The sequence below is a fragment of the Desulfonatronum thiosulfatophilum genome (genome assembly GCF_900104215.1).
GTDB lineage: Bacteria > Desulfobacterota > Desulfovibrionia > Desulfovibrionales > Desulfonatronaceae > Desulfonatronum > Desulfonatronum thiosulfatophilum.
This window is the reverse complement of sequence record NZ_FMXO01000003.1, coordinates 115344-172873: the sequence shown is the minus strand read 5'-3', so window position 1 is coordinate 172873 and position 57530 is coordinate 115344. Positions and strand designations below refer to the sequence as shown.

The window sequence follows — 57530 nt, the reverse complement described above, 5'->3', positions numbered from 1 at the left end:
GACCGGTGATCAGGATGATTTCCACGTCCTGGAGCCGTTCCTTGAATTCCGTGAACAGGTCCAGGCCGTCCGCATCCGGAAGTCGAATGTCCAAGATCACAACGTCATAGAGGTTGCGCCGGGTCAATTGGCGGGCTTGGGCCGCGGACGCCGCGCTGTGAATCGTGCGCTCGGGACGGGAGAATTCTTTCTCGAAAAGTTTGCGGATCGATTCCTCGTCGTCGACGACGAGAACCGAGTAGTTCTCACTCACGTGCACCTTCTTCGGAATTGAGGGGAAGACAGACCGAAAAGCGGGAGCCCTTGCCCACTTCGCTGGTTACCGTAATTTCGCCGCCATGTTCCTGGACGATGTTGTAGCAGGAGGCCAATCCAATCCCGATCCCCTTGCCCACGGGCTTGGTGGTGAAAAAGGGTTCAAACATCTTGTCCAGGTTTTCCGGTGGAATGCCGCAGCCGGAGTCTTCGACGCAAAGGCAAATCCTTTGCGCATCCGCGGCGAAGGTCTGAATCAGAATGGTCCCCGCGCCCTGGATGGCATCCAGCGCATTGACCAGCAGATTGAGAATGACCTGCTTGAGCTGGGACTCGTCGCCGTAGACCAGAGGCAGTTCGTCCGCCAGCTTGAGATGAATTTTCAGACCGTCGCGCTTGCGAAGGTGATGATCCACCAGACGCAAGGTGTCCGTGACCACCTGATTCAGGACCAGAGGAGAAAACGCGGCGGAAAAGGGCCGGCTGAAGGTGAGCAAGGTCTGGATAATCTGCTGGCAGCGGCGGCATTCCTTAAGAATGATGTCTGTATATTCCCGAAAATCCTGGGCCAGCTCCGGCGCCACGGAGGCCTCGATCTTCGGCAGACGCCGCTGCAGCCCTTCGGCAAAGCCATGAATGGCGGCCATGGGATTGTTCACCTCATGGGCCACACCCGCGGCCAGCATGCCCATGGTGGCCATCTTTTCCACCTGATAATACTTGGCCTGGTATTCCTTTTCCAGGGTCACGTCCCGTTTGAATATCAGCACCCGATGTTCCGGCCATTCCGGATTCTTGAGCGGCGAGGCGACCATCTCGAATTGCCGGTTGCGTCCCTTGAGCTTAAAAATCGCCGTGTTTCGGCAGACGGAATTCGTGGCCAGGGAACGAAAAGCCGGACATTCCGGGCAGGGATGGTCCTGATGCCGGAACAGTTCGTAGCAGAACTTGCCCTCGGGACGGGGATCGTCGAACAATTTCCGGAAAACATGATTCACCGAGATGATCCGCAGATTTTCCGACAGGACCATCATCACGTCCGTGATGCCGTCCAGGATGGCGGCGATTTCTCGGCGCTGCTCTTCGGAGCGCTTGTGAGAATCCTTCAGTTCCTCGATCTTCTGGCGCAGTTCCTGGAAGAATCCGAGCTTGCTGTGCTCGATGCCGATCAGGTCTTTTAAATCCGTGGGCCGGGGCATCACCATGCCTCCCGGCATATGGCCAGCAGATCTTCCCAGTCCGCCTTGCGCGGGTTGGTGAGCATGCAGGCGTCATGCACCGCCATCTTGCAGATTTTCTCCAGTTTCGAATCGTCTGGAACGATGTCCCGCATGCGATGCGGAACATTCAGCACGGCGAACAGTTCTTCCAGCTTGGCGATGCCCTCTTCCCCCTGATCCTTGGAGCACCCCTGGGCCGAGCCCTGGATGATCCGGCCGATGACGCACATTTTCTCCGGACAGACGGGCAGATTGTAGCGCATCACGACGGGCAGCACGATGGGATGGACCAGGCCGTGGAGGGTGTCGAAAATGCCGCCCAGTGAATGGGCCAGGGCATGGCCGATGCCGAGTCCGGCATTGCTGAACGACATGCCCGCCGCGGTGCTGGCAATGGAAAGCTGCTCCATGATCTCCGGGGTGCGGTTATGAATAGCAGGCTGCAGATTGCGGGCAATCAGCTCGATGGCTTTCAGGGCCTGGATTTCCGTAAACGGCGAGGCCAGGGGCGAAACAAAGGATTCAATGGCATGGGCCAGGGCGTCAATGGCCGAGGAGACGACCAGATTGTCGTTCTTGGTCATCAGCAAGGTTGGATCAATGATGGATACATTGGGAACCAGGGACCGACTGATAATGGACATCTTCACCTGTCGCTCCACGTCAGTGATGATGCAGAACTGGGAAATGTCCGACCCGCTGCCGGCGTTGCTTGGAATGAAGATCATCGGCGGCAGGGGGCGCATCACTTTGTTCGCCCCTTCATAATCGCGGATTCGCCCGCCGTTGCCGGCAATGGTGCCGATGCCCTTGGCCGTGTCCATGGGGCTTCCGCCGCCCAGGGCGATGATCACATCGGCCTTTTCCCGAACATACAGATCCGCGCCCTCATGGACCTGATAATCCCGGGGATTGGAGTTGACCTTGTCGAACAGCAGATAATCCAGGCTTTCATCCCGCAGGATGTCCATGACATGACCCGCCCATCCGGAACCGATGAGTCCCTGGTCCGTGACCAGCAGCGCCCGATTCGCTCCCAACCGCCTGGCGCATTGAGCCAAATAGCGGATGCTGCCATGTCCGAAGATGATCTCCGGAATGGCGAACTTCGTGATCGGATGATCAGACATATTCCTGTCCCCTGGTTCAGGTTTGGCGCAACTATTCCGAGCCTGGCCCGAAAAAATCACGAATTCCCGGCAAGCACCGCGGCGTGGGCTTGCGCGATCCTGTCGAACAGGTATCCCTCGTATTCGGCATCCGCGCCGTCCACGTCAAAACAGTAGCCGTCCTCGCCCAGCAGGCCTTCGGGAACAAGATTTCCCGACTCGTTCGAATCGGAAACCGTATCGGCATAAAAACAGACCGAAAGCCAGCGGCCGTCGGCATCCTCGACAATATCCACAAGACAGAACAGCGGCCTCGCCGTTCCGGGCTTTCTGACACGGGCGCGCAGGCTGGCGCTGACTCCTTCACGCACCACAAACTCAAAATCCGGCTCATACTTCTGCAACTGTTCAAATAAGCGCGTCACCACGGGACGGACCCCACCAGGATCTTTCCGCCACGACTCCAGATATCCATGAATGTCGTTCATGTTCTTTCCTTTCCATGTGTCGTATTTGCAAAAATGCTCAGTAAATACTCGCTGCTACAGTGACACCATGTAACTGCTTCCTCGTAACGAAGCTTCGGACAGGCGCTTCTGGATATCGACTTTCGTCGGTTTGTCCTCAAACATATAACGGTGCATATTGTCCAAAAAAGAGCGCCTCATCAAGGCAAATATTGCAAGCTCTGTTTGCGGCAAGGCCTTGCATGGTTGATGCGGCTTTTGACTTTTCAGCCACCTCCCCATACATGCCGAGGAGCCCCGGGATGATTCAGAACACGGCGTCCAAAAGCTTGAATCTGCCGGGATCAAGTTCCCACAATCTCCGGAGTTCGCCCCATGAAAATCTACTTTTTCCTGCTGTCCGTGCTCTTTGTATCCGCAACGATCACCCGGCTGCTGTCCCTGACCGTGGAAACCGATCCCCTGCTTTCCCTGAAAATCCTCGCTGATATCGCACTTTTCGCAGTATGTCTGGTTGCCTGCCATGGACTGGCCTTCAGACGGCGTTATCTTACAATGGCGTTCTGGGCTTGGCCAGGACGCCTGACCTTGGTCATGGCTGGTGTGCACGTCATGGCGACACTCTTTCGACTGGATGAAACCACCTCGCCCTTCTGGCCCATCGACCTCGGCATGGCCGTCGTCATTTATGGTTTGTTCGCCGTACCTGCGATCCTGTATGCCGAAGCCCTGAAGAACGACCCCGAGTTGAAGCAGAAGCAGTAGCCATGCTGCGATTATCACCTTCACTCAGCCCCTTCGCCTCTTCGTGAGTCCTTCGTGGTGACATAAAGTGTCGAAAAAAGTTTAATTATTCAGCACTATTGATTACATGGCATAAAGTGGTCCGGCTTGTCTCGATTTTTTGGCATCGCCTGTCTGACTGAGTCAGGATTCGTTCATTGAACCATTGCCGGGCGCTTAAAGCGCCAAATGCTGTTTATTCACGCAATGGTTCGATGCTACGAAGCCGACGAAGGAGTTGCGAGGCCGAAAAATCGAGACAAACCGGACCGCTGGCGAGTAGTTGCAAAGAAGTTAACAAACAAGTCCGCATCATAATTGCTGATTGGTTACTTCAAAGTGAACTCGAAAACATAGCATTCTGGGCATAACCGGAAATACCATGCCGACTCCAGCCATCTCCGCCGCTCCAAACAACGCAACGCTTCCGCCATTTCGATCCGTGGTACCCGGATTGCTCAGCCTGACCGGAATATTTTTCATCAATTTTCTGACCCGGGTCATCCTGGCCCCGTTCCTGCTCCAGATCCGCGAAGATTTCGACCTGACCAAGGCGGAAGCGGGGGAACTCTTCTTCATCGTCTCCCTGGGGTACAGCATCGCCTTGCTGGGATCCGGTTTTTTTTCCTCCCGCCTGGAACATCGCAAGGTGATCGTCGTTTCCGCCGTGGGCATCACGGTCTCCCTGGCCTTGGCGGCATTGAGTCCGAACCTGTTTTGGCTGCGCGCCTATCTCTTGCTGGTCGGTCTGTTCGGGGGGCTGTACTTTCCCTCCGGATTCGCCGTGCTCACCTCCATGGTGCCGCCGACCAACTGGGGCAAGGCCATTGCCATCCATGAACTGGCGCCCAATCTCAGTTTCGTCGTTGCCCCCCTCATTGCCGAACTCTTGACCAGTCTCGGCCTGAACTGGCGAACAGCCCTGGCCGGCAATGCTGTTTTCTCCCTGATCGCCGTCCTTTTTTTTCTCAGATTCTGTTCCAGCGGCCGTGAAAAAAGCATCCCGCCGCGACCCGCCGCCTATCTGCGAACCCTGGGCCAAAAGGAATTCTGGATCCTGGCCGTATTTTTCGCCCTGGCCATCGGCGCCACCCAAGGCGTCTACTCCCAAACCCCCCTCTATCTCGTCAGTTCCAGGGACATGCCCCCGGACTGGGTGAACTACCTGCTCGCAGCCTCCCGGTTTTCCGGCCTGTTCCTGGTCTTCTGGGCCGGAATGATCGTGGACAGGCTCGGTCCCATTCCGGCGTTGCGCATATTTGTCGCCCTGACCGGTATCGCGACGATCACCTTCGGCCTTTTGCCGGGCAGCTGGGTCACGCTGTCCGTTCTGATCCAGCCGACCATGGCCGGTTGCTTCTTCCCGGCAGGCTTTGCGGTTCTTTCCATGATCTTTCCCGCCCAGACTCGACCTCTGGCCATCTCGCTGATCGTTCCCATGGCCGTGCTCGCGGGGGGCGGACTGATCCCGGCCGGCCTCGGCATATTCGGCGACCACGACCTTTTTCCTTTGGGATTTATGATCCTGGGAGGCATCATCTTCGGATCCGCCGCCCTGACCTGGGCTTTGAAAATTTCCGGTCTCGAAGAGCAACAGCAGCCTGATCCGACCACAGGGCAGACTTCCTGACCGTGGCTGGAATCATCTTGATCCTTCCTTGACAGCAGCGTTTTCAGTCCATAGTTTGCCTTGTTTATCACTTTTTCCGACAAAGGAGAACGATCCATGGCGTATGATATCCGCTTGGTTAAACTGATCACCGGTGATCTGGCTCTCGGCAAATGGGAGGAAGACGAACGTAAACTGAAGGACATTGCCGTTATTCAGACAGTACCCACCCAAAGCGGAGGAGTGCAGATGATGCTGTTGCCCTTCGGCTACCCTTTTGAGAATGAAATCACCGGAGAAATTTCCCTGGACCATGTCATGTACGTGTACAAGACATTCCCGGATGAATTGAAAACCAAATATCTGGAAGCCAGCAGCAATCTGACCCTGTCCTCCCCCGGCGATCTTCAACGTCTGAAGAACATGGGCGGCCCCGGCGGAAAACCTGGCGGATCAGGAATGTCCCTGATCAAATAATATCTGTTCAACAAACTCTCATCATATTTCCCTGACATTTCAAAGGGCGGCGGAAACAGCAACACCGCCGCCCTTTGCTTGTTCTGAGACCAGACATGCAACAACTTCTCCCCCTGCTTCCGCGGCCCAGCCAGTATCTGGGCACCGAGCCCAATGCCGTGCACAAGAATCCGGCGGACGTGGATGTCCGGATCGCCCTGGCGTTTCCCGATCTGTACGAGGTGGGCATGTCCTATCTCGGAGGCCGCATTCTCTATCACCTGGTCAACGCGCACCCGCGGTTTTGGGCCGAACGCGCCTTTGCTCCGCCGCGAGAGGCCGCCCAGATGCTTCGCGACACCGCCACGCCGCTGTGCACGCTGGAATCCGACACTCCTTTGCGCAAGATGGATGTCCTGGCTTTCAGTCTGACCCACGAACTGTGCTATACCAACATCCTGTACATGTTGGACCTGGCCGGCATTCCCTTCCGGGCCAAGGACCGTGATGCAAGCCACCCCTTGATTCTCGGCGGAGGCGGGGTGGTTTTCAATGCAGAGCCGGTCGCTCCGTTTTTTGATTTGTTCGTGGCCGGCGACGGCGAGGAAGCGCTGCCCGACGTCTTGGCGCTGGTTGCCGAAGCAAAAGCCCAAGGGCTTTCGCGAAAGCAGGTTCTGCATGCCGCACGAAACATCACCGGCTGCTACATCCCGGAATTCTTCCAGGAGACGTGGTCCGACGACTCGCCGGAGAAGACGGCGGTTCTTCAGGCCATGCATTCGGACTACACCCAGGTGGAAAAGCGTATTCTGCCGGACCTGAACACGGTGGATTTTCCAGCGGCCCAGGTCGTTCCCTTCGGCCCTGTGGTCCACGACCGGCTGAGCATTGAAATTTCCCGCGGCTGCACCCGGGGCTGTCGGTTTTGTCAGGCCGGCATGATCTATCGCCCGGTCCGGGAGCGGCGCCTGGACAATCTTGGCCGGATCCTCGACCAGGCCTTGAGCCGCACCGGCTTTGACGAACTCTCCTTCCTTTCCCTCAGCGCTGGAGATTTTTCCCACCTGGACAGTTTGTTCCAGCAAAGCTTCACCCTTTGCCGCCAACGTCAGGTCTCATTATCTCTGCCTTCGCTGCGCGTTGGATCTGTCAGCGGCGAGGTCCTGGACATGATCGCCGACATCCGGCGAACCGGCATCACCCTGGCTCCGGAAGCCGGAAGCCAGCGCCTGCGGGACGTAATCAACAAGAACGTCACCGAGGAAGCCCTGCTCACCCATACCCGGGAGCTGTTTTCCCGGGGCTGGTCCTCGGTCAAGCTCTATTTCATGATCGGGCTGCCCACGGAAACCGACGCGGATCTCCGGGCCATCGTCGATCTCTGCCTCAAGGTGGCGGCCACGGGCGGCGAGCGGGCCAAGCGACTGCAGATCACCGCGGCCATCTCGCCCTTTGTCCCCAAGCCTCAGACTCCGTTCCAATGGGAGGAACAAATTTCCTTCGAAGAGACCAGGTACCGCCTGAACCGGCTCAAGGACATGTTCCGGCCGCACAAGCGGTTGACCATGCGCTGGCACATGCCGGAAATGAGTTTTTTGGAAGGGATCTTTTCCCGGGGAGACCGCGCCCTGGCCGATGTGGTGGAACGCGCCTATCACAAGGGGGCTCTTTTTTCGAGCTGGTCGGACTCTCTGGAACTGCAGTCCTGGCTGGATGCCATGCAGGAGTGCGGACATGAGCCGGCGTGGTATCTGCGCGCCAGAAGTCCGGAGGAACCGCTGCCCTGGGACCACATTTCCAGCGGCATCCGCCGCTCCTACCTGCTGCGGGAACGACGCCTCGCCCTTGCGGCCAAAACCACTCCGGACTGTCGGCAGGGCAAATGCCTGGGGTGCGGCGTGTGCACCACGACCAGGGTCAAGACCGCACTTCAGCGCCAGACAAACCTGGATATCCGGCCCCGAATCGATCAGGACCCGGAAATGCCAGTCCCCATCCCGGCTGTCAGGTTACCGGAAGACTGCGAATCGGGTGAACAGGGCCAGGACGATCTGGGATCCAAGGCCGCGGCTTTCCGTATCACCTATTGCAAACTGGGGCCGGCAGTGCATTTCAGCCAACTGGAACTGACCCGGCTTTTTGAGCGATGCATGCGCCGGGCCGGCATTCCCATGAGCTTTTCCCAGGGCTTTCACCCCATGCCCCGGATGTCCTTCGCCCGAGCCCTGCCCGTGGGCGTGGGCAGCGCACATGAGGAAATGATCATTGTCCTGCGCAGCCCCATGACCGCAACCCAAGTGCATCTGCGACTCGCACCGGAAATGCCCAAAGGCCTGGAACTGCGGGCAGTGGAAGAAGCCCCCCTCAAAGCCCGGGCCGCCCAACCTCCTTTTGAGGAATACCTGCTCCACTGCACCGGACATGAACCGTCCCGACGGGAGGAGATCTCCGAGATCATGGCCAAATGGAGGGCGTTCCAGGATCTGGAACACTTCGATTACGAAAAGAAGACCAAACGCGGCACCCGCCGGATCAACCTCCGCCCGCTCTTTCGGGAAATACGCTTCCTGGGCGATAATCGGTTGCGTCTGGTTTTCGACTTCCGGGAGGACTACCTCAACCCCTGGATCGCCATCCGCGCCGTCACCCAGAAACTCTCCTTCGAGCATACCAGGTTGACCAAAATCCGATCCGAAGGAGATGTGACCGGGGAGAGCTGATATAAGTCACGTTCAGAAGAAAATGATCCAATATGAAGAAATCCCTTACAAATTCATCCCTTGGATCGAAGCCCGCAAGCGTTTCAAGCTGTCCCACGCCCACATTCAGATGGCCCGGGAGTTAGGCATGAACCCGAAGAAATTCGATTCACTGGCCCACCCACGACCAGCAAACGTGAAAAGCCCCCCTTCCGGATTTCATCACCAATCTGTACTTCAAACGGTTCGGACAAGGATCGGCCGGACAATGTGAGTTCCATTCGAAGAGAGCATGGCGGACCTGGAACGCAAAAAAGCCGCCAGAAAGCTCCCAAAGCCGACAGAAAGCCATCAAGGATAACGATGCGCCCTTCTAGGCGCCAGTAAAGCACATCAAACCATTGTCGGAAGCTTGGTTGAAAAGAAAAAAGGGTTGCAAGCTTTGCAGCTTGCAACCCTTTGATTTCTTTGGCGTCCCCAAGGGGATTTGAACCCCTGTTACCGGCGTGAGAGGCCAGCGTCCTAGGCCACTAGACGATGGGGACTGGAATGGTGGGCCGTGAAGGACTCGAACCTTCGACTCTCTGCTTAAAAGGCAGATACTCTACCGACTGAGTTAACGGCCCTAAAAAGGGGACTTTTACGTCCTGTAAGTAGTCATGTCAAGTTTTGCCGGACAATAATTGCGAGTAACGCGGTTGCTCGGCTAATTCATGAATCAGTGTTGGAGCTTGTTTTTCGGGCAAGACTGGCCTGGAGACAGTGTCGATCGACAATCTTTCCCGCGGAGACAATATGAAGACTGGGGAATGCCCGGCTTCGAGTAAAGCGTGGGCGAAAACATGCTGCATGATTGTCACGATGTAAGGATGTTGTGCACCGGATAGGACTGGATAAACAGCACGTCGCCATCGTCGTTGCCAATGACCACTCTCAAAGCGAAAATCGCCTCAAATTCCATTCCTGAGGGGAGTTTCAGCAGCGAATTGACTCTGCGAAAGCGTTGAATTTCAAAGGTCAGCTCGTTTTCATCACCCCTGGCTTCGATCACGTTTGCCTGCTGGGTGACGAAATAGATTTGGATTGAGCCGGAAAGCGTTCCGTCAGACAAGTTGTTCAGTTCGAATTGAATGCGCAGATCATCGCCGACATGACTGAGTTGCAGATTTGACACCCCCGCCATCTGCATATCATGTGAATGGAAGACATCCTGGAGGTTAATTACCGGAGCGTTTGCCTGCCGTTCCTTGCTTACTGCGCTGAATAAGGCTTGGATTTCCCCTGGGTCACTGGTGTTCAGGATCTCCTGGATGTTTTGCAGCCGTTCCAAACGGATGGCCTTATCGGCAATGTCTTCCTGCAATGCTTTATTTGCATTCACAAGCTCGAGGTGCTGTCCCCAATAGGTGAATCCGGCATAGGCGCCGACAAAAGCCGAAAGGAGCAGTAAAACCTGGGCACAGAGAAAAAGCCTGAACCATGCTGTCCTGAACCTGTATCGACGAACCGGGCTGTCATCGCGCATGATGATCAGGCTGAGTTTATCGTCCTTGTTCACAAACAACCTCTTCGGAGTCGCAAATGGGAATCAGTTGTCGTCAGATGGAAGCATGAAAAGATCATGATTCGCTCTGCGAATTTGGAAAAAATCGAGAAAGCTCAGATCCACTCTGGCCATGTGAGCTGGGTTTGGCCTTTCGGGCCGGTAAACACCATCACCAGGGGACGATCTTTTTTAGGGAAACGAACTGTGTAGTAGCGTTGCCAGGGGTGATATTCAGGATAGAAAGCCTCAAGTTTTGACCGATGGGTTTCCATGGGACGAATTTCCAGAGGAGATACGGTCTGATCCGAATTTTCCAGAAGCAGAATCCGCCATTGCGTCAAGCGGTGGGTCAGGCGGGCATCTTCAGGGTAGGTGCTGGCAACGGCCAGGACGAATTCCGTTTCCTCCCCAGCGGCGCGGAGCTGATCCGCAAGCATCTTCTCCGCCTCAGCATCCGTCAATGCAAAGGTTTCCGCGTAGCGCTGAACGTATCCCCTTCTCCACTCTTCAGACTTCAACAGGGCCACAACCCGGGTTTCCGATTCAAGTCCGTGCCGGACAACCCCAGAACGGCTCCACGCTTCAGTGAGCTGAAAATACGAGTCATGCTGATCAGGCCAAAGCATTTCCGGCAGGGAACGGAACCGGCACCCGGCTTGCGAAACCACGCAGATCAGCAGCAACAAGATCAGGCTACGAGTCAGCCTCATGAAATAATTGGCTCCGTGTAAAAAGGGCGTTGAAGGGAAGATCGGCTGCCGACAGAGCATCCGCGGCCCCTTCTTCGCGGTCCAGGATGCAACAAACACGAACGACCTTGTATCCGGCGTCCGCCAGCCTCTGGCAGGCTCGAAGGGCGCTGCCGCCGGTGGTGGCGACATCTTCAAGCACTGCCACTCGGTCGCCGGGCTGAAAATTGGCCACGCCTTCAAGGTAACTGTTGGTCCCGTGCCCCTTGGATTCCTTGCGCACAATCATGGCCGGCCAGGTAAAACCCTGCATTCGGCCCATCAGGGATGTGGCCGTGACCAGCGGGTCGGCGCCCAGGGTCATTCCGGCCACGCCATGGATTTGTTCGTTCCGCAGCATCTCCACAAAGAGGCTGCCGATAAGAAATGCGCCTTCGGGATGCAGCGCGGTCTGCTTGCAGTCAAAATAGTAATTGCTGCGCTTGCCGGAAGTCAGCACGACATCCTTTTCCAGATAGGATTTTGCAAGCAGCAGGGCAGCCAATTTTTTGCGCCAATCGTTCACATCGCCTCCTGGCAGCACAATGGGGTCAGGTGTTATATTAAATTTCAAATCGGCGACTTGTACTTCAACAATGACTTAAGCCGCAAAAAACCAGAAAGCCACCTAGTTAGTGCTTGGCGTCCTGGGGGAATACCCGGTGGAATATTAAATCCACGTGTCGGAAAAAGTAGGACAGATCAAAGAGGTCGCCGAGTTCCGCTGAGGAAAGGTATTCGACGACACGCGCATTCTTGCGCACCAGATCGGCAAACGGCGTTTTATCTTCCCAGGCCTGCATGGCCAGGGCCTGGACCAATTCATAAGCCTCCTGGCGCTGCAGCCCCTTTTCAATCAACGCCAAAAGAACACGCTGGGAAAAGAAAAGGCCCTGGGAAGCGTTCAGGTTTCGGGTAATGTTCTCCTCATGAACTTGGATCCCGGAAATAAGGCCGGTCAGCCGGTGCAACATGTAATCCATCAGGATCGTGGAATCCGGCATGATTACTCGTTCCACGGAAGAATGGCTGATGTCGCGCTCATGCCACAGGGCCATGTTCTCCAGGGCAGCCAGGGCATTGCTTCGCAGCAAGCGTGATAGGCCGCTCAGGTTTTCCGCGGAAATCGGATTCTTCTTGTGCGGCATGGCCGATGAACCTTTCTGGCCTTTGCCGAATCCTTCCTCGATTTCACGAACTTCGGTCCGCTGTAAATGGCGCAGTTCAACGCAAAGACGTTCCACGCCCCCGGCCATGACGGCCAGGGTGGTGAAGTATTGAGCGTAGCGGTCACGCTGGATGATCTGGGTGGAAATGGGGTCCACTTTCAATCCAAGTCGCTCACACGCCAAGGATTCAAGTTCGGGTTCCAGGTGCGCATAAGTGCCGACAGCCCCGGAAATCTTACCGAAACGAATGTTCTCAACGGCTTCATGCCAACGATGCCGATGGCGGTCGAATTCAGCGTAGAAACCGGCGAACTTCAATCCCAGGGTAATTGGCTCAGCATGAATTCCGTGTGTACGGCCCATGGCCGGAAGCGTCTTGTACTTCCAGGCCAGTGTGCGTAACGCCTCCAGCAGCCTGTCCAGATCCGAGGCAATGGCCTTTCCGGCTCTTACCAGGAGCAGGGCATTGGCCGTATCCACGATGTCCGAAGAAGTGCATCCCAGATGGATGTACCTTGCTGACGGTCCGGTTTTTTCTTCCACGGCGGTGAGAAATGCGATGACGTCGTGCTTGGTGCGCTCTTCGATTTCGAGAATTCGCTCCAGATCGAATCCGGCCTTGTTGCGGATGGACTGGATGTCCTCGTCCGGGATGACGCCCAGCACATGCCACCCTTCGCAAATGGCCAATTCGACCTCAAGCCAAGCCTGAAAGCGGGACTCGATGGTCCACAAACGACCCATCTCCGGAAGCGTGTAACGGTCAATCATCTTCAATCCTGGATGCCCGCCTTTGCGGGAATAATTTGTCTGATTGTCAAGGAGTGGAGCATAGCGACATATTATGTTCGCCGGACTCCCGGGCTGCAAATATTGAAGAAAGAAAAAGGCAGTCCCTCAAGACTGCCGATCAATGTCATTCAGTTGAAGACGCACTTGAACCGGTGCCGGCGGGCGTCGAGGACTCAGCAGGCTTGGCCGAAGGAGCGGCAGGCGCATCTTTCGCTGCCTCGGCGCCTTCGGTCTTCTTGCCGTTTCCCTTGGATGGATTCTCCTTGTTACAGTAGTCCGTAACATACCAGCCGGATCCCTTCAGGACGAAGGAAGTATTCGAAATCAAACGCTGCGCATGGCTTCCGCAGACTGGACAGGTTTTGTCCTGTTCGCTGTAATCCTTTTGCCATTGCTCAAATACCTGCTGACATTCCTGACAGCGATACTCATAAATGGGCATATTCTGGGCTCTCCTTGAAAAGTAAAGTTGACAAGGGTTGCAATTTATTTAGCAGCCTTTGCATCCTTGATTCGCTGCTTAAGCCTTTTTTCTCGGCGTTGACGGCGGCGATCCAGTTCTTTCTTGCGCTCAATTTTCTTATGCCTGCCCATTTTATCCTCCAAATGATTGAAAATTAGTTAAAAAAGCCGAACCATTGGCATGGAACGAATGTATAAAATAAAGACTGATGTATATATTCCCTTCGACTAATGATGTCTACCTCCCGGAATCAAACAAACCCGAGATCCAAACTTCCCCTTCAATCGAAATCCATATCGAAATCGAAATCGAAATCGAAATCGAAAAAAAGTCCAATGGTCACTGAATGACGATCGTCAAGGCGTATGACAACCTTCGATGACGAATGGCTGTTACGCTACGGTTAGCGACAATTCCCGATTGCGATAGCGATAGCGATTTCGATGATTTTCTCAAACCTGGCCTCAGATCTCCCGAATATGGTATTTTCTGGAGCCGAGTCCGAGGTCCTGCGCGTAGTCCAGGCCGTAATCCGCCGGGACGTGCGGGTGCATGGCCCGGAATTTGTCCTCGCCGGCCGCAAGCCCCGGGGGGAGGTGGCTGGGGTGCAGGGCTTCGGCCTTGTTGACCATGTCCAGACAGGCTTGATCCAGGGCAACCGGATCACGCGAAGCCAGGATGCCGATATCCGGGCAGATGGGTTTGTCGCTGTACCCGGCACAATCACACTGCGGAGTAACCTGGGTGACAAAACTGATATGCGCGCAGGCCCGTGATTTCGTCATGGACCGCACAACGGCCGCGGCATATTCCATCATCCGTTCCATAAACGCGGTGATGTCGGTCTTCCAGTCAATGGCAAAACAGTTTTTCCGACAGGTGTGCAGGCATGCGCCGCAGCCGACGCACAATTCCGGGCTTAAATGAATCTTGTTATCTTCATCAAGTTGGAGAGCCCCAGCAGCGCAGACGCCCACGCACGAAGCGCAGCCTCGACACTCCTGGGCGTGAACCATGGGGGCCAGGCAGCCATGCTGATGCATCTTGCCCTGGCGGGTAGCGCACCCCATGGCCATGTTTTTCAGGCTTCCGCCGATACCCGCCAGTTCGTGGCCCTTGAAATGCGATATGGTCAGCAGGGAATCGGCCGCAAGGATATCCCCGGCCAGATGAGCCTCCCGGATCTGCCGTCCCAAAAAAGGCACCGTGACCTGGTTGCGGCTGTTCAGGCCGTCCGCAATGATCACCGGCGCCCCGAGCAGAAGCGGATCAAAACCGTGCATGGCGGCCTGAAGGCAATGCGAGACCGCCTCGCCCCGGTTGCCCACATACAAAGTGTTGGTATCCGTCAAAAAGGGTTTGGATCCGAGTTTGCGTAAAAAGGCAATGATCGGCCGAAGCCACAGGGGCGAGACGAAACCGGTGGTCCCGGATTCTCCGAAATGCAGCTTTACCGCGGTCAGATCGCCGGAACGCACTGCGTCGGACACTCCCGCGGCCTTGAGCAGGCGGCGCAATTTCACCTCATATGTCGCCTTGCGGGTCGTGCGCAGGTCCCAGAAAACTACCTCGCTGGTCATGTCGGCTCCATATTCGCAATATGATCAATCTTGGATGGGCTGCTTCTCAACAGGTGATCCGGCAAGCCGATCCGTCGACGATCCGGCGCGCTCACTCGGAATGAATCATCTCCTGGGGCTCACCAAGAGTAAAGGCTCCCTGCTCGATCCATTGCTTGAGGGTTTGGGCGATTTCCAGGGAATACGTATAGCTGGTCAAAGGAACGGTGGCGGTATCCCTGTCGCCCACGCGGATCGTTCCGGAGCGCAACTCGGCGTAACTCACATGGCCATGATTTTTGGGAACGCCGTGGGGATAATCATGGCCGTAGTCCACAATGGGAATCATGATGTCCTCGTCCGCCACGCCTGTGAACCAGGCCATCTCCTCATCCAGAATGGGAATAGGTATGCCCAGGCCCACGCTCAGCGAACAGCCGTACCCGAGAAAGCTCACGCCGCGCAGGTAGCGGGCCTGCATGCCTTTAAGATCGCCCTTGACCATCAATGTTCCGGAGGGGGTGAGAGGAATGCCCCGCGGCGTTCGCTTGGGCTTGGGATTGTGCTGGGTTCCCGCGCCGATAACCCAGCCGACGCCCCCGCCCAGGAAGATCTTGGTTCCCAGGCCGATGGTCCGGAAGTAAGGGTCATTGAAGAGCGGGCTCAATGCGCCGGCAGTTGCGTAATTGGCATTGGCGCACCGTGGCTTGATCGGCCCCATGTAGGTATAGACGACCTTTTCGCCGAAGTTCACGGCGCAATTGTAATTCTGGTAGCCGTTGCGCGGGTTCAGAAGCTCCACGCTGCGAAAGTCCTCCAGGGCCATTTCCCGTTCCAGCAACTTGCGGGGATAGCAGTCCGTGCCGTATCCCGCGGCCCGGACGCGAACTTTTTGACCATTCAGCAGATCCTCGATCACATGGCCACCGCCGTACTTGAAACGGCCGGGGAAAACCTTGTTCAGTGGGTCGTCTTCGGCCGGCTCGGTCACCCCGAGATAACCGTCCACAGCGGCCAGCCCGCCGTAGGCCGGTACATCGTTCAGCCAGATCTTGCCCGCCTTGATCAGGGGCGGTTCCGGCTGGCCGATATTGAAAAAGATACCCGAGGAACACATGGGCGAAAAGGTGCCCGTGGTGACCACGTCCACCTCCTGGGCCGCCTTGACCTTGCCCATGGATTTCACGGCGTCGATCATTTCCTTGGCCGTAAGCACCACGGCCTGTCCTTTCCGAATCCGGTCATTGATCTCCCGGACGGTTTTCCTGACTTTTTTCTGTTCACTCATGGATATTAATGTTTGGATACCGCTATCGGTTCCAGGTTTTGAAGTTCAAAAGCACATCATCTCTCGTATTTATCAAAATCCAAATCCAAATCCAAAACGAAATCGAAATCGAAATCGTATCTTCTCCACAATTCAGTGCATCCGCAATCGCCCCCTGGGACCGCCGCACCCCAGTGCGGCACGTCTTGTCATGGGACGGCCGGAAGATAGGTGTAATATCGTGGATCAGGTTTTAGCGCATTAAATGCCCAAAAACTATAATCCCAGCTCGAAGCCCTGGCCAAGTCTAGCTTGAGCCTGGAGCCATCGAATCACGGGTGCGGTGGTCCCAGGTTTCGATTGCGATTGCGATTGCGATTAAGATTAAGATTAAGATTCCGATTAGTAACGGAAATTACACCGACTTCCCCATGGTGCGCTGGAGGTGCTCCATGGTGGCGTAGTCCGTGAAGTCGAAGCGCAGGGGGGTCAGGGTGATGAAGCCCTGGCTGAGCAGGCCGCGGTCCGTGTCCTGTCCGACGTCGCTGGCGGGAATTTCTCCGTGCAGCCAATAGTACCCGCCTCCGCGCGGATCAATGCGCTGGTCGTGCTTGTCATGGTAGACGGCCTGGGTCTGGGGGCAGAACCGCAAACCCTGAACGGACGCGAGATCGCACTTGGGAAAATTCAGGTTCAACAGGCAGCGCCTGGGCAACGACGACCAGTCCAGCTCCTCAAGCAACCGGGCGGTGTACTCCGCCTGGGGGTCCAGGTTCACGGGATGGAAGTCGTCCATGGACACGGCCAGGGACGGCAACCCGGCCAGGGCGCCTTCCGTGGCCGCGGAAACGGTTCCGGAATAGAGAATATCCACGCCCACATTGGCCCCGTTGTTGATCCCGGAAATGATCACATCCGGTGGCGAGCCCAAAAGCGTGCTCAAGGCCAGCTTGGCGCAGTCCACGGGCGTGCCGAAGACGCCGATGCCCTGGAATTCCGACTCCCGGATCTCCTTGATCTTGAGCGGCATGCTCAGCGTAATGGCGTGCCCCACGGCGGATTGTTCGGTCAGCGGCGCCACGACATGCACCGTATGGCCGGCCTTGCGCAGGGCCCGGTACATGGCGCGCAGCCCCAGAGCATAGATGCCGTCGTCGTTGGTCAGGAGGATGTCCATTGCGTACCTACATCCGGGTATTTTTTCTTGGCCTGCGTCAGTCCGAGCTGAAAGGCCTTGAGGTTGGATTCCAGAAATCTTGGCGAGAGGCTGGTTTCCAGCCCTTTTTTCATGGCCCGGGGAAGAATGAAAGGCACCAGGTGGGCCAGAGCGCCCAAAAGCACCATATTGGCCGCCTGGGCAATGCCCAGCTTGTCCTTGGCCAGCGTGGTGAAGGGCAGCCCCCAGTAGATGTTGGTCGGGGTCTGCTTGACCAGGGAATCGTCTACCAGGAGGAATCCGCCGTTTTTCAGGTTCCGGTAGTACTGGTTGCAGGCTTCCTGGCTCAGGGCCACCAGCAGGTCAAGCTGTTCCGGCTTGGGATAGCTGATGGGATGGGAGCTGATCACCAGGTCGGAGCGGCTGGCGCCGCCCCTGGCTTCGGGTCCGTAACTTTGGGTCTGGGCCACGTAGTAGCCCTCTTCCAGGGCCAGACCCGCGCCGAGCACCTTGCCCAGGGTCAGTATGCCCTGTCCGCCCAGGCCGGAAAGACGCAGTTCAAAGCGTTGAATCTCTTGAGGGGTTTTCATGACTTTGCTCCCTCCAAACGGGATTTCATCATGGCATACCGCTCTTCAAGCGATGGCCTGGTTTCTTCGGAGATGATGCCGATGGGCGTGCGCAATGCCTGCTCGGCTTCCGGAAGTTTCTGATACGCATCAATGGGAATCGCGTTTTTCTTGTACCACTTGTACATGTCCACGGTGGTCTTGAACTTGTTCTTGCGGCCGTACTGGGTGTGGCACGGGGTGAGGGCCTCCACGAGATTGAAGCCGGGACGCTCCAGAGCCGTGGTGATGACCCGGTCCAGCAACTTGACGTGCAGCACCGTGCTGCGGGCCACGTAGGGAGCGCCCGCGGCCTTGGCCAGTTTGACGATGTCGAAGGACTGTTCCTGCTGCCCGAAGGGGCTGGTGGTGGAGTAGCTGCTCTCCGGCGTGGTGGAGGACGTCTGTCCTCCGGTCATCCCGTAGATGTTGTTGTTCAGGATCAAGGCGGTGAGGCCGATGTTGCGCCGGGCCGCGTGCAGAAAATGATTGCCGCCGATGGACAGGGCATCGCCGTCGCCCATGACCACGATGACCTTCAGCTTGGGATTGGCCATCTTGATTCCCGTGGCAAAGGTCAGGGCTCGGCCATGCGTGGTATGCACGGTATTGAAGTCGACATAGACCGCGATCCGCCCGGAACAGCCGATTCCGGCCACAATGACCACTTCGTCCTTGGTCAGCCCGAGCTGGTGGACGCTGCGCACCAGGGAGCCCAGAACGATGCCGTGGCCGCAGCCCGGGCAGAGTACGTGCGGAAATCGTTTATTGTGCCGCAGGTAGTGATGAATCAATTGAGTTACTTCTGCCATGATCGTTACCGTTCATGCCTTCTGGAGCTGTTTGAGAATTTCCGCCGGAGTGATGATCTGGCCGTCGATGCGGTTCAAGGTCCGGACCTGGCTGTGGCCGTTGTTCACCCGCTTCACTTCCCGGGACATCTGCCCCATGTTCATTTCCGGGACGATCACGGTCCGGCATTGCCGGATCAGCTTTTCCACGGCCGGCCGGGGAAATGGAAACAGCGTCTTCAGCTTGAGCAGCCCGGCCTTGATGCCCAGATCCCGCGCCTGCAGCACGGCCAGATGAGCGGATCGGGCCACGCAGCCATAGGCGATGACCAGGACTTCGGCATCGTCACAGGCGGTTTCTTCAACAATCTGAATGTCGTAGAAGAACTGATCAATCTTCCGGAAAAGCCGCTGCATGAGTTTCTGCACTTCCTCGGGCCGCGAGGTGGGGTATCCATTGACGTCATGTGTCAGCCCCGTGACATGAAAGCGGTACCCTTCCCCCAGCGCGGGCATGGGCGGCACGCCGCGCATGGACTCCTCATAAGGCACGAACCATTCCGGCGGCATGGAAGGCTTGATCCGAGAAAAAATTTCAAAGGTGTCCTTGTTCGGGATGTGGATTTTCTCCCGGGTGTGCGCCGTGATTTCATCCAGCAGCAGAATGACCGGACTGCGGTATTTCTCCGACAGGTTGAACGCCTGGACCGTCATATCCAGACATTCCTGCACGTCGCTGGCCGAGAGGACGATAATGGAATGGTCGCCGTGGGTGCCCCATCTGGCCTGTTGCACGTCGCCCTGCGCCGGGCTGGTGGGCAACCCCGTGCTCGGACCGCCGCGCATGACGTTCACAATGACCAGGGGCGCCTCGGTCATGCACGCATACCCGATGTGTTCCTGCATCAGGGAGAAACCGGGACCTGATGTGGCGGTCATGGATTTACGGCCGGCCAGGGAGGCGCCGATGATCGCTCCCATGCTGGCGATTTCATCCTCCATCTGGATGAAGACGCCTTCAGGGATTCTCGGAAGGCGGTCGGCCATGATTTCGGCGATTTCCGTCGAAGGGGTGATGGGATACCCCGCAAAGAAGGAACACCCGGCCAGCAGGGCGCCCTCCACCACAGCCTCGTTCCCCAGCGCGAAAATGGCTCGTTCTTCCTTGCGCTGATTTTTTTTAACCTTCATGGGCATGGTCGACTTCTTTTTTGGCTGTGCTGCGTTTTGTCTTCACCACAATGGCGAAATCCGGGCAGTGATACTCGCAAAACCCGCAGTTCCGGCATTCTATTCCCTGGATTGCCCTGGCTTTGCCGTCCGGTCCCAGTTCCAGGACATGTCCGGGGCAGAAGGCGACGCATATTCCGCATCCCTTGCACCAGTCCGGATAGATGGAGACTTCAGCTGATTCTTTCTTTTTGGTCATAACCGCGCTACATGCGTTGAACAGGTCCGTCGCCATGAACCCAGCGACTCGGAATGCAGGCCGGCAGCCATGCATCGCACACATACGCACCGCCCTCTTTTCGGAAGACGGAATTTAGCCCTTAGCTCAACCCCTCAAGGATATCAACATGGTTGCGCAAAAAAAATTATTCATCCCGGATTTTCAAGCCGGCGCCAAGATCGACGAGATTTTCGTCCTCGTGGAAGCCAGGCAGGGGCAGGCGCGGAACGGTCCCTACTGGCAGGTCCGTCTGCAGGATGCCCGCGGGGCGCTGGATGGAAAAATCTGGAGTCCCGCCAGTCAGAATTATCCCGAGCTTCCGGTGGGCGAACTGGTTCGGGTTTGCGGCGCGGTGGATCTCTTCCGGGAGCAGATGCAACTGCGAATCGACTGCCTGGAACCTCTGACCATCGCTCCGGAGGAGATCGACTGGTCGCTTTTCCTGCCCCGCAGCGTCCGGGAGCCGGAAGAAATGCTGCTGGAGATCGAAGAATTGTGCAAGCGGGAACTGCTCCATGGGCCATGGCGCAAACTTTGCCGCAAGGTTCTGCGGGAGCCGGAGATCCGTTCCCGGCTGCTCCTCGCTCCCGGGGCCAAAAGCATGCACCATGCCTATATCGGCGGACTCCTGGAGCACACCCTGGCCGTATGCCGTCTGTGCATGGCCATCAGTGAGCTCTATCCCAAGGTGGACCGGGAAATCCTGCTGGTCGCCGCAATATTCCACGATCTGGGCAAGGCCTGGGAGTTGAGCGCCGGAATCCAGCGCGATTACACCGATCCGGGAAGGCTCCTGGGCCATATTATGCTCGGAATCGAGATTCTGGAGCCTTTCTTAGCCAGGACGGACATCTCCCCTGGATTAAAGCTGCATTTCAAGCATCTGCTGATCAGCCATCACGGCGAGTACGCCTACGGCTCGCCCAGGCGGCCCAAGACCATGGAGGCGCTGATCCTGCATTATGCTGACAATCTGGACGCCAAGGTGAACATGACCGCCCTGCTCGTTGACGCCCTGCCCGACGACACTTCCTGGACCCCCTATCAACGCAGCCTGGAACGGCAAATGTTCCGCCCGGACCAAACACCCAAACCCGAAACCAAGCGGCCCTCAACGCCAATCCGAGGGGAACGCCCCGGCGTCCTGAATTTCCTGGACCAGTTGCAATCCGCTGATGCTCCGGACAACGGCGTAGCTGCAGGGGAGCATGAATAGGAGAATTGTTTTTTTGATTTTTTGATTTGCCGCGGTTGGGGTTTGAAGGTGGGTCGGTTTTCAGCCTAACGCTGTTGGTTGCGATTACGATTTCGATTATGATTCCGATTGCGATTGTTAGGATGAAACTCCTTGGATAGTTCGTGGGGTTGCGGGATCGGTAAGGCGGTTTAAAAGTTTGATTAAGTTGGTATTGCGATAATCTAACAGGAATAAACAATGTTCATCACATTTGAAGGCATTGAAGGCTGCGGGAAGAGTACGCAGAGTCGGATGGTTCGCGACCATCTTCAGGCCAGCGGCGTTCCGGTCGTCTGGACACGGGAACCCGGCGGATGCGAGCTGGGGGTGCGGTTGCGAGCCATGCTGTTGGGCCGGGAGGGAGCCGACCTGACGGCCCACGCCGAATTGTTCCTGTATCTGGCCGATCGCGCTCAGCACGTGGCCGAAGTCATTCGTCCCGCGCTCGCCGAAGGCCGGATCGTGCTTTGCGACCGGTTTACGGATTCCACGGTGGCCTATCAGGGCTATGGCCGGGGCCTGGACCTGGAGATGCTGCATGCCGTGAATCAAGTGGCCGTGAACGGATGCCTGCCGGACCTGACCATCATCCTGGATCTGCCCGTGGAAACAGGGCTTGCTCGAGCCCGCAGCCGCAATGAGGAGCAGGATCAAAGCGAAAGCGAAGGACGCTTCGAGGCCGAAAGCCTGGCCTTTCATCAACGCATCCGGGATGGATATCTGGCCCTCTCCGCCGTGGATCGCACCCGATATGCCGTAATTCCGGCCAACGGTTCCCCGGATCAGGTTTTCAGCAAAATCCTGCCGCTTCTTTCCGCCAGACTCGGCCTGAAAACGCAACCGGCCTGATTGCTGCGTCTCGAGACCCGCCGCGGTCCGGGCTAAAGACCAACCTCATCCCGGCTTCCGAGCCACGATACGCGCCATGGCCCGGTCGGGGTTTTGCAATTCCCCTTCGAAATACTCCAGCCTGTCCCACTCCGCGAAAATTACGGCCAGCTCGCCCGGTTTCAGCAGATGTGCCGGGTTGCGCGGCGGCCCGTACCTGGTCTGCCCCTCCGTGAACGTCTCGTAGAAAACGTAGCCGCCCGGCCTTACAGCCCGGAGAATTTCCGGCATCAAGGGCCGGTGCAGGTAACGGAAAACGAATACCGCGCCGAAAGCGTTTGCGGGAAGATGAGGTTGGCCTTCAACCTCCAGATCCTTCCACCACAGTCTGATCGTGACTCCGGCGTCCCTCGCCGCTGCCCGTGCCTGACGCAGGGCCTGCCGGGAACGATCGCAACAGATGACCGGCAACCCCAGACGCGCCGCGAAAATGCCGTTACGCCCATCGCCGCAAGCCAGATCCAGCACGGGACCGGGGATTTTTTGCGGATCAAGCAGAGAGCGCCACGCCCTGAGCAGTGCAGATTCCTTTGCCTTGTTTTCTTCCATTTTCTCCTCTGCACTCATCTTCAGGTTGCCGCTCTAGCATAGCCGCTCCGGCGTACTGCCCATACGACCTGAAACGAGTCTTTTTCAACCACTCGCCGCCCTCATGCCTATATGCTTCCTGATACATCGGTTATCTTGGCTTTGTCAGCCATAATCGTCAACATCTCGGATTTGCATTCAAAATTGAATGGATTTACGATTTCCGACATGGTTATCGATATCGCTTCCCTGCTGCACGCCAATCATTTACTGGTCTTTTTTCTCGTTTTGGGGTTGGGTTATCTGGTCGGAAACCTGAACTGGCGCGGCTTTGAAGTCGGCGCCACATCCGGTGTTCTGCTGGCCGGCCTGTTTTTCGGCCACTACGGTTTTCAGGTCCCTCACGCCGTCCAGGAGATCGGATTCGTCCTGTTCATCTATTCCGTGGGTCTGCAGGCCGGGCCGCGATTTTTCAGCGTTTTTGCCCAGGACGGCATGAAATACCTTATGCTGTCCCTGGTTGTGGCTGCCGGGGCCATGGGCACGGTTTTGCTGATGGGAAAAATGCTGGGGTTCGGACCGGGCATGATTGCCGGGTTGCTCGCCGGGGGCCTGACCAGCACGCCGACCCTGGCCGCTGCCGAGGCGGGCATCCGGGAAGGACTGGCCCAGGTCCTGTCCGCTGAACAGGTGAACATCCTGCTCAGAGATCTTACAGCCAGCTACGCCATAACCTACCTTTTCGGTCTGGCCGGACTGATCGCCTGCATCCGCTTTTTACCCTTGCTGCTGCGTATTGATCTGCCCGCCGAAGCCGCCAAAATGGCCCAGGACAGTCGGCCGGGGTTCAGCGCGGACGATAGCGAGGAGCAGGATCTGGAAGAAACCCGCAGCCTGCGGGTGCGGGCCTTTGAAGTTACCAACCCGGAAATCGTCGATCGCCCGCTCCGGGATCTGCAATTCGTGCGCACCACCGGATGCGTGATCCAGCAGGTGCACAGAGGCGAGGAAATCTTCCTGCCGGACGCCCAGACAAAACTGCAACAGGGCGACAAGGTCTCTGTTGCCGGGCCTCTGCCCAGACTGGAAGTGCTGACCGATTATCTCGGCCCGGGAATCTTCGACGCCCGGCTTCTGGAAACGCCCATCGATACGGTGGCCGTGGTCATCAGCAAATCCGAAGCCGTGGGCAAGCGCATCAGCGAACTGCATATTCCGGCGGCCTACGGCTGCTTCATCACCAGGGTCATTCGGACCCAGATCGAGCTTCCGATGAGTCTGGATTTCCGGGTCGAGAAGGGCGATGTGCTGATTATCACCGGATTGAAGAATCGACTGGAACGGCTGGTGAACGAGTTCGGCTACGTGGAGCGCCGCTTTGTGCAGACCGATCTGTTGACCTTTGCCTTCGGCATTGTCGGCGGCATGCTCCTGGGACAGATCAGCGTTCAGATCGGCGATGTCGCCGTCGGACTCGGCACGGCCGGGGGACTGCTCTTTGCCGGCATCTGCATCGGCTTCCTGCGTTCCATGCATCCGACATTTGGTCGGGTTCCCCCTGCCGCCCGCTGGATATTGCGGGAACTGGGCCTGCTGTTTTTCATGGCCGGCATCGGCGTCAAGGCGGGCGCGGGAATCATGGACGCCCTCTTCTCCGTCGGCCTGACATTGTTCTTGTGCGGCGTGGTGATCACCCTCACGCCCGTGGCCCTCGGCTTCCTCTTCGGACGATACGTGCTGAAGATACAACCCGTACTGTTGTTCGGAGCCATCACCGGCGCCATGACCAGCACCCCGGCGCTGAACGTGGTCACCCAAGCCGCCAAAAGCCCCATCCCCGCCCTCGGCTACGCCGGAACCTACACCTTCGCCAACGTCCTGCTGGCACTGGCCGGGACCATTTTGATCTACCTCTGAGCAGGCCGGATTGATTTTGGCACCTGAAACCCGCCGCCGGCTCCTTCAAGCCCATGTAGTTGCTGTAGGGATACCTGTTGCCCGGACCCACTTCAGGTAGTAGCTCCGCAAATGGTGTTCACCTAGTTCCGCTAAAGATAGCCCGCAGCCTATACGCTACGAGGAGTTTGGGCTCGAACTTCAGAATACAGTTTATGCCCTGGATTTCAGTACAAACCGTCTTTTTGAACTTGCAACAGAAAAAAGGGTTTACAGCAAATACTGTAAACCCTTGTTTGTCTTTGGAGCCGACGATCAGAATTGAACTGACGACCTGCTGATTACGAATCAGCTGCTCTACCAACTGAGCTACGTCGGCGTGTATGTCGGATTCATCAACCGGCAAGCAACTGAACTCTATGCGTCATGTGCTTGCCGGTTGATCATGCAAATCCAATTTATCTATATCAGAAAGATACTCCAGATGATTATTCCATGCCGGCTTGAACTTCCTCAAGCATTCTCTGGATCTCCTGCAACTTGGCCTGCTGTTCCTCGGTTTCCATGCGGGTGCTCAGGTAGTTGATCTTGCTCGCGGATTCATTGAGGAGACTGGTAATGATGATTCTCCTGGCTTCGTCAGGCAGGCCCTTCAAGGCTTCCATTTCCGATTCCAGAGCGGTGACCTGATCCTGGACCACGACAATTTCCTGTCTTACCTGCTGAACTTCACCCAGCTGATCGCTCATGCCGGTGATGTTTTGCTGTTGGGAAAAATACAGCATGACCATCAGGATCACGGCCAGCAATGCGACAAACAGAGCCACTTTTCCAAAATCGCTTCCAGATTTCATTTCGAAGACCTCTTCGTCGATAGGCTTGTAACCGGGCTTTTGAGCGTCGGTCTTGGCTTCATGTTGTTCCGCAGCACTCATTGAGAATCCTCCTGTTTCCATTGTTTATAAGATCGTCCGCAACCGTATTTGCGCTACTACCCAAAGATTCCATCGGAATCAAGCAACCAGATGTTTGTCGCGCTTCATCGGGACGCTCCAAGAGAGCCCCGGAACCGCGGGAATTCGGCCCAGGCGGCGGATATAATCGCCAAAAAGCATCAGTCCGGCCTGCTCTTGAGGGCCGAAGGAATATCGGATGCATTGCCAGTACTCTTTCAGGTTCTCCACGGGCAACCATGTCGGGCGTTCAATTTGCGTCGCCGCGGCACAGGGATCCCTGGTAAACTCGTTGGCCGCGGCATGCAAGGCCTTCACAACATGGTCAAGCAGTTGGTCGGTCTGCGCAGTCAGATCGCGGCGTACCATCCAGACCCCAAAGACAAACGGCAGGTTCGTGAAATCCCTCCATGCTTGACCCAGGTCCACTAGGTGCCATCCTGGGGGCATTTCACAGCTCAAACGCAGGGCGAGGTCGCCTATCTCCAGAAACGGCCTGCCCGTGGCCAATCCCTCACCCGGATGAAGTTCCACCCATTCCGGTTCAGGCCATTTCCAGAAAAATCGCCATAATACCTGCAATAATGCTACTGAACTGGCTGAAGCGGAGGATAGCCCAACCTGCAGTCCTCCGGCAAGTCGATCCGGCATTTCCCGCGGCGAGAAAGGGCACGCCAAGAGCACGCTGCGCACAGACCCATGGGAACAGATGCTTAGATCGGGCAGCAGATTGTATCTCTGCGCGTGGAGCAGGTATTCAAATGAAGAGGAAGGAGCGATGTCCAGTTCCCCTGATGCCAGAGCAACATTGAGTTCAGACGGATGTCCGGCGACTAGGCGCACCTGATCCCGAACGTCAGGCTCCATTCTCATCCGCAGGCCCTGAAAGAGCGGCCAGACGTTCAGATAATCAATGCGTCCGATCCGGAGCATGAAGCCGCCAAGCCGTGCATCTGCGACAAGTTGATGAACAGAATTCGAAAGAGCCGACCGGTTGCCACGCGGGCTGGACGTTTTGCAACGAGTCGGCTCCGAACATGCTAGGGAAGCTGGTTCAGCAAGGTTTGCTTGATGGAGTCGATGCTGCCCTCTCCGTTCAGTTCAATGTACTTGGTCTGCCCCTTGGCAGCCAGATCTTTATAGAAATATGCAGCGGCCAACGTGCCGGTGGTGGTGTCGTAGTAGATGTCGTGCCGCTTGTTGATCGCGCCTTCATCCTGGTCGTCGGCCCGGGACTTCAGATCCCCGCCGCAGACACGGCACTTGTCGCCGTTGGGCTTGATCGCGTCGATAAAAATATTATTGGGATGGTTGGGGTCGTTGACGCAGAGGCGGCGGCCCATGATGCGGTTTTTCGCCGTTTCCCTGGGCAAAAGGATCTCAACCACGTAATCCAGTTTCATGCCGGCTTCCTGCAAGGCTTCCCACAGCTTCTGAGCCTGGACCATGTTGCGGGGAAATCCGTCCAGCAGCCAGCCGTCCTTGCCCTTGTCCTTCAGGGTTTCCAGGACCATGGGAATGGTCACGTCGTCCGGAACCAGATCGCCGCGGTCGATGTATTCCTTGGCTTTTTTGCCCAGTTCAGTACCCTGTCCGATGTGTTCCCGGAAAATTCCGCCGGACTCGATATGAGCCAGATTATATTTTCCCTTGATCAGCGACCCTTGGGTTCCCTTTCCACTGCCATTCGGTCCAAACATCAAAATATTCATGCCGCAAATCCTCCTTGTGATAATTGTTACAAGCAGATACCTTGACCTCCAGCGCCTGTCAATGTCAAAAAAATACGGTTGCGACCGAGTATTAGTCTTCCGCGCCACCGCGCGCCACGGCCCGACCGAAAATCATCTTCAGAGGTTATACCATGTCTCACGGCTTCGAAATTCTACAAGATCGGGTTGTCCCGGAATTGAATTCCACCGCCCGGCTCTACCGGCATAAGAGGACAGGAGCAAAGCTGCTGTCTCTGATCAACGACGACGAAAACAAGGTATTCGGCATATCTTTCCGGACGCCCCCTGCCGACTCCACGGGCGTTGCGCATATCCTGGAACATTCCGTACTTTGCGGATCGCGCAAGTATCCCGTCAAGGAGCCCTTTGTCGAACTGCTTAAAGGATCACTGCAAACGTTCCTGAATGCCTTCACCTATCCGGACAAAACCTGTTATCCGGTGGCCAGTCAGAATGTCACGGATTTTTACAACCTGATCGACGTTTATCTGGACGCGGTATTCCATCCCCGCCTGACACCCGAGGTTTTCGGTCAGGAGGGGTGGCATTACGAACTCGCCGAGGACGGATCATTGTCCATCCAGGGGGTGGTGTACAACGAAATGAAAGGCGCCTACGCCTCGCCGGACGGGCTGCTGTCCGAGTATTCGCAGCAGTCCATCTTTCCCGACAATACCTACGGCCTGGATTCAGGCGGGCATCCGGGTCACATCCCGAAGCTGACCTTCGAACAGTTCAGCGATTTTCATCACCGCTACTACCATCCTTCCAACTCCTTCATCTATTTCTCCGGAAACGACGACCCGGAAAAGCGTCTGGAAATGATGAGCCGGTACCTTCAGGATTTTGAACGCTTGGAGGTGGAATCCCACGTCCAGGTTCAAACGCCCTTTTCCGAACCCCGGCGGGTGAGTCGGCCTTATCCGGTCAGCGACCAGGAAAGCGACGCCGGGCAGGCGATGCTGACCTTGAACTGGATCGTGGGCGACACATTGGACGTCTCCACAAATCTGGCGTGGCAGGTGCTGGAGTATCTGCTCATCGAGATGCCGTCCTCGCCGGTGCGCAAGGCGCTGATCGACTCCGGACTCGGTGACGATCTGGCCGGGGTGGGGCTGGAGTCGGAATTGCGGCAACTCTATTTTTCCACGGGGCTGCGCGGCATCAGAGCCGAGGATGCGCCCCAGGTGGAACGGCTTGTCCGGGAAACGCTGGAAGGTCTTGTTCGGGACGGCGTATCCTTGGATCTGGTGGAGGCCGCCCTGAACAGCGTCGAGTTCCAGCTCCGAGAACGCAACAGCGGCCGGTTTCCCCGGGGCCTGGGCGCCATGCTCCAGGCCTTGACCTTTTGGCTCCACGACGCCGATCCGTTGCAAATATTGGCTTTCGAAGGCCCCCTGGAGCGGCTGAAGGCGGATCTGCAATCCGGGAAGAGAGTCTTCGAAGAACTCATCCAGAGCCAACTGCTGGACAATGCTCACCACAGCTCATTGCTGCTGCTTCCCGATCCGGAACTTGGCGCCAGAATGCAGGCCGAGGAAGAGCAGCGCCTTGACGATGTGCGCCGGCAAATGGATCAGTCCGATGTTGATGCCGTAATCAGGCAAACCGCCAAGTTGCGGCAGTGGCAGGAGACGCCCGACTCCCCGCAAAACCTGGCCGCCATCCCCTGCCTGACCCGGAATGACCTGGAACCCGAAAACAAGCTGATTCCCCGGACCGTGCTGAAATGGGACGGGCCGGAGATCCTGTTTCACGATCAGTTCACCACCCGCATTGTTCATCTTGAGCTGGCCTTCGACCTGCGTCGGCTGGACCTGGAGGATCTGCCCTATGTCGGACTGCTGGGAAAGGCCCTGGTGGAAATCGGGACGGAAAAAGAGGACTTCGCGACCTTTGCCACCAGGATCAGTCGCAAGACCGGGGGCATCTGGCCGGAAACCTTCATTTCCTCCAAACTCGGACACGACCCGGACGATCCCGCTGCACGACTTTTTCTGCGGGGCAAGGCCATGGAGCGGGATTTTGACGAGATGCTGGCCATCTTCCGGGATATGCTGCTCGTTCCGGACCTGGGCAATCAACAGCGCTTCATGCAGCTCCTGCTGGAAGAAAAAGCCGGTTTCGAGCGAATGCTCATTCCACGGGGGCATTCCTTCGTGAACACCAGGCTGCGATCCGCCCTTTCCCTGGCGGACTGGGTCGAAGAGCAGATGGGCGGAGTCAGCTATTTGTTTTTCCTGCGCACTCTGGTGCAGGAGGCCGAGACAAATTGGGAGCAGGTCAGTTCCCGGTTGCAGGGCATTCTCAACCGCCTCCTGGACCGAAACGCCGTCCTGCTCAACGTGACGACGGAGCAGCGAATTTTCTCGGAAATCGAACCGCGCCTCAAGGAGTTCATGTCCCTGTTTCCCGTGTCGGGATCCTCATCCGGCGACGTCGCCTGGTCTCGACGTCGTCACGAAGAAAAGGAGGGCCTGCTCATCCCGGCGCCCGTCAATTATGTCGGCAAAGGGGTCCTGGTCCAGGAGCCTTTGCCATGCTCTCATGGTGCGCTGATGGTGGTCTTTCGATATCTGCGCATGGCCTGGCTCTGGGAGCAGGTCCGCGTCAAAGGCGGAGCATACGGGGCGTTCTGCATCTTTGACGCTTTGAGCAAGGGGCTGACCATGGTCTCGTACCGGGACCCGCATATCACCAGGACCCTGGACGCCTTTGACGCCGCGGCCGGGTACCTGAAAGACACCAGGATTGGAGACGATGAACTGAACAAGGCTGTGATCGGCGCCGTCGGGGACCTGGACGCCCACCTGCTGCCGGACGCCAAAGGACATGTTTCCCTGCGTCGCTACCTGACCCTCCAGGAGGACTCATTCCGGCAGCAGATACGCGATGAGGTCCTGGCCTGTACGGCTGCGGACTTCAAGGCGGCGGCCGACGTGCTGGAGCATTTCAGCGCCCGAGGCCGGGTAGTGGTCATGGGAGGAGAATCTGCCCTGAACAAGGCCGGTCATGATTTTTCTCAGGATTTGGAGAGAACCAGGGTGCTGTAGAAAGCGGAACATCCGCGACGCCGGTCCCGCCAAAGCTCCCCTGATGCGGCAAGAGGCAGTTTTGAGCCATGAACATCTCGAAGGGTGCTTTTTCTGCCTTGACTTCGCCTCCACACCTGCCATAATGGCATCACCTATGTTCGTTTTCGCACAAACCATTTAAAAGGAGGTGAATTACCATGAAAAAGTCCATGATTTTGACACTGGCCATTGCTGCCCTGATCGTCGCTTTTATCCTGCCGACCATCGGCGTGGCCGACGCTCCCAAGGCTCCCGCTCCTGGAGACGACTACATGATCCCCAAGCCGGAAGGCTATGAGCCCAAGGTTCAATCAATTCCTTTCGAGCACTCCGTGCACGAGGACATTGACTGCTATCACTGTCACCACACCGGTGACGTTACTGAAGGCTGTATGGATTCCGGATGCCATGACCTGATCCATCCGGAAAGCCCCGAAGAACGCAGGGACATCCGTTTCTTCGAAAAAGCCTATCATGACCAGTGCATCGGTTGCCACCGCGATCTGCGTCAGAAGGAAGAGCCCACCGGCCCTGTCGCTTGTGTCGGTTGTCACCCCAGGGATTAATTTCCCGCCGGTCAGCATTTCTCGAGGGGTCGCGGTTCCGCCGCGACCCCTCTTGTTTTTTTAAACGTACCTGGTTTATGCAAATGTTCACTCCGCACGTTCTTCGCGTGTTCTCCAAATCAAGGAAGGTAGCATGCCCAGATCCGCCCACGACGACATTATTAACCTGACCGACGTTATTGAGGAGGGTCATCCCGAAAGGCCCAACCTTCAGCCGTCGAAATCTTCCGCGAGCGATTCCGATGGCATGCTGGACGACCTGGATCTGGAACGGGAGATAGATCAAATCTTCGCGGACCTTGGCCCACGCTCGGCCAGGAATGATCAGCCATCAGACAAGAGTGATTCCTCCGACCCTGACCCGCTGGATCTCGAAGACCTCTTTGCCGACCACGAGACGCCCGGGTCGGCGCCGGACGGGCAGGATGCCGCGGAAGTGAAGAAAAATGTCGAAGATGATTTTTCGGGCTTTCAGGATGATTTTGAGGACCTGTTTACCCAGCAGCCGTCCCCTGCTCAGGATCTACAAGCTGAACCCGATCTGGAAACCCAGATGACGGATCCTGATAAAACCGCGCAAGAGCCCATGACCTCTGACCACGACATTTCCAGAGAACTTTCTCTTGAAGTCTCCGAAGAACCCCATGAGACCGCTTCTTTGCCTCCGGAATCATCCACCGACCTTGCCGCCGAAGCGTTTAACGACGAGGTCGACGAAGAGCAGCTTAAGTCATTGCCGGGAGAGACAACTTCTGGTCAGCGGAAGGATTCCCCCTCGAAATTCAGCGATGACGCACCAAGAACGACCAGTTTTTCCGACCATGCGGATTCGAACGAGGCTGTCGACCCGTCCATGATGGAAACGATACTGCGGCGTCTGGACGAACTGGAGTCGAAACTGGCTGCCCAGGGTCCAGTCGAGTCCGTTCCGACGGACAAGGACGGATTGCTGGAGCAGCTAAGCGGGCAGATTGACTCCCGCATTGATGCTTCGCTGCAGGATGTCAGACAAGCCGGCAGCCGAACGTTGGAGGAACTGGAACAGCTGAAAGTGGAACAGGAGCAGCGCCTTGAACAGGTCGCGGCGGTGTTGCGGGAAGAGATGGCGAATCGGATCGAAGAGGCCGCGAGCCAACTCAAGGAGTATCTGATCAGCCATGTGGAGACGCAGTTTTCCCAGTTGAACGACCGACTGGAATCTCTTCAGAACACAGAGGAACAACCCGGCGATTCGGACAGCGACCCTGAAGAGCGGGAACATCGCGTCATGGAGACCATCCGGAACGAGATTCAGGCCTTGCGGACTGAATGGGATGGACAGAGAAGCACCCTGGCCGGAGACCTGGAAAATTCCTTGAACTACTGGACCAGACTCCAGGAAAAATTCAATGCAATGCAGGAAGAATGGTCGGTTCTGCGAGAGGCTCAAGAGCTCCAGGCATCAGATCAGCAACCTGGCGGCGAGGGTCATGAAGCCATTGCATCGACAATTGAACAATTGCGTACCGAACTCCGCAATGAACTTCTCGATGAAATCCACAAGGCCGTTCCCGGCGCCGCGGCGCAGATCATCCGCGAAGAGATCCAGGCCTTGAGTCAGGAAGAAAGCTAGCGTACAAACGCCAACTCAACGTTGCGTTTTTGAACTGTGGAAAGCATGCATGATAACATGCTGAACAGGTTCGCCAAAAAATTAAAAAACAGGATGGCTTGACGGTTTTTCTGTTTTTTCCCGCCCGGTTTTTGATCATGGTGGTCAAGACCATTTCCCCAGGGCGGGTTTTTATTTGCCGTGGAGGATGTCGTGGATCAAATGCAGAAGCAGGCCTTGCAGGTGACCAAGGAGATCGTGGTCAAGTTCATTGAAACCAACCGGATTTCGCCTACCAATTTTTCCGAACAGTTTCGGGAAATTTATCGATCCGTCTTGACGACCATTCGTTTCGAGGACGGATTGGAGCCTCTGGACGGGGATGATGACCCCGAACTGCCGATTTGAAACGGATGAAGGATTCCATGAAGACGGAACACGGAGACCACGGAAAGCAGGTGGTCAGCCTGTTTGGGAGAATCGCTCCCTGGTATGACTTCCTGAATCATTTCCTGAGCCTCGGCTGGGATATTACCTGGCGCAAGCGGCTCCGGCAGTGTGTACGGACGCATCGGACCAGGCGCGTTCTGGATCTGGCCGCGGGCACCCTGGATGTTTCCCGGGAAATCCGCCGTCAAATGCCGGACGTCCAGGTCCTGGCGGTGGATTTTTCCGAACCCATGCTGCGCCGCGGCCAGAAAAAGATCCGAGCTGCCCATGAGATCCGCATCCAGCCGGTTGTCGCGGACGGCCGGGCGCTCCCCGTGCTCCAGGAATCCGTGGACTGCGTGACCATTGCCTTCGGAATCCGCAACATCAAGCCCCGGGAGACGGCCTACCGGGAAGTGCTCCGGGTTCTCACGCCGGGCGGACGGTTTTGCATCCTGGAGTTCGGAACCGGCCGTCAAAAAATTCTTCAGGGATTCTACAATCTCTACTTGCACCGCATCCTGCCGATGGTGGGAAGGATTTTTTCCGGAGATCCCCATGCCTACCGCTACCTGGCGGAATCCATCCATGAGTTCCCGACGGCCCGGGATCTTTCCCGAGAACTGGCCAATGCCGGTTTCAAGCGGGTCTATTCCGTACCGCTGACGTTCGGTATCGTTCAGCTCCACATCGCGGAGAAAGCCGGAGATGCCGACTCTGTTCCCGAACCCCGGAAATTCAGAGGAATCTGCGAGCCAGAGCCAGGAACACAAGTCCGGAAATGATGGCGGCCAACCCCATTTTGCGCAAGGTAGCGGGTGGTTGCTCCGAAAGAAAACGCAGGTATCCGGGCATTTTTTCAGACCAGAGAAAGTACGGGATGCCCTCCAGAACGAGGGCCAAGCCAAGGGCTGCCAACAGAAGTTTCAGGTCGAAGTTCATGTGCCGCTGATATCTGCTCGGACCGTTCTTTGTCCAGCCGGACACCTCCGGCCAAATCAATTCAATATGACCAATATAACCGGACCAGATAGCGACCACCCATCAACCCTGGTCGTGGTCACCGCCACTGTCATGGAAATGCGGGCCGTGTTCGCCCACTGGGACGGCGAAATTCCGGAAGAGCTTGGCTGGGTGGAGCGGAGAGAGAGTTGGGGGAGTCTGGTTCTGCTGGTTTGCGGAGTCGGTCCGGTTAATGCCGGAATTTCCCTGGGCCATCTGCTGGGGGGCCTGCCTGGGCCGGTCGGGGTCTTGAACCTCGGCGTGGCGGGTGCTTTTTGCCTGGAAACGCTGCCCTTGGGCAAAGCTGTTCTCGTGGATGAGGAAATTTGGCCCGAATACGGTTTGCTGACTGCATCGGGGATAGATCCCAAGGGGATCGGATTATCGCTGGGCAAGGCCGAGGAATATCCGGTCTGGGACCGCCTCAAACTCGAGCCGGAAGTCGACGCCGAGAATATGAAGCTGGATGTCGCCGGGCTGAGCAAGGTTAGCAGTTTGACCGTCTCCGGAGTCTCCGGAACAGCTGAACGGGCGGAGGAACTGCGGACCAGGTATGCAGCCGACGTGGAGAACATGGAAGGATTCGCCCTTGCCTGGGCTTGCCGACGGTTCAAGGCGCCATTTGTTCAGGTGCGAACCATTTCCAATCTGGTGGGCTCACGGGACGCAAAGCATTGGGATCTGCCTGGAGCAAAACGTCGTCTGGCCGAGATAACCCGCGTCATTTTCCAGAGGATCGACATGGAATGCAGACAATGATCTCGAGCCCGCCTTTGTCCGTGGGCATATCACCTTGTCCCAACGACACCTTCATCTTCGGAAGCTGGATTCTCGGCCGATGCGAACTCGTAACCGGTCGCGACGCCTCGTTTATCTGGGACGACGTGCAGCAGCTCAACGAGTCCGCTGCGCGGGGAGAATATGACCTGATCAAGGTTTCCGCGGCCCAGGCTCTGTTGCTGAGAGATCAATACGCCATATTGCGGTCAGGGGGGGCGTTCGGTCTGGAACACGGGCCGAAGCTGGTCGCCTCTGCCTCGACTGTCCCCAGAACCATTGCCGTACCTGGACTGCAGACCACCGCCGCGGCCCTGTTGCGTCAAGCGTGGCCGGAACCGGCGCAATTAATTCCCATGCGCTATGACCAAATCGTGGACCAGGTGCGCCGAGGACGCGTCGACGCAGGATTGCTGATCCATGAAAGCGCCCTGCTCCTGCGGGAGTACGGCCTCGCATGCCTGCTGGACCTGGGGCAATGGTGGAAGGAACGTAGCGGCGACCTGCCCCTGCCTTTGGGATGCATCCTCGGACGAAAAAATCTGGGCCCGGACATGCTTGAAGCCGCAGCCCGGCAGATCCAGCTCAGCCTGGACCATGCATCGGCTCATCCTGAAGCGGTATGGCCCCTGGTCCAGGGCCTGGCCCAGGAACTGGACGACAACGTCCTGCGTGCCCATATCCGGGCATATGTCAACAATTTCAGCCACGACATGGGAGACCCCGGCCGTCATGCCGTACAGTTTCTTGGTGATTGCATTCATTCCTCAAACACTTCAACAACCAACACATTGACATAGAGGCCGTGTCCTGACTAATTTTGTATTTTTTTGTCTGCGAGGGTGGCGGAATTGGTAGACGCACCAGACTTAGGATCTGGCGGTTATCCGTGGGGGTTCGAGTCCCCCCTCTCGCACCAACGACATGACGCGTCAGCTGATTCTTCCCTGTCACGCTCACAGGTTTCAGCGTCTCATTTTCTCCCTCCTGAACCGCTCCGCAATCCTCATTTTTCACTATTCCACCTGATCATTGCGATATTGTCGACAAATTGCTATGGATTAGCCCTTTTTCGACCTGTCGGCGAGGTAAGTGCCTTTTCCCCTGGGGGAGGCATGAGACGTACCTGTAGTTATCGCAATATAAACATTGCACGGCAGCAGTTTCTGCCCCACATGCCATTCATCTCCAAGGAGGAAGTCAGTTATGCAATATGAAGTACTTGAGCCATCATCGGTCAAACGGACCGTGAAAATTGTTGCTCCACCGGAAGAAGTCAATTCGGCCCTTGCCGTGGCCATTGCCCTGTATCGCAGGGATGCCGAGATCAAGGGATTCCGCAAAGGCAAAGTGCCTACCTCGATTATTGAAGGCATGTTCAAGAAAAAGATCTACGATGAAGCAACGAATGATCTGATCAACTGCCACATCAATGAAGTGATGAACGAACTTCAGGTTACGCCGTTGTCCCGGATCGACGTCGAGTCGGAGCTCATTGTCCGGGATCAACCATTTGAATACACCATCAGCTTTGAAGTCGCGCCGCAGTTCGAACTGCCGCCCTACGAAGGCATTGCCGTGGAGCAGGAAAAAGCGGTTGCCAGCGATGCCGAAACGGACAAGGTCCTGGAACGCATCCGGAACAACATGGTTGAAATCGTGCCCCTGGAAGAAGACCGTCCCGCCCAGGATGGAGACGTGGTGGTGGTGGATTTCCAGGCCTTCGACCAGGGCAAGCCCATTGATGAAGTCAAGGCGGAAAATTTCCAGATCGAACTGGGCCAGGGAGGCGCCTTGCCGGCTTTCGAGTCCATGATCCAGGGGCTGAAGGCTGGTCAGAGCGACGAGTCGGAAATCACCTTCCCGGCGGACTTCCTGAACGAAGCCTTTGCCGGGAGGACAGTGACGATGAACGTCACCCTCAAGGAAATCAAACAGAAGAAACTTCCTGAATATGACGCCGTCTTTGCCAAAAGAGCCGGCGAATTCGAATCCATGGATAAGCTGAGAGAAGCCATCCAAAAGTCATATATGGAAACCCGCAACCAAGTGAACAAATCCGCGGCTCAGAAGAAGATCCTGGACGTCCTGACATCCCAGGTAGATTTCGAGCTGCCTGAGTCCATGGTCAATGACCAGATCGACCGCATGGTCATGGAAATGAAAAATCGTCTGGAGCGGATGGGCAAGAACATTGAGGCCATGGGCATGCCCATGGAACAGATCCGGGAGCAGTTCAAGGCGCAGGCCGAAAGCCTGGTCAAGTCCCAGATTTTTCTGCTTGCCGTAGCCAGCAAGGAAGGCTTCAGGGTTTCTCCCGCGGAACAGGATGCGTTCTTCCGGGATATGGCCCAGAAAACCGGCCAGGATTTCCAGGGCCTGAAGCATTTTCACGAACAGAACAACCTGATGCCGGCCGTCACCGATCGCATCCTTTCAGACAAGGCCATCGAATTCATTTATTCCAAGGCCGACGTGACGGAAGTGGAGGCCTCAGTTGCCCAGGACCAGGAGCTCTCCGGCGAAGAAAAGCCCGCGGAGTAACCTTTTTGTCCTTTCAGGACAGGTGCAAGTGGTCTTCCCAATCTTGTAATGACGCAACGGCATGGCGTCCGTTTACCATCTGAACGGACGCCATGCCCATCTCGCATGTTCCGCCTTGCCATCGGCCATTTCGTTGCTAATTACCTTCGGTTCGGAGAGGCTGCTCTCCAAATGCCAATGACCATAATCCTTCCCGTGCTGCAATCCGGGGAGAGCCATTTCCAATCCAGGAGGACAGAACCATGCCTATGGGCGTGCCGATAGTCATAGAAACAACAGGCCGGACCGAGCGAGCCTACGACCTCTACTCCCGTCTCTTGAAAGACAGGATTCTTATTCTTGGAACGCCCATTGACGACAATATCGCCAACCTGGTGTGTTCGCAGCTTCTTTTTCTGGAATCGGAAAATCCGGAAAAAGAAATCAACATGTACATCAACTCGCCGGGCGGTTCCGTCACGGCGGGCTTGGCGATCTACGACACCATGCAATATATTTCCTCCCCCGTAGCCACCCTGTGCCTCGGCCAGGCTGCGAGCATGGGCGCTCTGCTGCTTACGGCCGGGGCCAAAGGAATGCGATACGCGTTGCCCAACAGCCGGATCCTCATCCACCAACCCATGGGCGGCTTTCAAGGGCAAGCAACGGATATCGACATCCAGGCCAGGGAAATCATCCGCTTGAAGGCCAAGCTCACGGAGATCCTGGCCGCCCATACCGGCGCCGACATGGAAAAAGTTCGCCATGACACGGAACGGGATTATTTTATGAGTGCCGAGGAAGCCGTGGCCTACGGCTTGATCGACAAGGTCCTCGCTTCCAGGGTCCAACTGAAGACACCCGCGTAGCTGCTCATTCGGCTCCACAAGTTCCCGGCTTGAACCGTACTCTGCGTTTCACTGCCGACGCGGCACAGCATGTCCGACGTGTTGCTGAGCATTTACTTATCTGCATCGAGAGGTATTCATGGCCAAGAAAAAATCCCTGCATCCGCAACTGTGCTGCTCTTTTTGCGGCAAGAATCAGGAACAGGTACGCCGGCTCATTGCCGGTCCCGACGTCTATATCTGTGATGAATGCATCACATTGTGCGGCGAAATCATCACGCAGGACGACATGTCCGCGGAGGCTCCGGACGAAAAGCTTCTGACCCCCGCCGAACTGCACAAACTGCTGGACGAATTCGTCATCGGCCAGGATCAGGCCAAGAAAATTCTGTCCGTAGCCGTGCACAACCACTACAAGAGAGTGTTCTACGCGTCCCAGATGTCCAATGATGTGGAACTGGACAAAAGCAACATCCTGTTGATGGGACCCACCGGTTCCGGAAAAACACTGGTGGCGAAAACCCTGGCCCGCATTCTCAAGGTTCCCTTTGCCATTGCCGACGCCACCACCCTTACGGAAGCAGGTTATGTAGGCGAGGATGTGGAAAACATCCTGGTCCAGCTGCTCCAGAACGCGGATTTCGATATCGAAGCCGCTTCCAAAGGCATCATCTACATAGATGAAATCGACAAGATCGCCCGCAGGGCCGACAGTCCCTCCATCACCCGGGATGTTTCCGGCGAGGGCGTGCAGCAGGCCTTGTTGAAAATCATCGAAGGAACCGAAGCGAACATCCCGCCCAAAGGCGGCCGCAAGCATCCGCAGCAGGAATACATCCGCATGAACACTTCCAATATTTTGTTCATCGTCGGAGGAGCGTTCATCGGCCTGGAACGGATCATCCAGCATCGGACCCAGACCAAAGCCATGGGCTTCGGAGCGTGTCTGACGCAGCAATCCGACACCCCGGACTGCACACTGCTGCAGCACGTGCAGCCCATGGATCTGACGAAGTTTGGATTTATTCCCGAGCTCGTCGGTCGTTTGCCCATTCTCGCAACGCTTCAGGATCTCAAGGAAGACGATCTGGTGCGGATTCTCACTGAACCAAAGAACGCCCTGGTCAAGCAATATCAAAAATTGTTCGAGATGGAGAACGTCCGGCTGCGGTTCACCCAGGACTCCTTGCGGGCCATTGCACGAAAGGCCATTGAGCGAAAGACAGGAGCCCGCGGCCTGCGCAACGTTCTGGAAAGCATCATGCTGGACACTTCCTACCGCCTGCCGTCTCTTCAGGGTGTGAAAGAATGCGTGGTGAACAAGTCCGTGGTGGAAAACGAGTCGGAACCTTTGTTGATCTACGAACAGGAAGCCAAGACAGCCTGAAAACGCCCCCGTCATCACTTGGCCTTAAAGCAATTTCGCTCCTTGCCGAAATTCAAGTCATACGAGCGGCCGCGCCTGTGCGGCCGCTTCATTGACATTGCCCTTCAGTAGCTTATCTCCTTTTCAAGATTTTTGGTCCGACTTGCTCAGGTTGCCGCGATAATCCTTGCTTTGTTTCTCAACACCTTCTTCTGAGCAAATCGTACAATCCGACCCCCATCCGATACATCATCCGAAAAGGATCAGCCATGCCTGAAAAAACAATACACGATCAATCTCTATTCGTGAAAGAAATACGCCTGCCCATGATGTCGCTCCGGGAAGTGGTCATGTTCCCGCGGTCCATCGTCCCGCTGTTCGTCGGGCGGGAAACGTCCATCAAGGCCATAGAGCGCGCCCTGAACAAATTCGACAAACAGATTTTCCTGGTCACCCAGAACAACCCCGAGGCCGAACAACCCAGCGAGGACGACCTCTACGAATTGGGAACGGTCAGCCGCATTCTGCAGCTGCTCCGATTGCCGGACGGCACCATCAAGGTCCTTTTCGAAGGCCTGTATCGCGCCAAGTGGTCGCGGGAGCACGGCATCGAAGAGGTGGACCCCGGCTGCCCCATGGTGCTGGCGCAGGGCGTCCCCAGCGAGGACTATGAATCTCCTGAAGCCATGGCCTTGATCAGAGCGGTTCAGGAATCTTTGCATGAATATGCCAAGGTCAACAAGAAAATCGCTCCGGAAACCATGGCCGCCATCTCCTCTCTTAATTTACCAGGGCGCTTGGCGGACAGCGTGATGCCCCATCTCAAGGTTCCTTTTCCGGAAAAGCAGGCGGTCTTGGAAGAGCCCGATCCATTGGTCCGTCTCGAAAAGACCTATGAAATGCTGCTCAAGGAGATCGATTTGGTTTCCCTGGAAAAGAAGGTCAAATCTCGGGTCAAGCAGCAGATTGAACGCAACCACCGCGATTTCTACCTCAATGAACAAATCAAGGCCATCCAGAAGGAAATGGGCCGAGAGGAGGAATCCGGCCAGGAAGTCGACGAACTGTTGAAGCAGCTGGAGGCCAAGGATCTGCCCGACGAGGCCAGGGAGAAGTGCGCGCGCGAAATAAAGAAGTTGCGCCAGATGCCGCCTTCCTCAGCTGAATTTACGGTGGTCCGCAACTATGTGGACTGGATATTGCATTTGCCATGGAACACCGTTGAGCCCATAAGCCTGGACTTGAAGGCCGCCCAGGAGATTCTCGATGAAGACCATTACGCCCTGGAAAAGCCCAAGGAGCGTATCCTGGAATACCTGGCCGTGCAGAGTTTGGTGGAAAAAATCAAAGGGCCGATCTTGTGCCTTGTGGGTCCGCCCGGAGTAGGCAAAACCTCTTTGGCAAAATCCGTGGCCAGGGCCATGGGGAGGGAATTCGTCCGGATTTCTCTTGGCGGCGTCCGGGATGAGGCGGAAATTCGCGGTCATCGACGAACCTATGTCGGAGCCATGCCTGGAAAGATCATTCAGTCCCTGCGCCGGGTCACGAACAACAATCCGGTCTTTTGTCTGGATGAAGTGGACAAGATGAGCACGGATTTCCGGGGCGATCCCTCGGCCGCACTCCTGGAGGTGCTTGATCCGGAACAGAATTATGCCTTCAGCGATCACTACCTGGACCTGGACTATGATCTCTCCAAGGTGTTCTTCATCACCACCGCCAACACGCTGCACTCCATTCCCGGACCTTTGCAGGACAGGATGGAAATCATCCGTCTGCCCGGCTACCTGGAAGTGGAAAAGATGAAAATCGCCAAGGACTTTTTGATGCCGCGCCTGTTGCCGCAGCACGGGCTGAATACTACGGATCTTTCCTTTTCCGAAGGCGCGGTACTGGAAATCATTCGCCGTTATACCCGTGAGGCGGGTGTGCGGAATCTGGAACGTGAAATGGCTTCCATTTGCCGTAAAGTGACCCGCAAAGTCGTGGAAGAAGGACGTTCAGACAAACCTGTGCTCGTGAACAAGAGCGCGGTTTCCACCTATCTCGGCGTACCCAAGTACCGGTACGGGGAGCGGGAGGAAAAGTCGCAGCCCGGAGTGGCCACCGGCCTTGCCTGGACCGAACTTGGCGGAGAACTGTTGCTGGTGGAGGTGTCCCTGATGCCCGGCAGCGGCAAGGTGGAGATAACCGGCAAGCTCGGGGACGTGATGCAGGAATCGGCACGGGCCGCTTTGACCTATGTTCGCTCCCGTTCCGACCTGTTCGGCTTGAAATCGGACTTCTACAAGGAAATCGACATCCATATCCACGTCCCGGAGGGCGCCACGCCCAAGGACGGTCCTTCCGCGGGCATCACCCTGGCCACCAGCCTGACATCGGCCCTGCTCAACCTGCCCGTGCGCAACGATCTGGCCATGACCGGAGAAATCACCTTGCGCGGGCGCGTTCTGCCCATCGGCGGGTTGCGTGAAAAGCTCCTGGCTGCCCACCGCGGCCTGATCTCCAAGGTGATCATTCCCGCGGACAACGCCAAGGATCTGAAGGAAGTTCCGGCGAATATCCTCAAGGACCTGGAGATCGTTACCGTCGAACACATGGATGAAGTCCTGTGCCAAGCCCTTGCCGTCGGCGTCCGGGAGGAAATCTTTTGTGTTCAGTCAACGGACGTGATGCCGTTGTCCCGACGCCTGCTCAAGGAAGAGCATCAACCGCACACGCATTAGCCTGACAGCGGCTTCACGTCCTGATGATCTCCTTGATTGCCGGCTTCAATATAGGGAAGTTTTTCTGAACTTCCCGGAAAACAAAGGATGATCAGCAATGGAGAAGCTCGCGCTGTGGGACTGCGGTATGGAAGAATCTCCCCGGAAGGCTGCCGGAATGGATAGAAGACGGAAATCAGACCGCAGAAACGGACTGGATCGGCGACAGGCGGGGGAGCGACGCGCCTTTCCGGATCTTCAACTTCCCGATGAATGCCGCGCAAGCATGTGCCGGAATTGCCCATGTACACTGCGTTCAGGCAAAGACCGCCGGGATAATACTGAACGACGAGGAACATACAAACCCAAGCCATCGGTCATGTTCGCCCTGACCGACGACGAAATCCGGTTTCTTTTAGGAACGTCGTAAAACAGATAAAGTGCCGCAGATTGTGGTATCAGGCTGCATGGGTTTGGCAACAGAACAGCAAGCACCTGCAGGGAGTGAACTCACTTCACATCTATCCACCTGAACCAAAAACGATACCGCCAGCTCCAGCAGAATTACATTCCCGTCCGGAAAATCCGGACGGGAATGTTTTCTTTTGATTGCCGGTGGCCCGAAGCAATTTTTTTTTTGATTATCATCTGCTTTTTCCAGACAAAAAAAACTTCATCATCACAAACTATTCAGCCGTACCCCCAGCCTCAGAAAATCGAAATCAAAATCGAAATTGCACAATCGTACGCGCGCGAAGCGAATAATCACAACAAGAGCTGCTGCTTACATTCAGGCAACTTCACTTCACAAGTGCAATTAGGATGGCACAATCGGCTTCGATTGCGTGCTATTTCGATCGCGATAACGATTGCGTGCCTGATGTGATCTGAGAAATATCCCCGAGATGCAACAATCAGGTTTGACAAACCCTGAAATACCCAGGAAAAGGCCGTTGCCGGAGGTAGCGGCTTTTCCGTGTTGAGACGAATTTATCGGGCTTTTCAGGAGTGTACGCCAATTCCTCCTTCTCCAAGGTCCATCTCTTTTCCAGCGGATCTGGTCGGAGGACGGAAATTACCTTGAAACACCACGCGACGGCCTGACTCCGCTTGCTCCGGCGGACTTTGCAAGATAAGGAATTGAACACATTATGATTGACCAGCAACGCATACGCAACTTCTGTATTATCGCTCACATTGACCACGGGAAATCCACCCTCGCCGACCGCATCCTTCAGGCGACCGGACTTGTAGACGATCGACTAATGAAGGAACAGTATCTGGACCGGTTGGATCTGGAGCGGGAACGGGGCATTACCATCAAGGCCCAGAGTGTACGGATACCTTACAAGGCCAAGGATGGGCGGGATTACGTCTTGAACCTGATCGACACGCCAGGCCATGTGGATTTCAGCTATGAAGTATCCAGAAGTCTGGTGGCTTGCGAAGGGGCTCTCTTGGTGGTGGACGCATCCCAGGGGGTTGAAGCGCAAAGCTTGGCCAACGCTTATCTGGCTTTGGAAAACAACTTGGAAATCATTCCAGTCCTGAACAAGATCGATCTGCCCAGCGCGGAACCGGAACGCATCAAGGCCGAAATAGAGGAAATCATCGGCCTGGACTGCAAGGATGCCCTGCTGATCAGCGCAAAAACCGGCCAGGGCGTGCCAGAGGTGCTGGAACGGATCATCACCGACCTGCCTCCGCCCATGGGCGATACCAAAGCTCCGCTGAAAGCCCTGATTTTCGACTCCTGGTACGATACCTATCTTGGCGTGGTCGTCTTGTTCCGGGTCGTGGACGGGCGGATCAAGCTCGGCCAGGATATTCTGCTTCACTCCACCAAGGCCCGTTTCGAGGTCACCAAACTCGGCGTTTTCTCTCCTGACCCCATCGCCCTGAACGAACTGGGGCCCGGAGAAGTCGGCTTCTTATGCGCCGGCATCAAGATTCTCACGGACGCGAGGGTTGGCGACACTATCACTGACCCGGACAATCCCACACTCAGCCCTGCTCCCGGATTCAAGAAAATTACGGCCATGGTTTTCTGTGGCATGTACCCCGTGGAACCGAACGAATACGGGACCTTGAAGCATTCCCTGGAAAAACTGCAGCTCAACGACGCAGCATTCACCTTTGAACCGGAAACCTCGCATGCCCTGGGTTTCGGGTTCCGCTGCGGCTTCCTTGGGCTGCTGCACATGGAGATCATCCAGGAGCGTCTGGAACGGGAATTCCAGGCCCGCCTGCTGGTTACCGCGCCCTCGGTCATCTATCAGGTGAGAACCCTGGAGGGGGAAACGCTCCCGGTGGACAACCCCAGCAAGCTGCCGCCGCTGAACAAGATCGAGCATATTGCCGAACCGTACGTGCACATGGAAGTCCACGTGCCCAACGAGTACCTCGGCGCCGTGCTGGCCTTGTGCGAAGAATGCCGGGGCACCCAGAAAGACCTCCGCTTTCTCTCCTCCACCCGGGTCATCGTGACTTACGAACTGCCCTTCGCGGAAATCGTCTACGACTTCTTCGACCGCCTCAAGTCCGTGACCCGCGGCTATGCCTCGCTGGACTATGAGTTCATCGATTTTCGGCCTTCGGAGCTGGTCAAGCTGGACATTCTCATCAATTCCGAGACGGTAGACGCCCTGTCCATCATCGTGCACAAGGACAAGGCCTACGCCCAGGGGCGTGAACTGGCCAGCCGTCTCAGAAGCGTCATCCCCAGACAACTTTTCGAGGTCGTCATCCAGGCTGCCATCGGGCAACGCATCATCGCGAAGGAACGCGTGGCTCCGATGCGCAAAAACGTGACCGCCAAATGCTACGGCGGCGACATCACCCGCAAGCGCAAGCTTTTGGAAAAACAAAAAGAAGGCAAGCGGCGCATGAAGCGCATGGGCAACATCGACATCCCTCAGGAAGCCTTTCTGGCCGTACTACGCAAGGATTAGGAAAAGGAGCATTCATGAACCCCCGTTGGCAGACAATTCTCAAAGAATATTCCGAAGCATTGATCATCGCCCTGATTCTGGCCTTGATCATCCGTACGTTCATTATTCAGGCCTTCAAGATTCCTTCCGGTTCAATGTTGGAAACCTTGCAGATCGGCGATCGTTTGTTCGTAACCAAATTTGCCTACGACATCAAAGCGCCCTTTACAGACTGGAGCATCCTCTCCCTGCAGGATCCGGAACGCGGGGACGTGATCGTATTCCGGTATCCTGAAGACCCATCCAAGGACTTTATAAAACGCGTGGTGGCGGTGCCCGGGGATGTCGTCGAAGTCCGGGACGAAAACCTGTACATCAACGGTGAAAGCGTGGAAGAGCCCTACCTGACGCTCCACCCCGGACCGACTCGCGTGCATTTTGGGCCAGAGACCGTTCCTGACGATCACTATTTCACCTTGGGCGACAACCGTTTCAACTCACATGACTCCAGGTTCTGGGGATTCGTGCCCAAATCACAGATCAAGGGCAAGGCGTGGAGGATCTATTGGTCCGCCAGCCCACGCTGGTTCCTGAGCAATGTGCGCTGGGACCGTTTCGGAAAGCAGATCGAATAGGACTGGCGCAATGCTAACATACAGGAATTTTATGATTCAGGCTGATTTCCGAATCAGCCGCTGCAACAGGTAATCCTTCATGCCCAAATCCCTGATGGCCACAGTGGGTGAATACCTCAAAGCCATCCTGTTTGCCCTGATTCTGGCCCTGCTGATCCGTTTTTTTGTGGTTCAGGCATTCAAGATCCCCTCTGGATCGATGATGGACACGCTGCTCATCGGCGATCACCTTCTGGTTTCCAAGTTCGCCTATGACGTCAAGATTCCCTTAGCCGGAACCGCAATCGACCTGAGCGATCCGGAGCGCGGCGACATCATCGTCTTTTTGTACGGACAGGATGTCCCGCGTCTGACGGATGAACCCGGAAGATGGCTGGAATGCAATCTCCCGTTCCAGGGGTATGCCGACGAGAGCTGCCCCAAGGACTTCATCAAACGGATTATCGGCCTTCCCGGCGATATCGTCGAGGTGCGCAACAAGGATATCCTGGTGAACGGACGCGAACTGTACGAGCCGTACGTCCAGCACAGTGATCCGCACCGGATCATCAAGCCGCGGGACAGTTTCGGCCCGATCAAGGTGCCGGAGGACAAGTACTTTGTCCTGGGCGACAACCGCGATGAATCCCTGGATTCCAGGTTCTGGGGCTTCGTGGATCGAGAAAGGATCCGGGGCAAGGCCTGGCGGATCTACTGGTCATGGGAATCGGACCATGGTCCGCGCCTGAACCGTATCGGAAAACTTTTGGAATAGGCTTCGGATTAGCGTCGGCAAAAGGCCCACGTTGCAAAGATTTCCCGCTCTTCCAGCATCCCCCAACCCTACCAAAGGAGTAGCATGCTGGCCAAAATCGCCACCACCGCACTCATGGGCATCGAAGCGTTCCATGTTGAGCTGGAAGTGGATTTTGCCCGTCAGGGAATGCCCTCATTTACCATGGTCGGGCTTGCCGAGGGAGCGGTTCGAGAAAGCAAGGAACGCGTTTTTGCCGCCTTAAAGAATACCGGCTTTAAGCTTCCGCCGGCCAGAATCACCGTCAACCTGGCTCCAGCGGACATGCGCAAGGAAGGAAGCGCCTACGATCTGCCCCTGGCCATGGGACTTCTTGCCGGCATCGATGTCGTTCGCCAGGATCAGGTACAAGGGTATTTTCTGGCCGGAGAGTTGTCCCTCACTGGTGAACTCAAACCGGTTTCCGGAATCCTGCCGCTGGCCCTGAAGGCCAGATCCATGGGAGCACGTGGCTTGATCGTTCCCGCGGACAATGCCCAGGAAGCCTCGGTAGTCAAGGAACTTCCCGTCTACGGAGCACACAGCCTGTCTCAGGCCGTACGCTTTCTTCTGGGCGAGGAAGCAATCTCCCCGGCTGACTGTGATCTGGACGAACTCTGGAAAAATCGCCATCAGTCACCCCTGGACTTCAGCGAGGTCAAGGGGCAGGAGCACGCCAAGCGGGCAATTGAAATCGCAGCGGCGGGCAACCACAATCTTATTTTTCTCGGCCCCCCGGGCAGCGGCAAGACCATGCTGGCCAAGCGGCTGCCCTCCATTCTGCCGGCCCTGGAATTCGAGGAAGCCCTTGAAGTGACCAAGGTCTACAGCGTTGCCGGGATGCTGACCAAGAATCAGCCCCTGGTCGTCACACGACCTTTTCGTTCTCCCCACCACACCATCTCCGACGCCGGACTGATCGGCGGAGGGCATTACCCTCGGCCTGGCGAAGTCTCCCTGGCTCACCGGGGAGTGCTTTTTTTGGACGAGTTGCCGGAGTTCAAGAAGCACGTCCTGGAGGTGCTCCGCCAACCCCTGGAAGACGGCGTGGTCACCATTTCCAGAGCCGCCGTCTCCCTGACCTACCCCGCGGACCTCATGCTCGTGGCGGCCATGAATCCCTGCCCCTGCGGCTACCTGACGGATGAAAATCACCAGTGCACCTGTTCGCCCCAGCAGATCCAGCGCTATCGCTCCCGTCTTTCCGGACCGCTCCTGGATCGCATCGACCTGCATGTGGAGGTCCCGGCAGTTCCCTACAAGGAACTGCGCCAAAAAAGCGGCAGTCGGGACTCCGCGACCATGCTGGCGAACATTGAACGAGCCAGGGCCGTCCAGTCCAGTCGCTACCGGAACACGCCACTGCTGACCAACAGCGACCTGGACGGGCGCTGGCTGAACAAATTCTGCTTTCTGGGAGATGCCGAGCATGATTTTCTCGGCGCTGCCGTGCGTCGGTTGAGCCTCAGCGCCAGAGCATACACCCGGGTGCTGCGGATCGCCCGAACCATAGCGGATCTGGAAGGCACGGATAATTTGACTTCGGACCATTTGGCTGAGGCCATCAACTACAGAACCCTGGATCGTCAGGCCCAAACTTGGGCTTGAACGAAAGCACCGCAATTTCTTTCAGAAGATGCGAAGATTAGCGCGGATCGCGACCGTGACGTTGGCCGGGGTGTACTTCACATGCAGTTCGAGGGACTGGTCATGCAGGGGACGTCGCAACGCCTCATTGCTTGCACATCGTGGAACGAATCAAATTTTTAACCCCGTGTTGCGAATGACTTCCAGAAGGAGCCCTTTGTCGATGGGTTTGACGAGATAGGAACTTGCTCCGCCTTTGTAGTAGGCATCGACGACATTTTTCGGATCACCCAGGGCCGTGAGCATGATCACGCGGACTTCATCCTTGGGCCCCAGTCCCAGGGAACGTTCATGCTCCCGAATGTCCAGCAAAGCCTGCTGGCCGTCCTTGATCGGCATCATGATGTCCATCAGAATCAGATCATAGGGCTGATTTTCCTGATGCGCGAGCTTGAACGCCTCCAGGGCTTCCTCGCCGTTCACCGCAAGATCGCACTGCGCATAGGGCTTGACGATACGCTGCAGCATCAATCGGCTGGTAAAATCATCTTCAACAATCAAGAACCGCATATTCACCTCTTTTGCAGGATTTCCTCATGCGCCTTTTCGCGCAACTAAAGCTGATTTGCAGTACTTCAGTCTCGATACTCTGGCAAGAAGGTCAGGGCTCGACTCGTCTCGGCAAAAGAAACCCAACACCCTCCGCCGGTTATATCCAGTTCACTTTTGCAAAATTAGCTGAATAATCACTTGGCTCAATAGATTTTACGCTTGGCAAAACTCGAACCAAGCACATTGAAGGTATTCTCAACGATGAATATGGCATATTCATCTTTGGAGAATACGAGTTCCTCCAATCGCTTCAGGACGATGTTGTTGGTGATGGCCATGATAATGTTTTTGTCCTGACCGGAATACGCCCCCCGTCCGCGGATGAACGTCGCCCCCATCTTCAGATGGTTGATCATTTCATCGGCGATTTCCTTGCTTCGGTCGGATATGATCAGCACAAGCTTGCGCTGGTTGAAAAGGGCCAGAGTGTATTCCAGAACTACGGACGTGATGAAAACAAAAATCAACGAGGCGATGATCAGGTCGATATCCAACATGAATGCGCTGATGCCGAACAGAAAGAAATTGAAGACGAAGTAAGTCTTGCCGATGCCGATATTGTACTTTTGATTCAAGATCACGGCCACGACGTCCATCCCCCCATTGGAGCCCAGCGAGCGCAGCACGATGCCCACCCCGAAGCCGCAGATCCCCCCCGCGGCAATGGCCGCATAGAGTTGATCCCGGACCCCGAAATCCAGATGGACCAGCTCATAACTTAAGGTGGCCACGATCATGGCGTACAGGCTGTAGTAAAAGAAGCGCTTGCTGACGTTGACCCATCCTGCGACGAATAGCGGAATGTTCAACAAGAAGTAGAGGATGCCCGCGGAAAGAATCGGATACTGATAATAGATGAGCAAGCCCACCCCGAAGATTCCCCCGGGGATAAAACCATGATGCACGACGATCCCTTTCAGCCCCAACGTATAGATGATCGTGCCCACGGTGATCAATAATAGATTCCACCAGATCGTAAAGGTGAACCTCTCGTGTCGTTTAGTCATGACTCCTGCCTGATGTTGTTTCGTTGGTTATTGCATACGTCAAAAACAAAAGGGCCGCGACGCAAAAATCGCAACCCTGGAAGACAATGCCGTCCCACCTTCTGAATATCCGACTTGTAGGACGGCTTCAACAGAACTCCCGGTGAGCACGGGGCCATACCCGTCTCGGCGACAAACCGATTTTCCGTGGGTAACTCTATCTCTTTTCGAAGGCAAGGACTGACTAAGGCGTATAGATCGGACTAGACTTTTGTTCCCTAGTTGCTTGAGATAGACGGCTTGATATTACGAGGCCAGCAATGAGTTTTCCGACAAAAACAGGGTAAACAGCCGTGAAAACAAACCTGCCCTGATGGAGCGGACTCTGCCTTGCCCCGGCGCCGCTCCTTTTGTAAAGGACTGCACGGCTGATTTTCACAATGATCATTGGAGGCGACATGTTCAGGCGCAATGTTTGGCTAGGGTTCTTCCTATTCGTCGTGGCGTTACTGCTGCATGCGCCCCCCGTCATGCACAGGATTACCAGCGGATCATAATAAGGGCATACCAGGATATTCTGGGACGCAAGCCGGACCGCGACGAAATGCGCCATTTTCGGATCTGGAGGATTGATGAACGGTGGGATGAAAGCCGTTTTCAGGCGGCCCTGCGGGAGAGTGACGATTTCGCTTCGCCCGTTCGACATTGTCGACAATCAGGCCTACGAGGACTCTTGCACCGCAAGCCCGACCCTCAGGGCCGGGAAACATATCGCAACCGCGTGTTGCGCGACGACTGGGACGAGCAGCGCCTACGCCGGATATCATGGACAGCGAGGGTTTAAGGCGCCGAAAGTGATATAGCCGTCTCGAAAACATTCAAATTCACACCTAGGGATTATGAACGCAAGCATTACGCACAAATTGAATCTGCGCAATCTGCGCATTGACGACTACGCCGACCTCCAGGCCATCATGCAGCGGGTTTATCGCACCGTGGATTCGCCCTGGGAGAAATCGCAGGTCGAGGCCATGATCGCGCGCTTTCCTGAAGGCCAAATCTGCATCGAGGACAAGGGCCGGGCCGTGGCCGTGGCCTTGACCATGATGATCGATTACGCTGGTTATGTAGGGCGACACACCTATCTGCAGGTGGTCGGCGACGGCACCCTGGCCAATCACGAACCCGAAGGCGATTACCTCTACGGCATCGAAATCATCGTTGATCCCGAATACCAGGGCATGCGCCTGGGCCGCAGATTGTACGACGCCCGCAAAGAACTCTGCGAAAAGCTCAATCTGCGCGGGATCATCGTCGGCGGCCGAATTCCCGGCTACCGCAAATTCAAGGAGGAAATCCAACCCCAGGAATACATCAACCGGGTCAAACGCAAGGAAATCTACGACCCTGTCCTGTCTTTCCAGCTTTCCAACGATTTCCACGTCAAACGCCTGCTCAAGAACTATTATCCTTCAGACCACCAATCCGAAGGCAATGCCGTGCTCCTGGAGTGGAACAACATCTACTACGAGGCCAGAACCCGGCTCATCGGCGGGCGCAAGACAGTTGTCCGCCTGGGCACGGTGCAGTGGCAGATGCGGCGATTCGCGTCCTTCGACGATTTCCAGCAACAGGTGGAGTTCTTCGTGGACACTGTTTCCGACTACGGCACGGACTTGGTCCTCTTTCCGGAATTGTTCAACGCTCCGCTGATCGCCCAGTACGAGAACGAAAGCCCTCCCGAAGCCATGCGCCGCCTGGGCGAGTACACCGAGGTGCTGCGCGAGGAGTTGATGCGCCTGGCCCTGGCCTACAACATCAACATCGTCAGCGGATCTGTGCCGGAGTACCGGGATCACAAGCTGTACAACGTCTCCTTTCTCTGCCGCCGGGACGGAACCTGGGACGCCCAGTACAAGCTGCACATCACGCCGGACGAGGACCGCGCATGGGGGCTGACCGGCGGCGAGGTGCTCAAGACCTTCGATACGGACATCGGCCGGATCGGCATCCTGATCTGCTACGACATCGAGTTTCCGGAACTGGCCAGGCTGCTGGTGGAACGCGGGGCGAACATCCTCCTGGTCCCCTTCTGGACGGATACCAAGAACGCCTACCTGCGGGTGCGACTGTGCGCCCAGGCCCGGGCCATTGAGAACGAATGCTATGTGGTCATCTCCGGCAGCGTGGGCAACATTCCCAAGGTCGAAACAATGGGCATCCAGTACTCCCAGTCCGCCATCTTCACGCCCTCGGATTTCGCCTTTCCCCATGACGCCATTGCCGCCGAAACCACGCCGAACACGGAAACCACGCTGATCACCGACGTGGACCTGGACCTGCTCAAGGAACTCCGCCGCCAGGGCAGCGTCCAGAACATGAAAAGCCGGCGCCGCGACCTGTACAGGCTGAAGTGGACGGGCAAATGACGGATGGGACGACATGAAACCCCTGATTCTGGCCGAGAAGCCGTCCGCCGGACGGGATCTGGCCCGGGTGCTCAAGGTGGCGTCCAAGGCCTCTTCTGGTCGTTCCTCCGGATACCTGGAAAACGAGCAATACGTTATCTCCTGGATGATCGGCCATTTGCTGGGCTATGCCTTTCCCGGAGAGCAGAATCCAGCCTGGGTGAAGTGGTCCTTTGCGAACCTGCCCATGTTCCCGGAGAACTTTCAACTCAAGGAAATGCCCAGCACCGCCAGCCAGCTCGGCGTCTTGCGAGGTCTGCTGGCCCGCGAGGACGTAGGCGAGATTATCGTGGCCACGGACGCGGGACGGGAAGGAGAGCTGATCTTTCGACACCTGTACGGCTACCTGCAATGCAGCAAACCGTTTCGCCGATTGTGGATCCTGGACAATACGGACGCCGGCATCCGCAAGGCCTTTGCTGAACTGCAGCCCGGGCACAAATTCGACAATCTGGCGGCCTCGGCCCGGGCCCGCTCTGAATCGGACTGGTTGGTGGGCATGAACTTCTCCCGCGCCTACACCATCAAGGGCGGCGACAAGTTCAGCATTGGACGGGTTCAGACCCCGGTGCTGGCGCTCCTGGTGCATCGCCGCAAAGCCATTGATGCCTTTGTTTCCGAACCGTTTTTCACCTGTACGGCCACGGTCCGCGCCCTGTCTGGTGAAACAGACGAAACCGAAGAAGCCAGGACTCCGTTCCCGGCCCAGGTCATGGCGCCGCCGGATTATAGCGGCGACAGATTCGCCACCAAACAGGACGCCGCGGATCAAGCCGCCAAGGTGGATGGACAGGACGGAATCGTGGCCGCTTTGGATCAGAAAGAGGTCGTCATCGCCCCGCCCCTGCTCTACGACCTGACCGCGCTCCAGAAAGAAGCCAATGCCCGATACGGTTTTTCCGCCAAGCAGACCCTGGACATGGCCCAGAAGCTGTACGAGGTGGAAAAGGTAATCACCTATCCGCGTACGGACAGCCAGTACATCACCCAGGAAATCTTCAAGGAAATGCCCCAGCGCATGGCCGCCCTGCCCAAAGGCTACAAACCCCTGATCGACCTGGCCCTGAACAGGTTGAAAAGCGAACAATCCTTTGCCTGCGTCAACGACGCCAAGGTCACGGACCATTACGCCATTCTGCCTACGGGCAAGACGCCGTCCTCGTCCATGGCCCAACCTCTGAAGCAGCTCTACGATCTGGTGGCCCGGCGGCTTCTGGCCGCGTTCCTGCCCCCGGCCAAGGTGCAAAATACCAAAGTGATTCTCGATGTGAGCGGAGAGAAGCTGCACGCCGGCGGCAAAATCTTTATGGAGACGGGCTGGCTGGTAGCCGAGCCCTGGCGCAAGGGAGACGACGTGGTTCTGCCGCTATTGCGGCAGGGGGACGCGATTCACATAGACAAGACCGAGGTCAAGGCCAGCAAGACCAAGCCTCCTTCTCATTTCACGGAAAAGACGCTGCTTGGCGCCATGGAAAAAGGCGAGTTCGAGGTGGGCGGCCTGGAGAACGAAAACATCATGGGGCTGGAGGATCAATCCCAGCCCGCACCGACCGTGGGTATCGGACGGCCGTCGACCCGGGCGGCGATCATCGAACTGCTGGTGGAGCGAGGCTATGTCCGCCGCGAAAAAAAGCGGCTGATCGCCACGGACACCGGGACCACCCTGATCGACTTCGTGGAATCCACCGTGCCTCAGCTGACCTCAGCCAAGATTACCCATCTCTGGGAAAAAAACCTGGAGGACATCGCCCAGGGCAAGGACGATCCCCGGACCTTCATTACCAAAATCAAGCAGTTCACCCGCGACGGAATCACAATCCTGGCCCGACAACCCGCCAAACCCCGCGTCCGCCCCCCGGAAGCGCAGCTCCAAGCCGCAAAAACCGTTTAGGCGGAACTCGGCAAACTACCGCTCTTTAGGCGTTGATTGTCCCCGTCACGCTTTCACGCGACTATTTTTTGCCCGAACCTTCCGCGGCTTGTGCTTCAAGCTCGGCGATTTGCGCAGTGACCTGTGTTATTTCAGCCTGAATTGCCTGCATCATGCTGTTCTTTGTCTGTTCCTGCATTGTGGGGCTGGCGGCGATGGAAGCCAACTTGTTTTCCAAATCCTTCAGCCTGGCCTTCAACGCCTCGATCGGCGAGTCCCCAGACGAACCGCTCCCCCCTCTTGTCTTGTCCATATATGCCTTGAATGCCTCCGCCGCTGTATTGTCACCGTCCGTTTCTTCATCTTTTCTCAATGCACTCTGAGCGTCTCTGGCCGCGGGCGATATCGTTACGGCATCAGAACCCCAGGAGGTCGGGGCGCTGCGTTGTTCCCCCGCTGAACCTGCTCTGTCATGCAACGAGCGGTTGACTACTTCTTCCATTTTCCAGATTTCCCGATAGCCATCAATTCGCATAACCCCCTCCATGGGAAAAAGTTGCCAGGCGTTAAACTCTAGCAATTAATGTTCCCATGCTTTCAATACATGAAGTGATCCCTTTTTTTTTCAGAATATGAGCCACCGAGGAGCTTGATGCTTCATCAGGGCATTTATCCACCCAGCGCTTCAACACAAAACAATCATCTGATTTAACGATTCGACCGCAACGGCTGTTGTCTTCGGCTGGAGGAGCACCTTTCCCGCTGATCAGACTCGATGCAGTAATTTTTCAGTCCAGGCCCCGCACCAATTCAGATGGCGCGCGGATAAATTGGAAGCTCCTGACTGTAAACAGCTGTCGTATTCATAGGAACAAACTTCAAAATCAACCCTCCGCGATACGACATAACATATCAATTTTCTTGACTTTCATTTGGCTATACCTATTTTTACGGCTATCCACCCGAACCAGGGCAATGCGGAAAAAGAAGGTTTTAGGGCTAACCCCCAACCGAGTTTTGCGGCTCGATTCGTAATACGTATTTTGAAATGATGTCGCCATCGTTCATCGGTACGCCCAATCCGGCCACGGCGGACGTTTCCATGAAATGGAATAGGTCTGCCGCTTGAATATGCAATCGCCATTGCCTCACAAACAAAGGAGGGATTTTCTGAGGCATTTCAGGCAATTTTCAGGCAAGAGCAAGTTTTGGAAGAAACATTTCAAAAGGAGGAATGGATCATGAAGAAGTTAGTTATTGCGGTGTTTCTGGCGGTCTTGTTGTCTTCGTCGACGTCCTTCGCCCAGATGAGGCTCGAAGGATTCGCCCTGGGCCAAAGTAATGCGGCGTTCAAGGTTAATTGGATCTCCTTCCAAGACAGCGTGTTCGACGTAGATCTGTCGGACGGGATTTATCTGGGTGTTGAAGGATACCACCAACTCTTCCCGAATCTGTATGTCGGCGGTGAGATCGGCTGGGCACGAGCCACTAACGACAGGCTTGTTTCTCTTGACGGAGTGACTATTCAAACCATTGACACCAGGGTTCATTTCGTCCCTCTGGAATTGAACCTGAAGTACGCGGCCGAAGTCGCACCGAACGTTGTGCTGGGTTTTGGCGGCGGGCTTTCCTACAGCTGGCTGGATTTGGATGTCGATGTAGGCGGCCGCAGTGCCAATGTGAGTGAGGACTGGGTCTTCGGCGTTCAACTCTTTACGGACGTCAACTACAGGTTCACCCCGAATCTGTTTGCCGGCGTCAACGCAAAGTACCAATGGACGGAAGATATGAATGTCCATCTCAGCGGGACAAATTTTCGCTCCAACGTGGACATGAACAACTTCAGGCTTGGTGTGCAGGTGGGATACATGTTCTGATGAGATGTTGAACAAGTCGCTTCAGAAAACGAAGCGACAGTCTACGCAACAACTGTTGCCAACCTCATGCGGGAGGGTCATCGCCCTCCCGCGTCTTCAATCCTGCGGGCAATGAATCTCCATTCCCAAACGGCTTAAAACTCCCATGCGGAGCATTTCAAGGTTTTTCAATAAGGGCGTGATGCTCGACCTCTGCGCATCGCTGCCCTCTTTCCGAAGCCGCCCCTCGCTTGTTCGGCCGTAACTATTCAGCATATTCTGAAAGTACCCAGGATTGTTCCGGCTTATCTCGATTTTTGGCCTCGCCTGTCTGACTGAGCCAAGATTCGTTCATCAAACCATTGCTGGACGCCTGAAACGCCAACGGATGTTTATTCGGGCAATGGTTCGATGTTGCGAAGCCAGCGAAGGAGTTGCGAGGGTGAAAAATCGAGGCAAGCCGGAACACAAATGAGCAGTTGCATTACGTCTTTCATTTCCAGAAGAAAACGGCCGCCACTACTACTTCAGCACAAGCGGAGCAAGAAGGACTGGCATGTCGACCGGACTATTCCGGAATCCAGCCCGGCCAGTCTTGGTGCGCCCGTACAACACCATATCACGAACCATGACAGTCGACATGTAGTGGCTTGATAAGTAAAGGTGCTTTTCAACAGCAAAAAAAAGCAAGTGAACAAAATTATGATGGCGTGGACGGTCAGAGAAGCAGCTCTATTCCGTCCCTGCTAATGACTACCACGCATCAACAGCCAAATAACACCCATGACCTTACGCGCTGATTCAGACCGCATCCTCCATGCCGCGGACGACAAGGCAGGTTGGGGGTTGTCCCTGCTCTTGGGGTTGACCCATGTTTCCCTGATCTTCGACGGAATTATCTTCCTGCCGATAATGATCGGCAAGGCCACGCTCACTCCGCCCGAGCAGGTCGCCTTCGTCACCTTTGCCACCATCATTGTCGCGGCCCTGGGCACCTTGATCCAGACCCTGCGGGTGGGACGCATCGGCTGCGGATTCGTGCTCTTCATGGGTTCTTATTCCGCATTTCTCGCCTGTACTCTCGGCGCGGTGCGCATGGGCGGACTGGAGTTGATGGCCACCATGACCCTGCTCAGCGCGCCGGTGGTCTTTTTCTATTCCTATTTCCTGCGATTCCTGCGCCATATCGTCACCCCGCAAATCGGCGGGATCATGATCATCCTCGTGGCGCTCAGCCTGATGCCCATTGCCATCGAACTGTGGCAGGGCGGACTTCCGGACCGGCCCGGATTCGGATCGGCCTCCAACTACATCGTGGGCGTGATCACCATGTCCGCCCTGGTGCTGCTGATGCTATTCGGAAATACGACTCTGCGGCTCTGGACCCCGCTTTTAGGGCTGGGCGCGGGATGTGCTGCGGCCTGGTTTTTCGGGATACTTGAGCTCGAACAGGCTGTCTCGGCACCGTGGATAGGCTTGCCGCAATGGGCCTGGCCGGGCCTCGAGCTGGATCTGGGGCTGAGCCATGTGCCGCTTCTGGCGGCATTTGTCATGGCCGCCGTAGTCAGTTC

The 57530-nt window shown here is 56.3% G+C and carries 52 protein-coding genes and 4 tRNA genes (2 of these 56 cut by a window edge); 28 read left to right on the top strand and 28 right to left on the bottom strand.

All coding sequences use genetic code 11. From position 1 onward, the window contains the following. The 4 genes in view from BLP93_RS03510 to BLP93_RS03495 are tightly spaced (at most 56 nt apart) and all read right to left on the bottom strand, a layout consistent with a single transcriptional unit that may run on beyond the window. A protein-coding gene (locus BLP93_RS03510) for a sigma-54-dependent transcriptional regulator (protein ID WP_092117269.1) crosses the window boundary here: on the bottom strand, positions 1-253 show its beginning. Its footprint begins 1100 nt before the window's first position; 253 of the gene's 1353 nt are visible here — the first part of the coding sequence; it begins with the start codon at positions 251-253; the stop codon falls past the left edge of the window. Beyond that, the gene (locus BLP93_RS03505) at positions 246-1460 is read right to left on the bottom strand and encodes a two-component system sensor histidine kinase NtrB (protein ID WP_425248213.1); all 1215 of its coding nucleotides are present in this window, start codon (positions 1458-1460) and stop codon (positions 246-248) included. The genes BLP93_RS03510 and BLP93_RS03505 overlap by 8 nt, the downstream gene beginning before the upstream one ends. Then, complete coding sequence (locus tag BLP93_RS03500; protein WP_092117265.1) at positions 1454-2605, bottom strand: iron-containing alcohol dehydrogenase; 1152 nt, start codon at positions 2603-2605, stop codon at positions 1454-1456. The genes BLP93_RS03505 and BLP93_RS03500 overlap by 7 nt, the downstream gene beginning before the upstream one ends. Before the next feature lie 56 nt (positions 2606-2661). Then, positions 2662-3072 (bottom strand): hypothetical protein, encoded by a 411-nt coding sequence (locus BLP93_RS03495; protein WP_092117263.1) that lies wholly within the window; start codon positions 3070-3072, stop codon positions 2662-2664. Positions 3073-3426: 354 nt separating this feature from the next. Here BLP93_RS03495 and BLP93_RS03490 point away from each other — a divergent pair, with 354 nt between their 5' ends. The 4 genes from BLP93_RS03490 to BLP93_RS03475 all read left to right on the top strand — a co-directional run bounded on the left by BLP93_RS03490 (position 3427) and on the right by BLP93_RS03475 (position 8619). Further along, positions 3427-3816 (top strand): hypothetical protein, encoded by a 390-nt coding sequence (locus BLP93_RS03490; protein ID WP_092117261.1) that lies wholly within the window; start codon positions 3427-3429, stop codon positions 3814-3816. Positions 3817-4216: 400 nt separating this feature from the next. Continuing rightward, on the top strand, positions 4217-5464 hold the full coding sequence (locus BLP93_RS03485) for an MFS transporter (RefSeq protein WP_092117259.1): 1248 nt from the start codon (positions 4217-4219) through the stop codon (positions 5462-5464). A gap of 96 nt (positions 5465-5560) precedes the next feature. Beyond that, positions 5561-5920 (top strand): hypothetical protein, encoded by a 360-nt coding sequence (locus tag BLP93_RS03480; protein ID WP_092117257.1) that lies wholly within the window; start codon positions 5561-5563, stop codon positions 5918-5920. Between the two features lie 95 nt (positions 5921-6015). Beyond that, complete coding sequence (locus BLP93_RS03475) at positions 6016-8619, top strand: TIGR03960 family B12-binding radical SAM protein (RefSeq protein WP_092117255.1); 2604 nt, start codon at positions 6016-6018, stop codon at positions 8617-8619. A gap of 448 nt (positions 8620-9067) precedes the next feature. On the opposite strand, the gene BLP93_RS03465 is transcribed toward BLP93_RS03475, so the two are convergent. The 14 genes from BLP93_RS03465 to BLP93_RS03395 all read right to left on the bottom strand — a co-directional run bounded on the left by BLP93_RS03465 (position 9068) and on the right by BLP93_RS03395 (position 20106). Next, positions 9068-9143 (bottom strand) — tRNA-Glu (locus BLP93_RS03465). Positions 9144-9148: 5 nt separating this feature from the next. Then, positions 9149-9224: transfer RNA gene (locus tag BLP93_RS03460), tRNA-Lys, on the bottom strand. Between the two features lie 230 nt (positions 9225-9454). Beyond that, positions 9455-9961 (bottom strand): hypothetical protein, encoded by a 507-nt coding sequence (locus tag BLP93_RS03455; protein WP_139162903.1) that lies wholly within the window; start codon positions 9959-9961, stop codon positions 9455-9457. A 296-nt stretch (positions 9962-10257) separates the two neighbouring features. Beyond that, the gene (locus BLP93_RS03450) at positions 10258-10854 is read right to left on the bottom strand and encodes a hypothetical protein (RefSeq protein WP_092117249.1); all 597 of its coding nucleotides are present in this window, start codon (positions 10852-10854) and stop codon (positions 10258-10260) included. Then, the gene (gene pyrE / locus BLP93_RS03445; RefSeq protein ID WP_092117247.1) at positions 10838-11398 is read right to left on the bottom strand and encodes an orotate phosphoribosyltransferase; all 561 of its coding nucleotides are present in this window, start codon (positions 11396-11398) and stop codon (positions 10838-10840) included. Before pyrE ends, BLP93_RS03450 begins: the two co-directional genes overlap by 17 nt. Positions 11399-11504: 106 nt before the next feature. After that, positions 11505-12812, bottom strand: a complete 1308-nt coding sequence (purB, locus tag BLP93_RS03440; protein WP_092117245.1) for an adenylosuccinate lyase — start codon at positions 12810-12812, stop codon at positions 11505-11507. A 145-nt stretch (positions 12813-12957) separates the two neighbouring features. Beyond that, positions 12958-13275 carry an FmdB family zinc ribbon protein gene (locus BLP93_RS03435; protein ID WP_092117243.1) on the bottom strand — a complete coding sequence of 106 codons (318 nt, stop codon included), beginning with the start codon at positions 13273-13275 and terminating at the stop codon, positions 12958-12960. A 485-nt stretch (positions 13276-13760) separates the two neighbouring features. Continuing rightward, positions 13761-14876, bottom strand: a complete 1116-nt coding sequence (locus BLP93_RS03430) for a DUF362 domain-containing protein (protein ID WP_092117241.1) — start codon at positions 14874-14876, stop codon at positions 13761-13763. 91 nt (positions 14877-14967) lie between these two features. Next, a complete protein-coding gene (locus BLP93_RS03425; RefSeq protein WP_092117239.1) occupies positions 14968-16143 on the bottom strand; it encodes a homocysteine biosynthesis protein in 1176 nt (391 codons plus the stop codon). Between the two features lie 394 nt (positions 16144-16537). Continuing rightward, entirely contained in the window at positions 16538-17299 is a 762-nt protein-coding gene (gene surE, locus BLP93_RS03415; protein ID WP_092117235.1) for a 5'/3'-nucleotidase SurE, read from the bottom strand. Continuing rightward, the gene (locus BLP93_RS03410; protein ID WP_092117233.1) at positions 17284-17868 is read right to left on the bottom strand and encodes a 2-oxoacid:acceptor oxidoreductase family protein; all 585 of its coding nucleotides are present in this window, start codon (positions 17866-17868) and stop codon (positions 17284-17286) included. Before BLP93_RS03410 ends, surE begins: the two co-directional genes overlap by 16 nt. Further along, positions 17865-18698 carry a 2-oxoacid:ferredoxin oxidoreductase subunit beta gene (locus BLP93_RS03405; protein ID WP_092117231.1) on the bottom strand — a complete coding sequence of 278 codons (834 nt, stop codon included), beginning with the start codon at positions 18696-18698 and terminating at the stop codon, positions 17865-17867. The genes BLP93_RS03410 and BLP93_RS03405 overlap by 4 nt, the downstream gene beginning before the upstream one ends. Positions 18699-18710: 12 nt before the next feature. Next, entirely contained in the window at positions 18711-19874 is a 1164-nt protein-coding gene (locus BLP93_RS03400; protein ID WP_092117229.1) for a 2-oxoacid:acceptor oxidoreductase subunit alpha, read from the bottom strand. Continuing rightward, on the bottom strand, positions 19858-20106 hold the full coding sequence (locus BLP93_RS03395; protein WP_092117394.1) for a 4Fe-4S dicluster domain-containing protein: 249 nt from the start codon (positions 20104-20106) through the stop codon (positions 19858-19860). The genes BLP93_RS03400 and BLP93_RS03395 overlap by 17 nt, the downstream gene beginning before the upstream one ends. Positions 20107-20254: 148 nt before the next feature. Between BLP93_RS03395 and BLP93_RS03390 the strand changes: the two genes are divergently transcribed. Then, positions 20255-21343 (top strand): 3'-5' exoribonuclease YhaM family protein, encoded by a 1089-nt coding sequence (locus BLP93_RS03390; protein ID WP_092117227.1) that lies wholly within the window; start codon positions 20255-20257, stop codon positions 21341-21343. Between the two features lie 219 nt (positions 21344-21562). After that, positions 21563-22213, top strand: a complete 651-nt coding sequence (gene tmk / locus BLP93_RS03385; RefSeq protein ID WP_092117225.1) for a dTMP kinase — start codon at positions 21563-21565, stop codon at positions 22211-22213. 45 nt (positions 22214-22258) lie between these two features. Here tmk and BLP93_RS03380 read toward each other — a convergent pair whose 3' ends face one another. Continuing rightward, positions 22259-22801, bottom strand: a complete 543-nt coding sequence (locus tag BLP93_RS03380; RefSeq protein WP_092117223.1) for a class I SAM-dependent methyltransferase — start codon at positions 22799-22801, stop codon at positions 22259-22261. A gap of 207 nt (positions 22802-23008) precedes the next feature. Between BLP93_RS03380 and BLP93_RS03375 the strand changes: the two genes are divergently transcribed. Then, entirely contained in the window at positions 23009-24697 is a 1689-nt protein-coding gene (locus BLP93_RS03375; RefSeq protein ID WP_161946180.1) for an aspartate:alanine exchanger family transporter, read from the top strand. 282 nt (positions 24698-24979) lie between these two features. Here the strand turns inward: BLP93_RS03375 and BLP93_RS03370 are convergent. The 4 genes from BLP93_RS03370 to BLP93_RS03355 all read right to left on the bottom strand — a co-directional run bounded on the left by BLP93_RS03370 (position 24980) and on the right by BLP93_RS03355 (position 27341). Further along, positions 24980-25055 (bottom strand) — tRNA-Thr (locus tag BLP93_RS03370). A gap of 109 nt (positions 25056-25164) precedes the next feature. Beyond that, the gene (locus BLP93_RS03365; RefSeq protein ID WP_092117219.1) at positions 25165-25611 is read right to left on the bottom strand and encodes a hypothetical protein; all 447 of its coding nucleotides are present in this window, start codon (positions 25609-25611) and stop codon (positions 25165-25167) included. 78 nt (positions 25612-25689) lie between these two features. After that, positions 25690-26562 carry a menaquinone biosynthesis protein gene (locus tag BLP93_RS03360; RefSeq protein WP_092117217.1) on the bottom strand — a complete coding sequence of 291 codons (873 nt, stop codon included), beginning with the start codon at positions 26560-26562 and terminating at the stop codon, positions 25690-25692. Positions 26563-26669: 107 nt separating this feature from the next. Continuing rightward, a complete protein-coding gene (locus tag BLP93_RS03355) occupies positions 26670-27341 on the bottom strand; it encodes an adenylate kinase (protein WP_092117215.1) in 672 nt (223 codons plus the stop codon). A gap of 152 nt (positions 27342-27493) precedes the next feature. On the opposite strand from BLP93_RS03355, the gene BLP93_RS03350 reads away from it, so the two are divergent. The 5 genes from BLP93_RS03350 (at position 27494) to BLP93_RS03330 (ending at position 33807) form a co-directional block, all read left to right on the top strand. Next, positions 27494-30415 carry an insulinase family protein gene (locus BLP93_RS03350; protein ID WP_092117213.1) on the top strand — a complete coding sequence of 974 codons (2922 nt, stop codon included), beginning with the start codon at positions 27494-27496 and terminating at the stop codon, positions 30413-30415. Between the two features lie 179 nt (positions 30416-30594). Next, complete coding sequence (locus BLP93_RS03345) at positions 30595-31002, top strand: cytochrome c3 family protein (protein ID WP_092117211.1); 408 nt, start codon at positions 30595-30597, stop codon at positions 31000-31002. A gap of 133 nt (positions 31003-31135) precedes the next feature. Continuing rightward, positions 31136-32614 carry a hypothetical protein gene (locus BLP93_RS03340; protein ID WP_092117209.1) on the top strand — a complete coding sequence of 493 codons (1479 nt, stop codon included), beginning with the start codon at positions 31136-31138 and terminating at the stop codon, positions 32612-32614. A gap of 192 nt (positions 32615-32806) precedes the next feature. Further along, positions 32807-33001, top strand: a complete 195-nt coding sequence (locus tag BLP93_RS03335; RefSeq protein ID WP_092117207.1) for a hypothetical protein — start codon at positions 32807-32809, stop codon at positions 32999-33001. Between the two features lie 17 nt (positions 33002-33018). Further along, complete coding sequence (locus BLP93_RS03330) at positions 33019-33807, top strand: ubiquinone/menaquinone biosynthesis methyltransferase (protein ID WP_092117205.1); 789 nt, start codon at positions 33019-33021, stop codon at positions 33805-33807. Here the strand turns inward: BLP93_RS03330 and BLP93_RS03325 are convergent. Beyond that, complete coding sequence (locus tag BLP93_RS03325; protein ID WP_092117392.1) at positions 33761-33964, bottom strand: DUF2065 domain-containing protein; 204 nt, start codon at positions 33962-33964, stop codon at positions 33761-33763. The two genes, BLP93_RS03330 and BLP93_RS03325, sit on opposite strands and share 47 nt — an antisense overlap. 66 nt (positions 33965-34030) lie before the next feature. Between BLP93_RS03325 and mqnB the strand changes: the two genes are divergently transcribed. The 7 genes from mqnB to lon all read left to right on the top strand — a co-directional run bounded on the left by mqnB (position 34031) and on the right by lon (position 42264). After that, entirely contained in the window at positions 34031-34783 is a 753-nt protein-coding gene (gene mqnB, locus BLP93_RS03320) for a futalosine hydrolase (RefSeq protein ID WP_092117203.1), read from the top strand. Continuing rightward, the gene (locus tag BLP93_RS03315) at positions 34771-35601 is read left to right on the top strand and encodes a 1,4-dihydroxy-6-naphtoate synthase (protein ID WP_092117201.1); all 831 of its coding nucleotides are present in this window, start codon (positions 34771-34773) and stop codon (positions 35599-35601) included. The genes mqnB and BLP93_RS03315 overlap by 13 nt, the downstream gene beginning before the upstream one ends. 36 nt (positions 35602-35637) lie before the next feature. Further along, positions 35638-35720 (top strand) — tRNA-Leu (locus BLP93_RS03310). A gap of 287 nt (positions 35721-36007) precedes the next feature. Then, the gene (gene tig, locus BLP93_RS03305; protein ID WP_092117199.1) at positions 36008-37345 is read left to right on the top strand and encodes a trigger factor; all 1338 of its coding nucleotides are present in this window, start codon (positions 36008-36010) and stop codon (positions 37343-37345) included. A gap of 248 nt (positions 37346-37593) precedes the next feature. After that, entirely contained in the window at positions 37594-38193 is a 600-nt protein-coding gene (clpP, locus tag BLP93_RS03300; protein WP_092117197.1) for an ATP-dependent Clp endopeptidase proteolytic subunit ClpP, read from the top strand. Between the two features lie 118 nt (positions 38194-38311). Next, the gene (gene clpX, locus BLP93_RS03295) at positions 38312-39559 is read left to right on the top strand and encodes an ATP-dependent Clp protease ATP-binding subunit ClpX (protein ID WP_092117195.1); all 1248 of its coding nucleotides are present in this window, start codon (positions 38312-38314) and stop codon (positions 39557-39559) included. Between the two features lie 248 nt (positions 39560-39807). Next, positions 39808-42264, top strand: a complete 2457-nt coding sequence (gene lon / locus BLP93_RS03290; protein ID WP_092117193.1) for an endopeptidase La — start codon at positions 39808-39810, stop codon at positions 42262-42264. Here the strand turns inward: lon and BLP93_RS03285 are convergent. Next, entirely contained in the window at positions 42261-42617 is a 357-nt protein-coding gene (locus tag BLP93_RS03285) for a hypothetical protein (RefSeq protein ID WP_139162901.1), read from the bottom strand. The two genes, lon and BLP93_RS03285, sit on opposite strands and share 4 nt — an antisense overlap. A 777-nt stretch (positions 42618-43394) precedes the next feature. On the opposite strand from BLP93_RS03285, the gene lepA reads away from it, so the two are divergent. The 4 genes from lepA to BLP93_RS03265 all read left to right on the top strand — a co-directional run bounded on the left by lepA (position 43395) and on the right by BLP93_RS03265 (position 48188). Further along, complete coding sequence (gene lepA / locus BLP93_RS03280; RefSeq protein WP_092117189.1) at positions 43395-45194, top strand: translation elongation factor 4; 1800 nt, start codon at positions 43395-43397, stop codon at positions 45192-45194. Positions 45195-45208: 14 nt separating this feature from the next. Continuing rightward, positions 45209-45808 carry a signal peptidase I gene (gene lepB, locus BLP93_RS03275; RefSeq protein ID WP_092117187.1) on the top strand — a complete coding sequence of 200 codons (600 nt, stop codon included), beginning with the start codon at positions 45209-45211 and terminating at the stop codon, positions 45806-45808. A gap of 79 nt (positions 45809-45887) precedes the next feature. After that, positions 45888-46562, top strand: a complete 675-nt coding sequence (gene lepB, locus BLP93_RS03270; protein WP_092117185.1) for a signal peptidase I — start codon at positions 45888-45890, stop codon at positions 46560-46562. Positions 46563-46646: 84 nt separating this feature from the next. Next, positions 46647-48188 carry a YifB family Mg chelatase-like AAA ATPase gene (locus BLP93_RS03265; protein WP_092117183.1) on the top strand — a complete coding sequence of 514 codons (1542 nt, stop codon included), beginning with the start codon at positions 46647-46649 and terminating at the stop codon, positions 48186-48188. A gap of 150 nt (positions 48189-48338) precedes the next feature. Here BLP93_RS03265 and BLP93_RS03260 read toward each other — a convergent pair whose 3' ends face one another. Next, complete coding sequence (locus BLP93_RS03260) at positions 48339-48737, bottom strand: response regulator (RefSeq protein WP_092117181.1); 399 nt, start codon at positions 48735-48737, stop codon at positions 48339-48341. A 185-nt stretch (positions 48738-48922) separates the two neighbouring features. Then, positions 48923-49786 (bottom strand): YitT family protein, encoded by an 864-nt coding sequence (locus tag BLP93_RS03255; RefSeq protein WP_092117179.1) that lies wholly within the window; start codon positions 49784-49786, stop codon positions 48923-48925. A 454-nt stretch (positions 49787-50240) separates the two neighbouring features. Here BLP93_RS03255 and BLP93_RS16565 point away from each other — a divergent pair, with 454 nt between their 5' ends. Genes BLP93_RS16565 through BLP93_RS03240 form a run of 3 tightly spaced genes read left to right on the top strand, consistent with a single transcriptional unit; the run spans position 50241 to position 54124 of the window. Further along, positions 50241-50609, top strand: coding sequence for a hypothetical protein (locus tag BLP93_RS16565; RefSeq protein ID WP_139162900.1), 369 nt, complete (start codon positions 50241-50243; stop codon positions 50607-50609). 55 nt (positions 50610-50664) lie between these two features. Next, on the top strand, positions 50665-52194 hold the full coding sequence (locus BLP93_RS03245) for a bifunctional GNAT family N-acetyltransferase/carbon-nitrogen hydrolase family protein (protein WP_092117175.1): 1530 nt from the start codon (positions 50665-50667) through the stop codon (positions 52192-52194). 13 nt (positions 52195-52207) lie between these two features. Then, entirely contained in the window at positions 52208-54124 is a 1917-nt protein-coding gene (locus BLP93_RS03240; RefSeq protein WP_092117173.1) for a DNA topoisomerase 3, read from the top strand. Positions 54125-54185: 61 nt separating this feature from the next. Here BLP93_RS03240 and BLP93_RS03235 read toward each other — a convergent pair whose 3' ends face one another. Next, positions 54186-54638 (bottom strand): FlxA-like family protein, encoded by a 453-nt coding sequence (locus tag BLP93_RS03235; protein ID WP_161946178.1) that lies wholly within the window; start codon positions 54636-54638, stop codon positions 54186-54188. A gap of 706 nt (positions 54639-55344) precedes the next feature. Between BLP93_RS03235 and BLP93_RS03230 the strand changes: the two genes are divergently transcribed. Both BLP93_RS03230 and BLP93_RS03225 read left to right on the top strand, forming a co-directional pair. After that, complete coding sequence (locus tag BLP93_RS03230) at positions 55345-55980, top strand: outer membrane protein (protein ID WP_092117169.1); 636 nt, start codon at positions 55345-55347, stop codon at positions 55978-55980. Between the two features lie 762 nt (positions 55981-56742). Continuing rightward, on the top strand, positions 56743-57530 hold the 5' portion of the coding sequence (locus tag BLP93_RS03225; RefSeq protein ID WP_092117167.1) for a uracil-xanthine permease family protein. The gene runs 943 nt beyond the window's last position; the window shows 788 of its 1731 coding nt (coding positions 1-788); its start codon is at positions 56743-56745; its stop codon lies beyond the right edge, outside the window.

Excerpts from the sequence above, each read along its gene's own strand:
- BLP93_RS03505 (WP_425248213.1), bottom strand. The coding sequence starts at position 1,460 with ATGGTGATGCCCCGGCCCACGGATTTAAAAGACCTGATCGGCATCGAG.
- BLP93_RS03500 (WP_092117265.1), bottom strand. The coding sequence starts at position 2,605 with ATGTCTGATCATCCGATCACGAAGTTCGCCATTCCGGAGATCATCTTC.
- BLP93_RS03495 (WP_092117263.1), bottom strand. The coding sequence starts at position 3,072 with ATGAACGACATTCATGGATATCTGGAGTCGTGGCGGAAAGATCCTGGT.
- BLP93_RS03490 (WP_092117261.1), top strand. The coding sequence starts at position 3,427 with ATGAAAATCTACTTTTTCCTGCTGTCCGTGCTCTTTGTATCCGCAACG.
- BLP93_RS03485 (WP_092117259.1), top strand. The coding sequence starts at position 4,217 with ATGCCGACTCCAGCCATCTCCGCCGCTCCAAACAACGCAACGCTTCCG.
- BLP93_RS03480 (WP_092117257.1), top strand. The coding sequence starts at position 5,561 with ATGGCGTATGATATCCGCTTGGTTAAACTGATCACCGGTGATCTGGCT.
- BLP93_RS03475 (WP_092117255.1), top strand. The coding sequence starts at position 6,016 with ATGCAACAACTTCTCCCCCTGCTTCCGCGGCCCAGCCAGTATCTGGGC.
- BLP93_RS03450 (WP_092117249.1), bottom strand. The coding sequence starts at position 10,854 with ATGAGGCTGACTCGTAGCCTGATCTTGTTGCTGCTGATCTGCGTGGTT.
- purB (WP_092117245.1), bottom strand. The coding sequence starts at position 12,812 with ATGATTGACCGTTACACGCTTCCGGAGATGGGTCGTTTGTGGACCATC.
- BLP93_RS03435 (WP_092117243.1), bottom strand. The coding sequence starts at position 13,275 with ATGCCCATTTATGAGTATCGCTGTCAGGAATGTCAGCAGGTATTTGAG.
- BLP93_RS03430 (WP_092117241.1), bottom strand. The coding sequence starts at position 14,876 with ATGACCAGCGAGGTAGTTTTCTGGGACCTGCGCACGACCCGCAAGGCG.
- BLP93_RS03425 (WP_092117239.1), bottom strand. The coding sequence starts at position 16,143 with ATGAGTGAACAGAAAAAAGTCAGGAAAACCGTCCGGGAGATCAATGAC.
- surE (WP_092117235.1), bottom strand. The coding sequence starts at position 17,299 with ATGGACATCCTCCTGACCAACGACGACGGCATCTATGCTCTGGGGCTG.
- BLP93_RS03410 (WP_092117233.1), bottom strand. The coding sequence starts at position 17,868 with ATGAAAACCCCTCAAGAGATTCAACGCTTTGAACTGCGTCTTTCCGGC.
- BLP93_RS03405 (WP_092117231.1), bottom strand. The coding sequence starts at position 18,698 with ATGGCAGAAGTAACTCAATTGATTCATCACTACCTGCGGCACAATAAA.
- BLP93_RS03400 (WP_092117229.1), bottom strand. The coding sequence starts at position 19,874 with ATGCCCATGAAGGTTAAAAAAAATCAGCGCAAGGAAGAACGAGCCATT.
- BLP93_RS03395 (WP_092117394.1), bottom strand. The coding sequence starts at position 20,106 with ATGACCAAAAAGAAAGAATCAGCTGAAGTCTCCATCTATCCGGACTGG.
- BLP93_RS03390 (WP_092117227.1), top strand. The coding sequence starts at position 20,255 with ATGGTTGCGCAAAAAAAATTATTCATCCCGGATTTTCAAGCCGGCGCC.
- tmk (WP_092117225.1), top strand. The coding sequence starts at position 21,563 with ATGTTCATCACATTTGAAGGCATTGAAGGCTGCGGGAAGAGTACGCAG.
- BLP93_RS03380 (WP_092117223.1), bottom strand. The coding sequence starts at position 22,801 with ATGGAAGAAAACAAGGCAAAGGAATCTGCACTGCTCAGGGCGTGGCGC.
- BLP93_RS03375 (WP_161946180.1), top strand. The coding sequence starts at position 23,009 with ATGGTTATCGATATCGCTTCCCTGCTGCACGCCAATCATTTACTGGTC.
- BLP93_RS03365 (WP_092117219.1), bottom strand. The coding sequence starts at position 25,611 with ATGAGTGCTGCGGAACAACATGAAGCCAAGACCGACGCTCAAAAGCCC.
- BLP93_RS03360 (WP_092117217.1), bottom strand. The coding sequence starts at position 26,562 with ATGCTCCGGATCGGACGCATTGATTATCTGAACGTCTGGCCGCTCTTT.
- BLP93_RS03355 (WP_092117215.1), bottom strand. The coding sequence starts at position 27,341 with ATGAATATTTTGATGTTTGGACCGAATGGCAGTGGAAAGGGAACCCAA.
- BLP93_RS03350 (WP_092117213.1), top strand. The coding sequence starts at position 27,494 with ATGTCTCACGGCTTCGAAATTCTACAAGATCGGGTTGTCCCGGAATTG.
- BLP93_RS03345 (WP_092117211.1), top strand. The coding sequence starts at position 30,595 with ATGAAAAAGTCCATGATTTTGACACTGGCCATTGCTGCCCTGATCGTC.
- BLP93_RS03340 (WP_092117209.1), top strand. The coding sequence starts at position 31,136 with ATGCCCAGATCCGCCCACGACGACATTATTAACCTGACCGACGTTATT.
- BLP93_RS03330 (WP_092117205.1), top strand. The coding sequence starts at position 33,019 with ATGAAGACGGAACACGGAGACCACGGAAAGCAGGTGGTCAGCCTGTTT.
- BLP93_RS03325 (WP_092117392.1), bottom strand. The coding sequence starts at position 33,964 with ATGAACTTCGACCTGAAACTTCTGTTGGCAGCCCTTGGCTTGGCCCTC.
- mqnB (WP_092117203.1), top strand. The coding sequence starts at position 34,031 with ATGACCAATATAACCGGACCAGATAGCGACCACCCATCAACCCTGGTC.
- BLP93_RS03315 (WP_092117201.1), top strand. The coding sequence starts at position 34,771 with ATGCAGACAATGATCTCGAGCCCGCCTTTGTCCGTGGGCATATCACCT.
- tig (WP_092117199.1), top strand. The coding sequence starts at position 36,008 with ATGCAATATGAAGTACTTGAGCCATCATCGGTCAAACGGACCGTGAAA.
- clpP (WP_092117197.1), top strand. The coding sequence starts at position 37,594 with ATGGGCGTGCCGATAGTCATAGAAACAACAGGCCGGACCGAGCGAGCC.
- clpX (WP_092117195.1), top strand. The coding sequence starts at position 38,312 with ATGGCCAAGAAAAAATCCCTGCATCCGCAACTGTGCTGCTCTTTTTGC.
- lon (WP_092117193.1), top strand. The coding sequence starts at position 39,808 with ATGCCTGAAAAAACAATACACGATCAATCTCTATTCGTGAAAGAAATA.
- BLP93_RS03285 (WP_139162901.1), bottom strand. The coding sequence starts at position 42,617 with ATGGCTTGGGTTTGTATGTTCCTCGTCGTTCAGTATTATCCCGGCGGT.
- lepA (WP_092117189.1), top strand. The coding sequence starts at position 43,395 with ATGATTGACCAGCAACGCATACGCAACTTCTGTATTATCGCTCACATT.
- lepB (WP_092117187.1), top strand. The coding sequence starts at position 45,209 with ATGAACCCCCGTTGGCAGACAATTCTCAAAGAATATTCCGAAGCATTG.
- lepB (WP_092117185.1), top strand. The coding sequence starts at position 45,888 with ATGCCCAAATCCCTGATGGCCACAGTGGGTGAATACCTCAAAGCCATC.
- BLP93_RS03265 (WP_092117183.1), top strand. The coding sequence starts at position 46,647 with ATGCTGGCCAAAATCGCCACCACCGCACTCATGGGCATCGAAGCGTTC.
- BLP93_RS03260 (WP_092117181.1), bottom strand. The coding sequence starts at position 48,737 with ATGCGGTTCTTGATTGTTGAAGATGATTTTACCAGCCGATTGATGCTG.
- BLP93_RS03255 (WP_092117179.1), bottom strand. The coding sequence starts at position 49,786 with ATGACTAAACGACACGAGAGGTTCACCTTTACGATCTGGTGGAATCTA.
- BLP93_RS03245 (WP_092117175.1), top strand. The coding sequence starts at position 50,665 with ATGAACGCAAGCATTACGCACAAATTGAATCTGCGCAATCTGCGCATT.
- BLP93_RS03240 (WP_092117173.1), top strand. The coding sequence starts at position 52,208 with ATGAAACCCCTGATTCTGGCCGAGAAGCCGTCCGCCGGACGGGATCTG.
- BLP93_RS03235 (WP_161946178.1), bottom strand. The coding sequence starts at position 54,638 with ATGCGAATTGATGGCTATCGGGAAATCTGGAAAATGGAAGAAGTAGTC.
- BLP93_RS03230 (WP_092117169.1), top strand. The coding sequence starts at position 55,345 with ATGAAGAAGTTAGTTATTGCGGTGTTTCTGGCGGTCTTGTTGTCTTCG.